This window comes from Altererythrobacter aquiaggeris (assembly GCF_037154015.1).
Classification (GTDB): Bacteria; Pseudomonadota; Alphaproteobacteria; order Sphingomonadales; family Sphingomonadaceae; genus Aestuarierythrobacter; species Aestuarierythrobacter aquiaggeris.
The window spans coordinates 2,555,607-2,611,188 of the sequence record NZ_JBANRL010000001.1; the positions used below are offsets into that span (position 1 = coordinate 2,555,607).

Genomic DNA, 55,582 nt, shown 5'->3' on the forward strand with positions numbered 1-55,582 from the left:
CGGCTTTGTCAACTTCGGTAACCGGCGAAGCATCGGCCTTGCGTTCATGTGACCAACTGCCGCGGAACCGTGGGCGGATCACGGCGCCCGCCGCGTCCGCCAACCGGTTCGCCAGGATCAAGTCTTTGGATAAATTCATGGTATTACCGCTTGCCTTTAGGCGCCCTGGCAGGTCAAGAACTTAAAACTCAAACCTAAGGCGGGCCGCGACCTACTTGTCTGACAAGCAATTAAACAATGATCCCTTGGGTGTCGTTTCGGCATTGGCCGCGACGCATGATGGTCAACCTCTGTCGTTTAACCGTGCTCCGGCAGAAGATTTGGCGCCGTGGGTCGCGCGCATCCACACAACCAAGGCAATCGTGGAGCCTGGACGCGTGATCATGTGCGGGATGTTCGCAGATGTGTCTGTGCTACGCCTATTATTGCAGGGCGACTGGCACGCGGAAACTGCGGATGGCCCCAAATTATTCAAGCGGGCTGCGCTGTATTTCGGCCCGCATTCGAAACGTATGCCGGCCAGCGTCAGAGGTGATTTCGCAACGGTTGCTATCGCACTGGTGCCAGGCGCGGCACACGCCCTAAGCGGCCTCAAGGTGACCGACTTCGTGGACCGTATCGTCGATTGCTCCGAAATTGGGCTTGATAGCCAGAATTTGCTCGGCCTCATCCAGGAAAGTGAGCCGCCAGACCAATGGCTGATTGCATTGGAAAATCATATGCGATTGGTCGTGGAACAGGCAGGCGGAGCCTTACCCAATGCAATCACAAGCGCATTTGACGCTGCAGCACTTGCCAATCCCAACACGAAAGTCGGCGAATTTGCGCGGCGCGAAGGGATCGAAAGGCGCCAGTTGGAGCGAATTATCAAGCGCGACTTTGGAATGCCTCCAAAGCAGGTCCTTCGCCGCGCCCGCATACTCGATATGGCCGCGTATCTTCGCGGCGTGGCCGACAGCGATGAAGCCGAGGAAATAGCGCTTCGCTATTTCGACCAGTCGCACCTTAACCGCGACTTCAATGCGCTGTTCGGGATGACCCCCATGCAGTTTGTCCGAACACCCCAACCACTCATGACTATCGCGCTCGAATACCGTCAGGCTCGCAGAGTAGAGGCACTAAAGCGGGTGCCGCCCGGTGATATCAAGCCTTGGCAAGCCTCCGCTATAGATTAGTCGAACAATGAACTGACGCTGCTTTCGTCGGCAATCCGGCGCACAGCTTCACCAACCAGCGAAGCGACAGGCAGGATCCGGATGCTCTTGGAATCCTTTGCTGCATCGGTTGGCAGGATTGTGTCGCAGATCACCAGTTCCTTCAGCGCTGAATCGTTGACGCGCGCGACCGCGCCGCCAGACAGCACCCCGTGGGTGATATAGGCCGCGACGCTGGCGGCACCTGCATCGAGCAAAGCCTGCGCTGCGTTACACAGCGTGCCGCCCGAATCGACTATGTCATCAATCATGATGCAATGGCGGTCCTTCACATCCCCGATGATGTTCATCACTTCGGATTCGCCGGGGCGGTCGCGGCGTTTATCGACGATGGCGAGCGGGGCATTGTCGAGCCGCTTGGCCAATGCGCGGGCGCGCACAACGCCGCCGACATCGGGCGAAACTACCATCAGATCCAAATCTCCGTAACGCGCCTGAATATCCGCAGCCATGACCGGCGCAGCATAAAGGTTATCGGTCGGAATATCGAAGAAGCCCTGAATTTGCCCGGCATGCAAATCGACTGACAGAACGCGGTCAGCGCCTGCCTCGGTAATCAGATTGGCAACCAGCTTGGCCGAAATCGGTGTGCGCGGACCAGGCTTACGGTCCTGACGGGCATAGCCAAAGTACGGAACGACTGCTGTAATCCGGCGGGCCGAGGCACGGCGCAGCGCATCTATGCAGATCAAGAGTTCCATCAGATTGTCGTTCGCGGGATAGCTGGTCGACTGGACAACAAACACATCTTCGCCGCGGACATTCTCGTGAATCTCGACGAAGATTTCTTCATCGGCAAAACGGCGAACGCTCGCATCGCACAGCGGCATTTCGAGATAAGCCGCAATCGCGCGGGCAAGCGGCAAATTCGAATTGGCGGCCATTATCTTCATGGTGGCAGGCTCCCGGGACGCGAATCCCCGTGTTGGTCGCTGGAATATGTCAGCGCAGGCTCTAGTGGCGCGTCATCACGCCCGCAACATCGCATGGTCCTTTGGTCGTGGATTAGGTCGGATCACAGGCGATTGACGACGCAAGCGTGAGAGGTCTCGCGAATGTCCACCATCGACCCAGTTGCGGACGTTTGGCTAAGGTGGCAAGACATCCTCATGAAGCTCGTTGTCTTGATGCTTCCGTGTGGAAGATACCGGAAGACTTCTACTCTGCTTTGTTGCCGGAGTTAGGCGCGCCAGATTGGCATGGTCGCAATCTCGACGCCCTTTCTGATAGTCTCAGCGGCAGCATCAATAGGTTAGAGCCACCCTTCTGCGTTGAAATTGTCGGCTTGGGCCACCAGCCAAAAGATATGAAAACATTGCTAGGGAATGTCGCTGCCGTTTTCAAAAACGCTCAAGCTGAGCACGGAGCTGACGTCTCGTTCAAAGCAAACTGACGGCGTCTGCCTCCAACTCAATCAGTGATATCGAAAGCCGGAGAGCTTTTACCTCACCCTCATAACCGGCTCTCAATCAGGCCGCGCACATGATGTCGGCCGGTGCTCACCTTTTACCCAGCGGACTGTGCCTGAACTGGCGCGCATGACGACGCTTTCGGTTGTCATCAATCCGCCGCGGCGGTGTTTTACGCCCTCCAGCAAAGTCCCGTCGGTCACGCCGGTCGCGGCAAAAATACAGTCGCCTTTGGCGAGATCTTCCAGCTTGTAGATCCGGTCGAGATCCGTGATGCCCCATTGTGCAGCGCGGCCCCGTTCGTCGTCATTGCGGAATAGCAGCCGTCCGTTGAACTGGCCGCCGACACAGCGCAATGCTGCTGCTGCGAGCACACCTTCGGGTGCGCCGCCTGTTCCCATATACATATCGATTGTGGTGTCGTCGTCGGTCACCGCGATCACGCCGGCAACATCGCCATCGGGGATAAGATAGATCCCGCAGCCAAGTCCGCGCAATTCCGTGATCAACTCTGCATGACGCGGGCGGTCGAGCACGCAAACGATGATTTCCGACGGCTTGACGCCTTTCGCAGCGGCCACCGCCTGGACGTTTTGCGTCGGTGATTTCTTCAGGCTGATAATGTCGTCGGGGTAGCCGGGGCCGACCGCAAGTTTTTCCATGTACACATCGGGAGCGTTCAGCAGACAGCCTTCTTCCGCTGCGGCCAGAACGGCAAGCGAGTTGGGGCCGGCTTTGGCGGTGATGGTGGTGCCTTCAAGCGGGTCGAGTGCAATGTCGATCTTGGGACCTTTGCCCGGCGCGCCGCCGACCTTTTCGCCGATGTAGAGCATCGGCGCCTCATCGCGCTCACCCTCGCCGATTACGACTGTCCCGTCCATGTACAGTTCGTCAAACGCCTTGCGCATTGCTTCGACAGCGGCGGCATCGGCGGCCTTTTCATCGCCGCGCCCGATCAGATAGGATGCGGCGATCGCCGCTGCCTCCGTCACGCGGACCATTTCCATTACCAGAACGCGGTCGAGCGCGTTCGTCGGCGAACATTTTGTCTTGTCATTCATAGGAAATTCAGCCCTCACATCGTGTGTGGGGGCGCATATAATGTGTCAGCACGCAGAGCAATGGTTGCGGCCAAGTTCGCCGTCGCCGAAAAAGGCTGCAAACACAGTTTGGAAAATTAATTGGCGGATCTGTTTGTTAGAATTGTTCCGTCAGCAGTTGCGGCCATGTTGTTTGTCTCTGCTTCTGCCATCCCCGCCGCCGCGCAGGACACCGGCCCTGCCAGTCCAGCCGGGGCAACCGCCGAAGAAGCACTGGCAGACGCCCGCGCCGCCTATGGCCCCGCCGATGACCGTGCCAGATGTCCCGAAACAAATGGTCAGGAGATTGTTGTCTGCATCGAACCACAAGACGATTCCGATTTTCGTGTCGAATCGTCCGGCGATCTTGACCCTGACGGCGCAGGATCGGATGACGGATTGCCTCGCGCACCTGACGTATTCGGAATTCCCGATATCGGCGGCGTCACCATTGCCGGCTGCTTCCTGCCGCCATGTCCGCCGCCGCCGGCATATATCATCGATTTCGATACCATACCCGAACCACCGGAAGGTTCGGATGCCGACAGGATATCAAGAGGTGAAATTCGCGCCGATTGATTAACTCAGTTCGACAGAATCTGCATAACCAGCGGCGGTGCCGTCAGGCTTGGAGAATCTTTTAACAGGCGAATAGCTTCGGAAACGCATTGCTCGCGGCCCTCGTGTGTGACCATCGCCACCAGAACTTCGCCGCCTTCGGCCTGACGCCCTTCTTGCAAGATGCTTTCGATGGATACGCCGCCATCGCGCATTGCCGCCGTTAGTTCAGCCAGCACACCCGGCCTGTCTGCCACAGTAAACCGAAGATAGGCGCGGTTGGTCCGGTTCCCCGGATCGACCGGTTCCATCGAAACCAGTTCGCCGACGGGTACCGAGAAAGCCGGCCCAGCCTCCCCCCGTGCGATATCGATCAGATCGGCCACAACTGCGCTGGCAGTCGGGCCATCGCCCGCACCGGCACCCTGAAACAGCAATCGGCCTGAAAAATTACCTTCGGCAACCACCGCATTGGTGGGGCCGTCAACATGGGCGAGGGGGTGCTTCTTTGGCACGAGATACGGCTTTACCCTCTGAAATAAGCGGCGGCTCCCGTCATCCTGGAGCTCGCTATCGGCCATGCCAATCAGGCGGATGACAAAGCCCAAAGCGTCCGCCTGGGCAATGTCAGCCGCCCGGATGCACGATATTCCGCCCAGGTCGACACTGCCAAAATCAACTCTCGAACCGAATGCAATCGCAGCCAGAATCGATAGTTTGTGCGCCGCATCCACCCCTTCGATATCGAACGTTGGATCGGCTTCGGCAAAGCCTGCTGCCTGCGCCTCGGCCAAAACGTCGGCAAAATCGGCGCCAGTGTGTTCCATCGCCGACAATATGTAATTGCAGGTGCCGTTGAGAATGCCATAGATCCGTTCGATCGCATTCGCTGCCGCACCTTCGCGCAGCCCCTTAACAACCGGTATGCCGCCCGCCACAGCAGCTTCGAATTTCATGGCGGTGCCCCTGGCCTCCGCCGCTTCCGCCAGCGCCAAGCCGTGATGCGCAATCATTGCCTTGTTGGCAGTTACAAAGCCTTTCCCTTCGGCAATAGTCTGGTGGGCAAGCGCCAACGCGGGCCCGTCAGCCCCGCCCACAAGTTCAACCACAACGTCCACATCGCTGCGAGCGGCAAGGGCAGCCATATCATCTTCCCAGGGATAGTCCGAAATGTCGAAACTCCGGTCTTTGCCCCTGTCTCTGGCGCTCACGGCGGTCACTTCTATTGTTCGTCCGGCGCGAGCTGCAATCAGCGCAGCATTTGCTTCAAGAACGCGGAGGACACCGGTTCCGACCGTGCCCAGCCCCGCCAGACCGATACGAAGATTCCCTACCATTATTTGTCCCCGTATCCGAAAGCTGCCCGCACCGATGCGGATATGCGCAAGGGTCTGCCCGAAGGCAAATCGACGTGAACCTGGACCAGTTCTATTTCTGCTCGCGCCTGATCCGTTGGCGGATCGTCCGCGCCGCGCAAGGTTATTCCGGTAACCATGCTGGTATTGCCGATATGCGTTACCTTGGCTTGACCGACTATTGCCTCATCAAGAAGAATTGGCTTGCGGTAATTCACAACCGATTTCGCGATGTGGAACTCGAGAGCGTCCTCGCCCATAAAATGGAGCCCGATATCGCGCCAGAACTCGGTCACCATCAGATCGGCATATTCCAGGTAACGCGAATTGAAGACCACGCCTTGCGGATCAACCTCGGCGTAGCGGACGCGGAACTTATGCGTGAAAGTCTTGGTCATGCCGCGCCCCTAGCGCGGCTGGCAGTCATTGGGGAACCAGTTTGTCTTTGCCGCGACTAAGCCTGACCTTCAGCCCTTTCGCAAACCAGCGATTTCACACCCTGTTGCGCGGGCATTGCCCCAGCTGTTCGATTACAAAGGCATAATCACGGATGGCGCGCGCACGCGATTCGCTATTGCGCGAAAGATTGGCCGTCCCGGGCAGATTTGCCGGGAGGAAACAGGCCAGCCTGTACCAGGCTAATGTACCGCTGGCAGGAGGACGCGCCGCCTGATCGACAATCTCGGACCACGACACACCCCAGGTGGGAGCCATGCCGGGCCGCCGAATGACCGATATGGATACCGGGCCATCCTCGACCGCATCCAGGAAAATCTGGGTTTCCGATTCGCCGGCCAGATTGCCGTCAATCGACAGAGCATCGCGAACACCTGAAATGGCGGGTCGCGCGCTAGGAGAAGCCAGTTCGCTCAGAATAGGCCGCAATCGCGAGTCGAGATTTTCATTCCACATCAATTGGCCATCGGGGGCGGAAAGGCGAATTTGGGACGTGCTTCCGGCTACCGGTTTGGCAAACAGCAAAACATCGCGCTTTTTCAGTTTTGGCGATTTGCCCTTTGCGTTTCGTGGCACGTCAACCAGATATTTCAGCGATTCGCCGACTGTTGCACTCCCGGTGATCAGCGCCGTAGTCTCCGCTTCCACGTAAAGCCGCACCCAATTCGGGCGAAGTCCCGGTGCCCGGGCCTCGTCAACCTCGACCTGCTTTTTTACAGTTGCCCGAAGCACGAGTTCGGCGCTTTGCGCCAGATCTGCCAGATCGGCATAGGTCGGAGCCGGACTTTGCGAGCTAAGTGATTGAGCTGAAACGCAAGATGGTAAACAAATCGTTGCCGCCGCTGCCGCGAAGAGCGGGCCGATTGCGGAATGTCTGAACCTTCGCATTAATATATTCCCGGTGATGATTCGTTTTATATCACGGAACTTACCGCAAGCGCGCTACGTTCCAACTCTATCCGGACTGAATTGGACGTTAACCTGAAAAGCGATTGCTAGAGGTTGGGTTCAACGCTAATGGTGGTGGAAGTTTGGGGACGATAAAATCAATTACGCCCCAAATGGCTCGTGCCGTAGTTACCAGCGATGAACGGGGTTTATGACCCTTGCGAATCGGTTAGTGACCGGCCGGGAGTTCATGGAATTGCTTGTCCTGCGGACCCGGTTTGCAGGATTGGCCATCAGCCCGTAGCGATTCGGGCAGATATGGAGAGATGGGACTGAATGGCTTATACCGACCAGGAAATGAGCGGTAATCGCATCGCGTCGATTGTCATCGTGGTTCTGATCCACCTTGCCCTCGGTTACGCACTCGTAAGCGGCCTCGCCTATTCGGCGGTCAAGAAGGCTGTTGAGCGTGTTACCACGGTAGATGTGGAAGAACCTGAAGAGCCACCGGAGCCTGAGGAGGAGCCACCTCCGCCCGAAGATATCCCGGAAACCGCGCCGCCGCCGCCAGTCGCGCCGCCGCCGCCGCTCAACGTTTCTACCAATCCGCCCAATGTGCGTACGACGGTAACAATTCCGCCGCCAGCGCCGCCAGCGCGTGTTATTCCGCCACCGGCACCACGTGGGCCGCCAGCGCCTCCGCCAGCGCCGCCGCCGCCGCCGCCACCGCGCTTCCAGCCCAAGGATGCGTCACCGCGCGGAAACCCGGCCAGCTGGGCCAACGTCAATGACTACCCACGTCGCGCACTTCGAGAAGAGCGTGAGGGGACCACGCGGTTCCGTGTTACCGTCGGTACAGATGGGCGGGTTACCGGCTGCCAGGTCACCGGATCGAGCGGGCATGCCGACCTTGACGAGGCAACATGCTCGAACATCACCCGGCGCGGCCGCTTCAACCCGGCAAAGGACGGTAATGGTAACGATACCACCGGCAGTTATTCCAACGCAATTCGTTGGGTAATACCCGATTAATAACAGGACTTCGGCCTTGCCCACGTCACGGGCACGGTCGCCGCTAGAAACTTAATTTCTGTCTGAGAGGACTATACACATGCTTATCAATCTTCTTGCCGCAGCGGGCGAAGCAGCCCCGAAAAACCAGTTTGGCTTCCTTGAGGCGATGGAACAGGGCGGCGTAATCGCCTGGTCCACCTTTGGTGTCCTCGTGATTATGTCCGTTGGCTCCTTCTACATTCTGTTCACAAAATATTTCGAGCAACAGAAAATTATCAAGCAGGGCCGCGACATTCGCCAGAACTTCTGGCGCGCGAACTCGCTTAAAGAAGGTTCGGGCAAACTCGAGAAGAACAGCGCATGGCGCCAGATTGTTGACGATGGCCTGGCTGCCGAAACGCAGTACGGTAAAATGGACGACGATCTCGAAGCGCATGATTGGCTTCACGGTTCGCTCGCCCGTTCCGAAGCATCGATCAACGCCAAACTGGCGGGCGGTCTTCCGTTCCTTGCTTCGGTTGGTGCTACGGCCCCGTTTGTCGGCCTGTTCGGAACAGTTGTCGGTATTTACCGCGCGCTGATCAATATCGGCCTCGAAGGATCGGCCTCGATCGACAAGGTTGCCGGCCCAGTTGGTGAAGCACTCATCATGACCGCGCTTGGTCTGCTGGTCGCGGTTCCTGCGGTGCTTGCCTATAACTGGCTGCAGGTTCGCAACAAGAAGATTGCCGGCGAACTCACCGGCTTCTCGACCGATGTTCTTGCCAACATCACCTCCAAGGGTGCGGTTCGTCCAGCGGTTGCAGCGCCCAAAACCGCAGCGAAGCCTACCACGCCAGCACGCCCAGCCACGACAGCTACAAATGTCGGCACAGGCGTAGGCGCCGGTACGACTTCGCCTGCCAAGAAGATCTGATCAAGCCAAACGTATCGCAGTCCGGCGGGCTGCCAAAATGCACCCGCCGGACAAATACGAAGCAAATAACGTAAGGTAGTAAAATGGCTGCAGCAGTCGCAGATGATACTGACACTCCGATGTCGTCCATCAACACGACGCCCCTGGTGGACGTTATGCTGGTGCTCCTGATCATCTTCCTAATCGCCGTTCCGGTCGCGATCCAGACGATCGAGAAACTGAAAATTCCAATTATGGAATCCGTCGAGTCCAAGGATAAGGTCGAGAATTTGCTGTTGACGGTAAGCTCTGCCGATTCCGCAGGACTTGTCCCGGGCGAACCGGGATATGAAGGCTCTTCGCGCGAGGGGCGGTGCCTGGTGTATTTCAACAACACCACGCTTGTCGATTCGACCGAGCTGCGTGAGGAAGGTTTCAAGCGTCTTGACGGTATCGTCCAGCGTGCCGGTGGTCCCGAAGTGATCATGGAAAACCCTGAACTGATTCCGGAAGTACACATTCGCGGCGACGTTAACGCCCCGTGGTCCTGTGTGGCCGGTGCTATCTACAATGTGCAAGCAGCCGGTTATCCGACTGTCGGTTTCATTTCGAATCCGGTAGCCCCGGGTATCTGATCGCAAAGCGAACGAATTTAAGGAGTAAGCCAAATGGCAATGTCAGGCGGTACCGATGACGGTGAACCGATGATGGAAATGAACACGACGCCGCTTATCGACGTTATGCTCGTTCTCCTGATTATGTTCATTATTACAATTCCGGTCGCGACCCACGCGATCAATATCGACCTTCCGGTCCCCAATCCAAACCCTCCACCCGATCAGGTGGATCCGGTGAAAAACAAGTTGATCATCACGCCGGATGACCAGCTGTTATGGAACGGCGCTGCAATTGATGAAGGCACGCTTGTTTCGTACCTCAACGAATCGTTAGGTATGGCGGTCGAGCCTGAATTGCAGTTTGAACCCGAAGCGTTGGCAAGTTACGAACTTTCTTCCCGCGTGCTGAACATTATCAAGGCGTCCGGAATCACGAAGTTCGGATTTGTCGGTAACGAGAAATATCGGGAATTCGCCAAGTAATTTTCCCCTCTCGAATGACGGAACAAGGGGCGGATTTTTCCGCCCCTTTCTTTGTTTCCCGTGATCCGCCCGGCGATAACTGCTTCAAATTCGCGGATTTCCATTTGCTGGGCTGCCATGATTGGGCTGGCCCCGCGCGCAGCCCGCCATCCCCCACCCCGCCGCGCAGGAGGAATGTCCGTTGGCCGCTGCCCTGATCCTCAACCCCGCCGAACCGTTGGCCGAACTTAACACCACTCCGCTTATCGACGTGATGCTTGTGCTGCTGGTCATGTTCATGATCACAATACCCGTCGCCACACATAACATTCTGGTCGATTTACCTTCGACTGACGCGGTGTCCGAACCAATTTTGCATGAAAATAAAAACCGGTTGATCGTCACTGGCGATGACCGGATCCTCTGGAACGCGCAACAGGTGACCGAGGCGCAACTGGTGTCGATCTTGCTACAATCAAAAGCGATCCTCCCTGAACCCGAGTTGCAATATGCACCCGCTGCGCTGGCAAGCTATGAGATGTCAGCCAGAGTTCTGAATATCGTGAAATCTTCCGGCGTGACCAAGTTCGGTTTTGTCGACAATGAAAAGTACCGCACTTTAGGCACGTGAAATTCGGCGGGTGCTTCCGGCGGCCCGAACCACGCTTTGCCGGTTCTGTCCGTCCAACAATTCGCTCGAAAACGGATCGGGCTTCAGGTCTTGTCGCCCGGACGCATGGCGGCCGCCGCGAGGCTCTCAGCCTCCAGCAAAAGTTCATCGTCCACTTGGCCTTGCGGCACGCTTTCTCTGCCTATCATCACCATCACAGGAACCGCGAGCGGGCTGACACGGTCGAGATCGACATGTTCCAGCTGATCTGCCGACCGTTCGAGCAGGTCAGCCAGCCTCCCGACATCGGTCAGGCGTTCGCGCGCATCGGCCCAGGCTGCTTCAATGAGCACATGGCCGGGCTCATATTTGCGCAGCACATCATAGATAAGGTCGGTCGAGAAGGTGACCTGTTTCCCGCTTTTGCGTCTGCCCGGATGCTGCCGCTCCACCAAACCCGAAATGACGGCGACTTCGCGAAACGCGCGGCGCAGCAAATGCGATTCTTGTACCCAATCGGTAAATTCGTCTGTCAGAATGTCCGGCGAAAGCAGCGGCAGATGGTCGTCCACCGCTTTTAGTCCCCATACAGCCAGACAATAATCATTTGCTACAAAACCACCCGGCTGCAGACCTCGATCCTCCATCCGGCGAGTGATCAACATCCCGAGCGACTGGTTCGCGTTCCATCCCTCAAACGTGTAATATACGCTGTACTGGCGCTTGGCATGGGGGAATGTTTCAACCAGCAATTTGTCCGGCCCTGGCATCTTGCTTCGCCAGTCCTGCATTTCCAGCCATTCGCGGACGTCGTCCGGAAAGCGCGCCCAGCTGGCGCGGTCCACCAGCATATCACGCACACGGTTCGCCAGATGCGTGGTCAGCGGCATACGCGCGCCGCCATAAGACGGGATAGTTGCCGACTTTGCCGAGGCCCGGACGAGGATATCCATGTCTTTTATCTCGATTACTTCGAGCGATGTTCCGGAAAAAAAGAACGTGTCCCCGGATGAAAGCGAGGCAGCAAACCGTTCCTCGACCCGGCCCAGTGACCGGCCGTTCTTGAACCGCACTTCAAGCATTTCGGCGTCCATGATGATGCCGGCATTCAGCCGGTGGCGCGCGGCGTGATCGGGCTGCGTCAAGCGCCACGTCCCATCCTTCAAACGAACAATCCGTTTGAATTTATCATACGCCTTGAGCGCGTATCCACCCGTCGCGACGAAGGACAGCACGCGCTGCCAAACGGTGTCATCCACCCACGAATAGGCGAGCGACGACCGTACCTCCGCCAACAGTTCCCGCTCACCGAATGGCCCCGCGCAAGCGCAGGCCATCACATGCTGTGCCAGAACATCCAGCCCGCCCGGTCTGAAATCTTCGCCATCGCGCTGGCCTTCATCAACGGCGTCCTTTGCCGCAGTAGCTTCGAGAAATTCGAAACGGTTGCCCGGAACGATCAATGCGCGGCTCGGCTGATCCAGCCTGTGATTGGCACGGCCAATCCGCTGGAGCAGCCGCGACGAACCTTTTGGTGCGCCCATCTGGACAACCAGATCAATATCACCCCAGTCCACCCCCAGATCCAGACTGGCGGTCGCCACCAGGCAGCGCAGTTCGCCTCGCGCCATCGCGCCTTCGACCTTGCGGCGCGCCTCTTTCGACAATGATCCGTGGTGAATTCCAATCGGCAGTTTATCCTCGTTGATCTCCCACAACAGCTGAAAGATATATTCCGCGAGAAAGCGCGTGTTGGTGAAGATCAACGTCGTCTTGTTTTGCCGGACCTGCTCATACAATTGGGGCACGGCCCATTTCGCGGCGTGCCCCCCCCACGGCACCCGCTCCTCGTCGGGCAACAATATCTCGACCTGCGGTTCAGCGCCCGCCTCACCCTCGATCAACGCGACCTGATCAATGTCACCCCATGGCGCCAGCCATTCACGAAAGCGCTCCGGCTCTGCCACGGTCGCGGAAAGTGCCGAACGCAGCATATCGGGCGCGACAGCCTGCAGGCGTGACAGGGCGAGAGCCAGCAGATCGCCGCGCTTGCCCGTCGCAAACGCGTGTACCTCGTCAATAACAACGCGCTTGAGGCTGGCAAACATTTCGGCGCTGCCGGGGTAAGACAACAGCAGAGAAAGCGATTCCGGCGTCGTCAGCAGAATATTGGGCGGGCGCAATCGCTGCCGCTGTTTCCGATTGGAGGGCGTGTCGCCGCTGCGCGTTTCCACCGTAATTGGCAGCCCCATATCGGCAATCGGAGCCATCAGATTGCGCTGAACATCATGCGCCAGCGCCTTTAACGGAGAAATATAGAGTGTGTGCAATCCATCGGGAACATTGCCGTCACCAACGCGCGAGGCGGTGAATGCAGCCAGTGTTGGCAGAAAACCCGCCAGCGTTTTCCCGGCGCCCGTATCAGCGACCAGCATTGCATGCTTATTCGCGTCAGAGGCTGCCAGCATCGCTGTCTGATGGTCACGAACACGCCAATCGCGCCCGGCAAACCAGCTTAGCAGTTCGGTGGGAACATTAGCTGTTGCGTCGGCCATTATCTATCCCAGCCTATGCAAAACGGGTCAGCCAGCGATTTCGTAATCGATGGGTTTGAAGCTACCGCCATTCGAGGCATAGGCCGAACAGGCAGTCAGGCCGATGAGCAGATCCATTTCGGCGCGCAGGCTGATATGATCGCCCGGTTTGCTAAGCGGAGGATCGACCTTCAAATTGCCGCTCGTGCCATCGACCGGAACATTCATGAAAAGGTTGAAGGCGCATGGAATATCATCTTCGCCAACCCCATACGGTCCGAGCGCCTCCGCGAGGTTGCCAAAACAGCCGCGGTGTGCCGGATGTTCGGGATAGAAATGGCGGAAGGTGGCCTTGCTGCACGGGGTTAAAAGGAAATCGTGGCAACCCACAGTGTCCGCGGTGATTGACAGCATCACATTGGAGCGATTGGACCATAACCGGTTACCGGTTGTCAGCTTGATTGTTTCTTCATAATCGAACGTACGGCCATTCGAGATGACCTGGCGCGGGTCCCCCAGCGAATAGGCCAGCATATCGGAAACCTGTTTGCCGTCCGGATCGATTACCTTCAGGGTTTGCCCGGACATTAGCTGGAAGGCGGTTCCACTACGCGGCGGTATCCGCACCAGCGTCACGAAGCGCGCTTGTCGCTAAACGGGCAACGCCATTCGTCATTCACTGCGCGGCCCGAATATTGGCGCGCCGCGCTTGCTTCACCGTGATTTGACAGCATCGGATTGGGCGACCCGGCAAATGCTTCATCGCGTTTCAGAATGGTGTCACGCATCCGGTTGTACCGGCCCTGCTGGCGCAAGGCTTCGAACTGGTCGTGAAGGTTGAAAACCATCGTCGGACGGGAGAACCGGCGCGCCGGCCGTGAAGCAGATGGATGCAGGCCAACCACAAAAAATCCCTCACCGCCAAAGCTTAACGAGAAATGCGGATCATCCGGATCGGCGCTGACGCGGTGATCGTAGGGTTGACCCAGCCATGCATCCTTGTCGGCAAATGACTGGATGCGCTGCCACATCAACTGCTCGAAGCCGGTTTCGGTAAGACCGTGCGGCCCGTCAAATACGACAGCCAGACTCCGCAAGCCGCCCGGTGCGGCGCGGTATTCGCTCGCCCAACACATCAGTTCGCGGTGGATCGCCAGATCATCCCACCCGCTATCGAGCGAATGCGCTGCCAAGACTTTCAAGGTACCGCGTGCCATGGCCGATTTAGCACCCACGCACGGGAAATCTGCACCGGAAATACGCGCAAACAAATCACGCTCGGCCGTTTCGGCATCCAATTTAGCGACTAACAATACAGCGTTCCTTCAGGATGGATACGAGCGGCGCCCCGAGCGGTTCCGGCGGTTGTGCCGTTTCGCGGCTTACTCGATATCATCAGCCGCCACGCCAAGCAGGGCGGACAACTGCGCTTTTTCCGAAGCACTTAGGTCTTCAAGTTTTCGCGGTGCGGCATAAGCCTCACCCAAGGCACCAAATTCGCCCACCATTTCGGGAAGCAGTTCAAACAGTTTGGGTATCATCTCGCTCATCGCCGACATCACCTGCGGATCGGTAAAGACCGATATCGATTCCGCCGCGTAACGGCTGCCGACCGGTGTCATGAAGAACCGGTTGAGTTCGATCATCTCGTCGTTAGTAAACCGCTGCGCGTAGGCGCGCGCCAGCCCTGCCTGATAGGCGGGTTCGATCCGCGCCAAGACTCTTGTTACCAAGCCTATTGTCGAAGTCCGAAAGGCTTCGCTGCGCTGCTTGTGGACCGGATCGATAATAGCCATCGCAGCGTCACGGTCCGCCTCGTCCATGGCCGACACTTCCGTTTCACTCATGCCGGTGATTGAAGCGATCGTTTTGGCCGGGCCAGTTTCGATTGCTTTGCCCGTTACGCCGCCCAGCATCGGCTTCAGCGTGTCGTCCATCATCGCGAGCAAGCTGCCATCGGGAAAAATCTTCGCAATGACAAGTTCGGCTTGAGGAATTCTGGCTTCTTCCTGCACGCTGAGCGGTCTTGCCCTGAACACATCCCCGAAAAGATCACCGAACAGGTTACTGAAGTCAGGCAGATTTTCATCGTCAGGAACCGCGTCGATGGCAGGCGCGATAGGAGGCGCCTCCTCGGCAGCGTCAACCTGGCCCCAGGCGGGTGTCGTCAGAGCGGCAGCTAGCGGTAAAACAAACAGCGCAAGGGCGGATCTCATGTTACAATTTCCTATGACAGCCAAATTAATGTCCGGCGCTTGCGCCGCGCTTGATGCCTGACTTTGCCAACTGGTCATCTATTTGGGCAACCAACCGCTCCAGACCCGCCTCGCTATCGCTTTCCGCTCTGGCGACCAGCACATCCTGGGTGTTTGACGCGCGCAGCAACCACCAGCCGTCAGGCGTGGTAACCCTCACTCCATCCGTGCCGTCAACTTCCAGATCCGTGGACGCCAAGCGCTGTTCAACTTCTGCGATAGACGCGAACTTGCGCGCTTCATCCACCTGAAATCGCATTTCGGGCGTGTTGATCATCTGCGGCATATCGCTGCGCAACTGCGTCACCGATCGGCCCAATCTGGCGCTGGCCGCGATCAGCCGGACACCGGCGTATAATGCATCGTCAAAACCGTAGTAATCATCAGCAAAAAAGACGTGACCGCTCATCTCGCCCGCCAAAGGTGCCCCGGTTTCCTTCATTTTGGACTTAATCAGACTGTGGCCGGTTTTCCACATGACCGGCGTGCCGCCGTGTTCCGCGATGTGTTCGAACAGCGCCCGCGAAGCTTTCACATCGGCTATAATAGTAGAGTTTGGTAACTTTTTCAGCAGGTCTTCAGCGTAAATCATGAGCAATTGGTCGCCCCATATCACCCGCCCTTCGCCATCGATTGCGCCGATCCGGTCCCCGTCGCCATCGAATGCAACTCCAAAGTCGAGGTTCTTGCGCGCGACCAACTGCCGCAAATCTTCCAGATTGGCTTCAACAGTGGGGTCAGGATGATGATTGGGAAAAGTGCCATCGACATCGGTGTAGAGCAAATGATGCTCGCCCGGCAGCCGCGCGGCGAGCGCCTCGAGCGCGGGACCGGCCGCGCCATTGCCGGCGTCCCAGCCGATCCGCAAGGCGCCAAGATCGCTGTCCGCGATACCGTCCAGCCCGGTCAGCAAACGGTCGATATAGGCGGTGCCCACTTCGCGAGTTTCCACGCTGCCGGTTCCGTCCATCCAATCCCCCGCTGCGGCCAGTCTGCCAATGGTCTGGATGTCCTGCCCGAAAAAAGGCCGACCCTGAAATACCATCTTGAAGCCGTTGTAATTGGCGGGATTGTGGCTGCCTGTTATCTGAATGCCGCCGTCCACATCTTCGGCTGAGGCTTCCGCATAATAAAGCGTCGGCGTGGCGACCATGCCAATTGTCACGACATCGCAGCCGCTGGCATTCAAGCCTTCGATCAAGGCACGTTCGAGAATTGGCGAGCTGACCCGGCCATCATATCCTACAGCAACTTTCGATCCGCCGGCCTGTTTTAGAAGCGTGGCAAACCCGCGCCCGATGGCGCGCGCATCGTCAGGGCCAAGCGTCTCGCCGATAATGCCGCGAATATCATATTCGCGCAGGACGGTTGGATCGAAGGTATGGCTCATGGATGTTCCTCAGCGCCCGTCTGGCAATTCATCAAGCAGCACATCGCGCGCTGCAGTGGCTTCGTGCACCTGATCATTACGCCCGCCCTTGTCAGGATGAACAAGCGTGACCAGCCGTTTATGCGCGTCGTTTATTTCCTCCCGGCTGGCGCCCGCGCGAACGCCCAGAGTTTTGCGGGCGCGAAACACAGCCTGCTGGCGTGCAGAAGTTGTGCCGAACATTTGCCATGGCCAACGCCCGAAGATCATTTTGCAGCCCGCGCACAGAAACGCGAGTATGATGACAGATTTCAGCATGGCTCAGGCTAACTCCAGTTCGGGATCGGACATCCTTACTTTGGGCAGTGCGAGCCCCGCAATCAACGAACGCAGTTCTTGCCGCGCAACCAGATGGCTGGTCCCCAGTTCGCCCAATTGCCCCTTATCAAGCAGTGTCAGTCCGGAGGGGAAAAGTTCGCGGTAGATAACCCGCTCCGACAAACCTTTTGCGATGCGGAAACCCACCCTTTTCGACAGCTCGTTCAGCGCCTTGTCAAGCCGCAGCTTGTTGCGCGCTTCGACGTGCTGCGTCCGGTTTCTGACAACGATCCAATCCATTTCGCGCCGATTTTCGTCAATCTGTGCGCGCGAACGTTTGAGCCGGGCCTCCCAGATCAATTCCGCGTAAAAACTCAGCTTGCGAACCTTGAAAGTTTCCGCATCCACTTGCCCGATCAGATCGAAATCCACAAAACTGTCATTCAGCGGGGTGACGAGCGTGTCTGCTTCTGTCGCGGCGTGCCGCGCGAACGGATCATCACGACCAGGCGTGTCGAAGATCAAAAAGTCAGCTTCTTCGCCTAGTCTGCTCGCCATCTCCTCAAGCTCGGCCACGGTGCTTCCTGTGAAGGTTTCGCAAATCGCAGTCGGCAAAGACACCTCGCGTCGCATCTGCGTCTCATCGCGGTTCTCGAGATAGCGGTGCATGGTGCGCTGGCGCGGATCGAGATCGATTGCCGCCACTTTGGCCCCGCGATAGGCCAGCGCCACCGCGACATGGACAGCAGTTGTCGATTTGCCGGTCCCGCCTTTTTCGTTGGCAAATGTAATCCGGTAGGGTTTTTGGCCTGTCACGAAGCGTCTGTTTCCTTATGTCGTTGCTAGGGCGCGTTCCGGCCCGCTAGATAGATGCCGTTACACCTACCGGAGGGCACACAGCCGTGCAAACCATCACCAAGCTGGATTTGTTGAGAAAAGCAGTCGGCGAACTGCGAGCTGACGGCGCAACCATAGCGCTGGTGCCGACTATGGGGGCATTGCATGAAGGGCACCTTACACTCATCCGCGAAGCCAAAAAGCGCGCGGACTATGTCGTCGCATCCGTATTCGTAAACCCTGCCCAGTTTGGAAAAGGTGAGGATCTCGAGGCTTATCCAAGGCAACTGGCCGAAGATTCCGCCGCGCTTGACGGTGAAGGAACTGCGCTTTTGTGGGCGCCCGATACCCGCGAAATGTATCCGGACGGTTTCGCGACAAATATTGTGGTTGCCGGGGTAAGCGCAGAATTTTGCGGCGCGTCACGGCCCGGGCATTTTGACGGTGTGGCTCTGGTTGTCTGCAAGCTGTTCAACCAGGTGCAGCCTGATATCGCTATTTTCGGAGAAAAGGATTGGCAACAGCTCGCTGTCATCCGCCGAATGGCGGCCGATCTTGATCTGCGTCTGCCTAGCGTAACCAGGATCGTGGGCATACCGACTGTGCGGGAGAGCGACGGGCTCGCGATGAGCAGCCGCAACCGTTACCTTTCCAAAGACGACCGTGCCGCGGCAGCCACTCTGCCCCGCGAAATGCGCGAGGCGATTGCCCGGATCGAGGATGGTCAAAGCACCGCATGTGCCTTGGGCGGATTGGAAGATGCGCTGCTGGGTGCAGGCTTCAACTCGGTAGATTACGCGGAGCTGGCGGATGCGGCTACACTGGAAAAACTTGAAAAGTTAGGCAAACAACCCGCCCGATTGCTGGTGGCGGCCCGGATCGGCGGAACGCGGCTGATAGACAACATGGCGGTTGGCGGAGCGGGCTAATTGGAGCGGGTAAGGGGAATCGAACCCCTCTATCTAGCTTGGAAGGCTAGAGCATTACCACTATGCTATACCCGCTCTCTCGGCTGACGCGCCGCTTGCCACCGCAGCAGGCCATCCGTCAACCAGACATCGCATCAGGTGCAAATTTATGGCGATATTTTTGCGGTTTTCTGCGACAAAGGCAATCTTTGTTTGCGGCTGGGCCCCAACGCACTAGCGTGCAATCGACATGGCAAGCGGTCTTACACATCTCGAACGGCTTGAGGCCGAAAGCATCCATATCATGCGCGAAGTGATAGCAGACGCTGTCAATCCGGTGATGATGTATTCGGTGGGCAAGGACAGTGCTGTCATGCTCCATCTCGCCCGCAAGGCATTTCACCCGTCCCCGCCGCCTTTTCCCTTGCTCCATGTCGATACAACGTGGAAATTTCAGGCAATGTACGAATTGCGCCAAAAGGCTGCGCAGGACGCCGGGATGGAATTGCTCATCTGGCAAAATCCCGAAGCAACAAAGCGCGGTATCAACCCGTTCGACCATGGTGCATTGCACACTGATATGTGGAAGACGGAAGGGCTGAAACAGGCATTGGAACACTACAGGTTTGATGCGGCATTCGGCGGTGCGCGGCGCGACGAGGAAAAAAGCCGGGCCAAGGAGCGGGTGTTTTCCTTCCGCAGCGCCAGCCACGTATGGGATCCCAAAAACCAGCGGCCTGAGCTGTGGAACCTTTACAACGCACGGAAATCAAAGGGGGAAAGTATTCGCATCTTCCCGCTTTCCAATTGGACCGAACTGGATATCTGGCAATACATCATGCTGGAGCAAATCGAGATCGTACCGCTGTATCTTTCGCAAATACGCCCGACCTATATGCACGAGGGCCGGCTATTTATGGCCGACGATGTCGAGCGGCTTGAAAAAGTGCTGGGGGAGCGCCCTGAGATTTCCGAGCGGTCGATAAGATTTCGCACGCTTGGCTGCTTCCCGCTGACAGGCGCTATCGAAAGCGATGCTGCAACGCTGGCAGAAGTCGTGCAGGAAATGCTGCTTACAACCACCAGCGAACGGCAAGGCCGGGTCATCGATCAGGATGACGGCGGTGCAGGTATGGAGAAAAAGAAGGCCGAGGGTTATTTTTGATGACCAGGGCCGCCACTAGCTACCAAACCGAAGCGCTTGTTGCCGACGATATTGAAGCATATCTGGAGCAACATCAGAACAAGCAGCTTCTGCGGTTTATTACTTGCGGCAGCGTGGATGATGGAAAGAGTACGCTGATCGGGCGCCTGCTTTACGATTCCAAAATGGTTTTTGACGACCAGCTGGCCGCTCTGGAAGCAGACAGTAAACGGATCGGCACCCAGGGTCAGCAAATTGACTTTGCGCTGCTCGTCGATGGTCTGGCAGCGGAACGCGAACAGGGAATCACAATTGACGTCGCGTACCGGTTTTTCGCCACTGGTAAGCGCAAGTTTATCGTCGCAGATACACCGGGCCACGAACAATACACCAGAAACATGGTAACGGGCGCATCGACTGCAGACGCTGCGGTAATCCTGATTGATGCGCGCAAGGGCGTGCTCGTGCAGACGCGCCGGCACTCATTTCTTGCCCACTTGCTTGGTATCAAACATCTGGTGCTTGCTGTGAACAAAATGGATCTGGTTGGCTATGACCAGAAGATTTATGACGAGATTGTGGCCGAATACCGCAAATTTGCGGACCAGATCGGGATAGAAGACTTCACGGCGATCCCCATATCCGGATTTCTGGGCGATAATATTGCCAGCGCGCCTTCGCCTAATATGAAATGGTACCGCGGGGTAAGCCTGATCGAACATCTCGAAACAGTCGAACTTGCCAATCAGGAAGCACGAAAGCGCCTTTTTCGGATGCCGGTACAGTGGGTCAGCCGACCCAATCTCGATTTTCGCGGATTTGCGGGCCTGATATCCGACGGCCGGATAAAAGCCGGCGACGAAGTGCGCGTCTTACCATCGGGGAAGACCAGCAAAATCAAATCGATCGTCACATTCGGTGGCGACCTCGATGAAGCAATTGCAGGTCAGTCAGTAACGCTGACGCTCGAAGATGAAGTGGATTGCAGCCGGGGCGATGTAATTTCATCATCTGATGTCCCGCCTGAATCTGCCGACCAGTTCGAAGCAACACTGGTCTGGATGAACGAGGAAGCAATGAAGCCGGGCCGCGGCTATTGGCTGAAACTGGCCACACAGACTGTTGGCGCGACGGTGCAGGAACCGAAATACGAAATTAACGTCAACACGATGGAACATCTCGCTGCAAAGACCCTGGGCCTGAACGCGATCGGCGTTGCAGAAGTGCATACTGACAAGCCGATCACCTTCGAACCCTATCGCGACAGTAGAACCTTGGGCGGATTTATTCTGATCGACAAAATCACCAATGCGACCGTCGCTGGTGGTATGCTCAATTTCAGCCTGCGCCGCTCACAAAACGTCCATTGGCAGCCAACCACCGTCACCCGGGAGGATCACGCTGGACGCAAGAATCAGCTGCCACGCTTGCTTTGGTTTACGGGTCTTTCCGGGTCCGGCAAGTCGACCATTGCAAACGAGGTCGAGAAACAACTGGCGTTGATGAACCGGCACACATTTTTGCTCGATGGTGACAATGTCCGCCACGGTCTGAACAGGGATCTCGGCTTTACTGAAGCCGACCGGATAGAAAATATCCGCCGGGTGGGCGAAGTCGCAAAGCTGATGACTGACGCGGGTCTGATCGTACTTACCGCTTTTATCAGTCCGTTCCGTGCTGAACGTGAAATGGTTCGCAGAATGCTGCCAGACGGCGAGTTCATGGAAATCTTTATCAACACTCCGTTGGAAGTAGCCGAGAAACGCGATGTAAAAGGGCTATATAAAAAGGCCCGAAGTGGTGCGCTCAAGAACTTCACCGGTATCGACAGCCCCTATGAAGTGCCGCAAAATGCCGACCTTATCATAGACACGGCGCAAATGAGCCCTGCCGAAGCTGCGCGGTATATTATTGGCGAGATGATTGCGAACGGCTGGCGCTAGGCGCAGTGTCCGGCATGGAAAGAGCCCAAATGAACGACGCTGAACTCGCAGCCCATCTGGCGCTGACCGCCGGAAATATTTTGCTGAAGGTCCGTGACAGCGGCGTTTTCTCGGGCAAAGCGCTTGGCGTAGCCGGCGACGAAGTGGCAGATCGTTATCTGGTGAATGCACTGCGCGCGCAGCGGCCGCAAGACGGAATCCTCTGCGAAGAAAGCAAGGACACTCTCGGCAGATTAGGAAGTTCGCGTGTCTGGATCGTAGATCCGGTGGATGGGACACGCGAATATGGCGAAGGCAGAGATGATTGGGCCGTCCATGTGGGGCTAGCGGTAAACGGTGTTGCCGAGGTCGGAGCAGTCGCTCTGCCAGGCTTGAACGGCGGCGTGATATTGCGAAGCGACCGGCCGCAAAACTTACCGCCGGCGGCGGCCCTGCCGCGCATCGTGGTCAGCCGCACACGCCCCGCGCCAGAAGCCATGTCAGTTGCAGAGACGCTTGGCGGCGAAATTATCGCCATGGGCTCCGCCGGGGCGAAAGCGATGGCCATTGTCCGCGGTGAAGCGGAGATATATCTCCATTCCGGCGGCCAGCACGAATGGGACAGTTGCGCGCCCGTGGCAGTTGCAAGGGCGTACGGGCTGCATTGCTCACGGATCGACGGATCGCCGCTAAGCTATAACCGGAAAGATACCTACCTACCCGACTTGCTCATCTGCCGCCCCGAACTGGCCCGGCGAACACTCCGGCTTGTTTCCGAGATGTAAAATTCAGCCGCCAGGCGCCGGGCGGGACGGTGCCACCTTTGGCGCGTTGTCATCAATCGCTACCGTAATGTCGACCCTGCGATTGAGCGCGCGTCCCTTTTCGTTGGGACTGCCATCGGGCAGGGCGTTGGGCTGGACCGGGTTCTGCTCGCCGAAAGAAATTACGCGGATGCGGTCGTCAGCCACCCCGCGAGCGATCAACCAGTCACGAACGGCATCTGCGCGGGCTTGGGCCGCGCGCAGGTTTGCCGCATCCGTGCCGCCGGCATCACTATGTCCGCCCAGCACTACCGCCTTGCCCTTGGCGATTTGCTCGGAAGCCATGACCTTCCCCAACGCTTCAATCGCGGCGGAATCGAGAACGTCGCCGCCAGCGGGAAAGGTCACCGTTGTATTCAGCGGTTCCAGAATTTCAGGGATGCCTTTAATTTCCGCTTCAGGGGAAAAAATGGACGCAGTTGCCTGGGCTTCGGGCTCGTCAAGGACCGCGCCGGTCTCGTCTGTTTCAGGTTCGGTTTCACGTGGAGCGCGATCGCAGGCGCTCAACGACAGGCCGAGAATTGCTGCAATTACGATAGTTCGGGTCATGGATTTTCCTGTTTTCATGCCGGCTGTTCACCCATTTCGCTGCGTTTGCCTGCACGCTTTTCAGCGGCCTCTTCCGGAGTTTTGGTCCTGGGCGGCGAGAACGATATGATGGTGTCACCGGCGCGTGGTTCCGGGCGAACGGCATGCGTAAAGAACCGCATGGTCCCGGTGGCCCTCAAGATAAGCAGCATATTGGCCGAATGTGGCAGTTTCTCCTGAGCGTCTTCAAAATCGAATTCGTCTGACAAGGTCGTTTTGCGAAAAACCCAACCCTCGGCTTGCCGGTCATTCACATCACTCACACCAAAACCGGATTCGAACAGTGCACGGCCGCGAAGCGAAAGCGGCAGCGCGTGTTTGTCATTGTCATCACCCGCTTCGCCCAGTTGATAGACGGCATCGCGGCCGATTTCATGGGCAAATTCATTGCACACCAAAGCGTTGTACGCTTCATTATCGGTGGCTGCGACCAGCACCTGGAATGGCGCCAGATCGAGATTGTGTTCGGTTGCCTCGTTCAGGATTTCGCCGTGATAATAGGGAATTCCCTTGGCCCTGGCCTGGGCAAGCCGCTGCCAGCTGGCATCGACCACCATGACCGGCGTCTTCAACGCATGCATTTGTTCAGCCAGAGCGATGGCCCAAGGTGTGCTTCCGACTATCAGGAGGCCTGGACGGGTATTGCCTTTCACGCCCAGCCATTTCGCAACCAGATTGACGGTGAAGCCGTGGGCGATGATCGTCGCCACGACCACAGCAAAACTCAGCGCAATAAGCGCATTGCCATCGGCATAACCAAGTTCCGACAGACGCAATGCGAAAAGGCCTGAAATCGCAACCAGAACGATACCGCGCGGCGCGATCCAGGACAGGAACAGACGTTCATTCCACGGGATTGACGTACCCAGCAGGCTGATGAGAATTGTCGCCGGACGGACGATGAAAAGTAGCGCGAGCAGAAAGAGGCCGAAACGCCAGTTCAGATAGACAAGTTCTTCGACTTTGAGCGACGCTGATAGCAGGATAAATATCCCGGAAACCAGCAGGACGGCGATGTTCTGTTTGAAGGGATGAATACTGCGCAGACTGGAGACATTCATATTGGCCAGCGCGACGCCCATCACGGTCACCGCGACCAGTCCGGCCTCGTGCTCGATCAGGTTCGACACTACGAAGACGCCGATAACCATGGTCAACAACACAGGGACTTTGAGATATTCGGGCACTGCACCGCGCGGGAACGACCAGGCAATAAACTTGGCGGCTGCATAGCCGATCAGGCCCGCGATAATGGCGGCAAATATCATCGGCGGGACTACTTCGAATACCGATGCGCCCGGATTTTCCGCTAATTTACGAAAATACTCATATGCAATGACAGCACATAGCGCGCCGGTAGGGTCATTGACGATTGCCTCCCACTTGAGGATCGCGGCCGGCCTTGTTTGAACGGAGGACTGGCGCAGCAGCGGTATGACGACCGTCGGGCCTGTAACTACCAGAATTCCGCCGAACAGGACGGCAACCTCAAATTGTACCTTTGCAATATAGACAAGCGCAGCCGTGCCGAACGCCCACCCCAAAAGCACGCCAATCGTAGCAAGCCTCAGGACTGCGGAACCGGCATGGCGTAATTCACGAAGATCAAGGCTCAGCCCGCCTTCGAACAATATCAATGCAACGCCGATCGCCACCATAGGCTCAAGCAAGTCGCCAAAAGCGAGATCGGGATCAATCAGACCGAAAACAGGACCGGCAAGGAACCCTGCCGCAAGCATCAGGACGATGGCGGGCCAGCCCGTACGCCAAGCCACCCACTGTGCGCCGATCCCCAGCAGGCCCACGAATGCAATTACAAGTGCTTGTTCTTCCATGCTGCTCCCGATTGGCAATTGCTATATCTCACTGCCAATGTGCCGTTAGTGGCCGCCAGTCGAAACCGTCAGCCGCGAGACCTGATTAGTGGCGGTTTCGCAACTTGCTGACAAGCAATCAAATTAATTCCCGGCGAAACTCATCAGCGAATCTACTGCAAGACCGGCGCCGCGTAGCTTGTCCGCACCGCCTAGATCTGGGAGATCGATTACAAATAATGCCACATCAAGATTGGCCCCGGCCTGCCTTAACAAAGCCGCCGCAGCCAGCGCAGTCCCTCCGGTCGCGATCAAGTCATCGATGATCACGACTTTTGCGCCTGACGGCACGGCCGCGGGGTCGATTTCCAGCCGGTCGGCGCCGTATTCGAGGGCGTAATCCACGCCGATGGTCTGAACCGGAAGTTTGCCGGGTTTGCGGACCGGGATAAAGCCCTTACCCATATGGGCCGCAACTGCAGCCCCGAAGATAAACCCGCGAGCCTCCATTCCGGCAATCAGATCGACGCCTGACTGCCCCGCCCGCTCCGCAAGATGCGCCACGCATGATGCCAGGCCTTCACCATCAGAAATTAACGTCGTAATATCTCTGAACTGTATCCCCGGCTCCGGGAAATCGGGTACCGTGCGCACCAATTGACGCAGCCGGCCGACCGGCATCCTTCCCGCTGGCGAAAAACCGATCTCGTCAGTCCTCGCGCTTGGCGGGCTTTACCGACGACCAGACCTGCTTCTTGGCAAAATAGGCCAAGACAGTGGCAAACAGCAGAAAGCCGAGGAACCAGAACCCGGTTTGCTTGCGTTTCACCAGCGTTGGCTCGGCAGTCCAGGTCAGGAAGGCAGAAACATCTTTCGACATCTGGTCAACCGTCGCGTCCGTTCCGTCAGCATAAGAAACCTGGCCCGCCGTCGTTATCGGTGGCGCCATCGCCAAATTGAGGTTCGCGAAATAGGGATTGTAATGCAGCCCGGGACCAGTTTTGGAATCGGGGAATTCCGCGAGCAGTTTTGCGGGTTGGCCCTGATAGCCTGTCAGTAATGAATACACATAGGCCGAACCGTCATGACGCGCCTTGGTAATCAGCGAAAGATCAGGCGGGATCGCGTTGTTGTTCGCCGCAGCAGCAGCGACATTGTTTGGATATGGCGACGGAAAATAATCGGTCGGCAGACCGGGACGCGTGGTTGCCTCGCCAGTATTTGGATCGATTCCCGGAACTTGCCAATTGGCGGCTTCAGCCTTCACTTCATCTTCATTATAGCCAAGCTCCGACAAATTGCGGAACGCCACGAATTTCATGGAGTGGCAGGCCGAGCAAACTTCCTTGTAAACCTGATAGCCGCGCTGCAACTGGTTCAAGTCCCATTTTCCGAACACACCATCACTGGCGAGATGCAGGTCCTTGGGATATTTGTGAAACGCGTGCTCTGCCGTTTCTTCGCCGAGCCCTTCGGTCGCGGCGGTATATGCGCCGGTTGCAAAAGCCCACAGCGCCGCAACGGCGAAAAACAAACCAGTGAAGATTCCGATTAGGCGGATCATATCAGTAGCTCTCTTTCAACGCGCTCAGGTCGCAGGCGTGGCGTTTTCGCCAAGCACTGCTTTCTTGTCCGAATTCAGTACCGCTTCGGTAATGGAATACGGCAGCGGATCAGGCCGCTCGACCATCGACACGATCGGTATGATCACAAGGAAGTGGAGGAAGTAATACGCCGTAGCCAACTGGCTGAACATGACGAATGGTTCTTCTGCCGGAGCCCCGCCGAGGTAGAACAACGCGGCCATATCGACCATCAGGATCCAGAAAAATATCTTGAACAGCGGACGGTAGTGGCCCGAACGCACCGGTGATTTGTCCAACCATGGCAGGATGAACCAGATCAGGATCGCGCTGAACATCGCAAGGACGCCCATCAGCTTTGCCGGAATGAAAAAGAAATCCGCAGTAAAAGCGCGCAAAATGGCGTAGAACGGCCAGAAATACCATTCCGGCACAATGTGCGCAGGTGTCGAAAGCGGGTTCGCTTCGATGTAGTTATCGGGATGGCCGAGATAGTTCGGCAGGAAGAACACCATCGAAAAATAAAGGATCAGGAATACGCCCAGTCCGAAGCCGTCTTTCGCCGTATAATAGGGATGGAACGGCACCGTATCGCTTTCGGTTTTGATTTCGACCCCGGTCGGGTTCGAAGAACCGGGAATGTGCAGCGCCCAGATATGTAGAATGATGACGCCCGCAGTCACGAATGGCAGTAGGAAGTGCAAGCTGAAGAAGCGGTTCAGCGCAGCGTTATCCGGCGCGTATCCGCCCAGCAACCATACCTGCAGAGGTTCGCCGACAATCGGAATGGCTCCGAACAGCCCGGTGATCACCTTCGCCCCCCAGAAGCTCATCTGGCCCCACGGAAGCACGTAGCCCATGAATGCGGTCGCCATCAGCAGCAGAAAGATCACAACGCCCAGCAGCCAGATCATCTCGCGCGGCGCCTTGTAAGAGCTGTAGAAAAAGCCCCTGAAAATATGCAGGTAGATCACCAGAAAGAAGAAACTGGCGCCATTGGCGTGCGCGTAACGCATCAGCCAGCCCCAGTTTACATCACGCATGATGTGTTCGGTGGTAGCAAATGCAACTTCGGCATTTGCGGCATAATGCATCGCAAGGATGATGCCGGTAATAATCTGGAGCACCAGACAGAAACCGGCAAGAACGCCGAAATTCCACATGTAATTAAGATTGCGCGGAACCGGATAACCGGCACCAACCGCATTATGGACGAGGCGCGGAAGCGGCAGCTTCTCGTCGAAGAAACGCATGACGCCGCTAGTCGGCGTATATTGCTTGGCCCAGGGGAAGCTCATAATATCGTCTCTTTCCTCAGCCGACCTTCACGACGGTGTCGGAGGTGAATTCATATTCCGGCACTTCAAGATTTGTCGGTGCCGGACCTTTACGGATACGGCCGGCCGTATCGTAATGCGAGCCGTGGCAAGGGCAGAAATAACCGCCAAACTCACCCTTGATTTCGCCCTCGGCGGCACCCAGCGGCACACAGCCCAGATGAGTGCACACACCCATCGTAATCAGCATGTCGCCATGCCCCTCTTTCGTGCGGTCTGCCAAGGACTCAGGCTCGCGCAGCGACGAGACATTGACAGCATTCGCTTCTTCAACTTCGCGCGCCGTCAACCGCCGAATGAAAAGAGGTTGTTTGCGAAATACGGCCTTGATTGCCTGGCCGGCCTGAATCGAACTGACATCGATTTCGGTGCTGCTCTCGGCCAGCACATCTGCCGACGGCGCCATCTGGCTGATCAACGGAAACAATGTTGCCACACCGCCAACCCCGGCCGCCGACATCGCTGCAATGTTAATGAAATCGCGCCGACGCACACCGTCGCCCTCACCGTGATCGGCGACTGGTTCGGTACCCGCAGGGGTGGTCGTTTCTGCCATCAGCCTTGCCTTCGATCGGGCCGCCAATATGGCAGACCGGTTGGAATTTACGTCCGGAAACGCGGTCAGGAAATTGCCCCGCTCGCGACAAGCAGCCAGTTACGCGTTCGTAAATAACTATTGCCGGTTTGGTCGGGCTACTAGTCACAAATGAGCGGGCTGCCAACCGTGTTTTTCGGGTGATTAAGCAATCAGGGTTGCGTTCGCTGCAACTAACGCCCCAAGCCGATTACCGAGATTTGCCGGCCATAAGTCGGCGCTCCGCGATGGGTCGCACGGCGATAGGAATAAAAGCGTTCCGGGTCGGCATAGGTATCGGCGCCCAATGCATGAATATTGTCGATGCCAGCCAATCGCAGGCGCGACGCTACGTAACCCTCGAGATCGAACTGCTGATGGCCGTGCTTTCCCGCTCCAAAAAACTGCCCTTCCTCATTTGTGAACTGCGCGCGAAATGCGTCATCGACCTCATAGCTGGCTTGCGCGATGCAGGGGCCGATAGCGGCACAAATACGATTCCTCTGAGCACCTGACGAAATCATTGCCTCGGCAGTATTTTCCACAATCCCGGCGTGCGCGCCTTTCCAGCCGGCATGAGCAGCACCGATTATCCCGGCCGACTGGTCATACAAAAGCACCGGTGCACAATCGGCTGTTACAATACCCAGCAAAATTCCCGGCCTGTTTGTCACCAGAGCATCGACGCGCGGCCGTGAGGTTAAATCGAAAGCTCCGCCAACGACCGCCACATCGGCCGAATGGACCTGATACGGCATAACCAGATCGGCGCCCGGCATAACGCAGTCCGACACGATTTTGCGATTGCGCGTAACTGCATCGGGGTCATCGCCCGCACCCAGCCCGGCGTTGAGCCCAGCAACTTCGCCTTTTGACACACCGCCCGCCCGGCCGAAAAAGCCATGCGCGGTCCCCGCCAGCACGGGCGAGCGGATGATCTCCGGTTCAGCCAAGACTTCGCGTGACCTGCTCGAACGTATCCCGCGATAGCCTGTCGGACGCGGCGATGCGTTCAAGCTGCGTCTTCATGATCGCCGAGCGGCCGGGCTCGAATTTTCGCCATTTACCCAGCGCCGGCACAAACCGCGCCGCAGTCTGCGGATTGATCGGATCAAGCGACAGAATGACATCGGCAATCAGCTCATATCCAGCCCCATCGGACCCGTGATAGGCCTGCGGATTGCCCGCGAATGCCATATACAGCGAGCGGACACGGTTGGGGTTCTTCATTGTGAAGTCCGGATGCTCTGCCAGCGCTTTTACATGTGACAATGCATCAGGGTGCAAAGAAGATGCCTGCAGGGCAAACCACTTGTCGATAGCCAGCGCGTTTCCGTCATACCGCTTGTGAAAGGCTGCAAGTGCTGCATCCCTCTGCGGCTGGTCCAACCCGCAAAGCACCATCAAGGCACCTTGGCGGTCAGTCATATTGTCCGAATTGTCGAACTGCTGTTTGGCCATCGCCGCCCCGCGCGCCGGATCGGCGGACGATAAATATACCAAAGCCTGGGTTTTCAACTTGCGCGCACCGCGCGAGGCAGGCTCCAAACTATAAGGTATGGAAGAACCACGCTCGTGCATTGCCGCAAGCCGGTCCGCAAATTTCGCACCGAGCCATGCTTTGAGGTCTTCCCGCTCGTGGTGGATGGCGGCCGGATCGGCAGGTGTTGACTGTTCGGCGATATATGTCTCGCTTGGCAGGATCATCAGTTCGCCGCGCATTTCATCATCAAGCGCATTGTCGCCAAGAATGGCGCCAAACGCCTTGCCTATCGACGCACTGGCCGAGCTCCGCTCCGCTTCCGGGAGTTTGCCGCTGGCAGCCGTAACAAGATAACCGACAACCAGATCCTGCATTGCCTCATAGCGGGCAAAAGGATCGTCATCATGTGCAGCCAGAAAAACAAGATCCTCCTGCGGGATGTCACGCACGATCGTGACGGGTGCGGAGAAGCCGCGGTTCACCGAAACAATCGGCGGCTGTTTGAACCCTTCGAAATTCCAACCCTTCTGCTGCTGGTCGAGGACGATCAGCTGCTCCCCAGTATGCTTACCCGTCTCGCGATCGAACAGCGCGATCTTGAGCGGAATCGGCATCGGCGCCTTTTCCGGTTGGCCTGGTGTCGCGGGCACCTCCTGCTTAAGGGCCAATAGCGTCTTGTCGCCTGAATGAATCAGTGAAACGTCCACCTTCGGCGTTCCGGCTTGACTGTACCAACGCCTGAATTGTTTCAGGTCGAGACCAGCACCGTCTTCGATCGCGGTGACAAAATCCTCACAAGTCGCTGCCTCGCCATCATGCCTTTCGAAATAGAGGTCGCATCCTTTGCGAAAAGCGTCCGCGCCGGCCAACGTGCGCATCATCCGGATCACTTCGGCACCTTTGTTATAAATCGTCGAAGTGTAAAAGTTCGAGATTTCGCGGAAGCTGTCGGGCCGGATCGGATGCGCCAGCGGGCCACTATCTTCCGGGAACTGGACTGACCGCAAAATTCGCACATCTTCGATGCGTTTTACCGGCTCGCTACCCATATCCTGACTGAACAGCTGATCGCGAAGAACGGTAAAGCCCTCTTTCAGAGAAAGCTGGAACCAGTCGCGGCAAGTCACCCGGTTGCCCGACCAATTATGAAAGTACTCATGCGCCACCACACCTTCGACAGCGTCAAAATCGCCGTCGGTCGCGGTGTCAGGGTCCGCCAGAATATACTTCGTGTTGAAGATATTCAGCCCTTTGTTTTCCATCGCGCCCATGTTGAAATCACTGACTGCAACAATATTGAACAGGTCCAGATCATATTCCCGGCCAAAGGTTTCCTCGTCCCATTTCATCGAACGGATCAGCGAATCCATCGCATGCTGAGTCCGGTCCTGGTCACCGTCGCGGACCCAGATGTTCAGCTCGACATTTCGGCCGCTCATGGTGGTAAAATTGTCCGAATTGGCGATCAGATCACCGGCGACCAGAGCAAATAGGTACGACGGCTTGGGCCACGGATCATGCCACTCCGCCCAATGCGTTCCGGCCTCGCCTTCGCCGCTTGCCACATTGTTGCCATTGGCGAGCAATACGGGATATTTCTCTTTAGGTCCGGTCATTTTGACGGTGTAAACTGACAGCACATCCGGCCGATCAGGGAAGAAAGTAATTCGCCTGAACCCTTCAGCCTCACACTGTGTGCACAGCATTCCGCCCGACGCAAACAGGCCCATGAGCTGGGTGTTTTCTGCGGGATTGATATGGGTTTCGATTGCTATTTCATGGCTGGTTCCAGGCAGACTGATGAGCAGATTGTCCCCATCCATCGCCCAGCTTGTGGATGCCGCGCCATCGACCATCACAGCAATCGGCTTCACCCCGTCTCCGTTCAGCAACATCACCGGGTCCGCCGCCGTGTCGGGGTTCTGCTTGACGGTAAGCGTCGATACCACCCGCGTTTCGGTCTCGTCGAGCGAGAAGTCGAGCGAAACTGCGGGGATCAGCCACGCAGGCGGCTTGTAATTTTTGCGGAATATCTCGGGCGGCTGGTGCGGTGTGTGGGCGGCATCAGCCATTTCAGGGTTGCCGGGAGGGCCGGCGGGGTTGGTCGAAATATCCATAACAGGTGATTTAGGTCCTTTGCGTGAAGCGTCTAGGGGGTACAACGCAGCGATGGCTCATATGTTCATCTTTGGTTTGGGATACACCGCGCAGCGATTGGCAGACGCCCTGAAAGCCAGGGATTGGACGGTCGATGCTACCGGCAGTGCCGGCAATGTGGAATTTTCGGATGAGGCTGCTGTCACCTGCGCGCTTGCCAATGCCAGCCACGTTCTGTCGTCGGTTCCACCGTCCGATGGCGCGGACCCGGTGCTGACAAGATATGGCAGTCAGCTCGGATGCGGTTGGCTTGGCTATCTCAGTTCTACCGGAGTTTACGGCGACGCCGACGGGGCGTGGGTTGACGAAAACTCGCCTACCGGCACCGGCCGCCGGACAGCGCGCGCAGCGGCTGATTTCGACTGGCTCGAATTGGGGTCCCGCGTGTTCCGCCTGCCGGGAATCTATGGGCCCGGACGAAGCGCCCTTGACCGGGTCACCGAAGGCCGGGCAAACCGCATCGATATGCCGGGGCAGGTTTTCAGCCGGGTCCATGTCGATGACATCGTGAGCGGAGTGATTGCCGGTCTCGAGGCAGAGGCAGGCGCATACAATCTGTCGGACGATTTGCCCGCCAGCCAAAACGCCGTGATCGAGGAGGCCTGCCGCCTGACGGGCACTGATATGCCGCCGTTGCTTACGCTGGAAGAAGCCAATCTGTCACCCATGGCGCGCGGATTTTATGCGGAAAATCGCCGGGTTGCCAACGGGAAGGCCAAGCGTGTGCTCGGCTGGAAACCTGCTTATCCCGACTTCACCACCGGGCTTCGCGCTCTCAAAGCGATAACCATTCCCGCAAGCGACAAGACCGACCCCAGCGCGGCCAGAGGCGTCCAGACATAACCTTCGAACAGGGTGGATAGCACCATGGCGACGATTACAACGACCACCCCGTTATATGCTGCGCGGCCTGCGCCGATTTCGCGAACCAGATTGTAATAGAGCGGGAAAGTTACGACCGATCCGAACAGTGCAAGATAGGTCACCCCGGCACCATACTCCCACCGCATGTCGAAGGTCGGCGCACCGGCCGTTGTCCAGGCCAGAGCCGCATCAGCCATCGTTCCGTACAGCATCGACCACGCCAGCAGACTGGCGAGCGGCAGTTTCTTGCCCGTTTCGCCGGCCTGGATCACATTGGCAATCGATGCGGACAGAATGCCTCCGATCGTGAGCAGGATGCCTGCACCAATAGCGCCTGCGACAGGCGTGATCCTTGCTTCGTGGACCAGCAACATCGCAATGCCGCACAGCGCGACCAGACTACCCGCAAAGAAGCGCGCTGTTATTGGCTGGCCCAGCAGCAACCGACCAAAGATGGCGTTGGGCACCATCAGAAGGCCGAACATTACCGCAACAATGCCGGATGTCAGATAAATCTCCGCCCGATAGACAAAATTGAAATTCCCGCAGAACTGCGCAAGCCCGACGGCTATCGCGAGCATTTGCCCCTGCCTCCCAAGCGCGAGCGAATGTCCGCGCAGCCTGGCAAAAATGAACATCGCTGTAGTTGCAATGATGAAGCGGTATGTAATCGACCAGCTTGGCGCGATGTCCGAAATCTGGTCTTTGATGACCAGCCACGTCGAACCCCAGATCAGAGCAACCAGAAAGAACGGGATGACTATCCGGGGGCGCAGCAAACTATGCGGTGCTGGTGCCGCGGCTTCCAGGTTCATAAGCTGGCGATGGCTTTGGCAAGTTTGCCCACAGACGCCTCGTCGCTGTTCCACGCGGTCACAAAGCGCGCGGCGCCGTCACCCCAATCGTAGAAGCCGAAACCCTGTTTTTTCAGCACCAACCGTTCTGCGGCCGTGCAGCGCAGAAAAATCTCGTTCGCCTCTACCGGATGCATAAGGCGGTCTTTGGCCGAAGCGACAATCTGCTGCGCGGCGGCATTGGCGTGGCGCGCATTCTCTAGCCACAGATCGTTTTTGAGCATGGCCATCAATTGTGCTGCCAGAAACCGGCCTTTGGATTGTAAATGGCCGGCACGCTTACGCCGATAGAATGCCGTCGCCGCCAGTTCCTGGTCGAAAAACACGATTGCCTCCGCGCTCATGCCGCCGTTTTTCACGCAGCCGAATGATAGCGCGTCAACGCCGCCAGCGCAGCTTGCCTCAGCTGGCGAACACCCCAGAAACGCCACCGCATTGCCGAAACGCGCGCCGTCCATATGCAATTTGTATCCGCGAGCGCACGCGAGTTCGCCAATAGCGGCAACTTCGGCGGGGCGGTATGCGCGGCCCCATTCGCTGGCCTGCGTGATCGAGATTGCGTGCGGTTGCACCTGATGCACATCATCACGGATCGGATCGGCCACTGCAGCAATGGTTGCAGGCGTTAGCTTTGCCCCTTCGCCCTGGGCCAGCATCAATTTTGCCCCATGCAGATAAAAACCCGGAGCACCTGCCTCATCCATTTCGATATGCGCCTCGCGGTGACAGATTACACCCCCGTGCGGCGGCACCATTGTGCCAAGCGCCAGGCAATTCGCCGCTGTGCCGGTCGCGACCCACAGCACAGTGCATTCGCGGCCGAATACCTCGCCAAATTCCGCATCAAGCGAACGTGAGATAACGTCACCGTCATAAGGCGTGTCAGGGGTATCTGCAGCGCGCAAGGCATCCCAAACATTGGGATGAACTGCTGCCTGATTGTCCGAAAGAAATTGCATCGGAACGCCATGGCCCTGCCGTCCGTTCATCGCAAGAAGGAGAATTCCGAAATGGCCGATGTAACGATTGCACGCGAAAACGATGGCACCAGCGGAAAATACACCGCCAGAGTTGCCGGAGCGGGCGAAACGGGCAAGCTGACATGGAAAACCCGCGGGAATTCCCGGGTTGCCGATCACACCATCGTTCCACCCTCGATTGGCGGCCAGGGCATAGCTCTGGAACTGGTCAAGGCGCTGGTCGCAGACGCAAAGGCTGAAGGCTTCAAGATCGTCCCGCAATGCAGCTATGTAGCTGCACAATTCAAACGTCATCCTGAATGGGCGGAACTTCGCGCCGAGCCGGCTGATTGAGACGATGCGCCGAACTAAGTGTTTATTTCGGAATGATATTTCTGTTTCGCGGCCGCTAAAATAGACACGCCTATGCCACCATTAGATACTGGCGGCAACTCCCCTCCCGACCTATACGTCCGGGCGGGGCCGAGCCTTTTTAGCCGCGCTGGTTAAACCTGCGGCCCACCAGAGATGCGGCGATATTGGTTTTTTGGACATCAGTCGTTCCGCCCGCGATACCCCATGCAAAACCGTCACGAACACGCTGTTCCATCGGGTATTCCTTTGAATAGCCGTATCCGCCCATCAGTTGCATCCCGTTTGCGGTGACTTCACGGACCATTTCGTTGGAATAACATTTGGCAACCGAGCTTTCGTAAACACCCGGCAGGCCATCGCCCGCCGAGACAGCGGCACGGTGGATCAGCAGGCGCGCGGCCTCCACCTGCATGGCCATTTCAGCCAGCTTGATCTGCACGCCCTGAAAATCGGCAATCGGTTTGCCGAAAGCCTCGCGCTCCTGTGTATATTGCACAACATCTTCCAGCGCAGCCGCCGCAATCCCCAGCCCCATGGTGGCGTTACCGCACCGCTCCAGCCCGAACGCAGTCATCAGGCGTCCAAAACCGCCTTTTTCCATGATCAGATTGGCTTTCGGCACCCGCACTTGGTCAAGGAAGATATCCGCCGATGGTATGCCGCGAAAGCCCATCATTTCTTCCGGCTTGCCAAAGCTGACACCGGGCCGCGTTTTCTCGACCATCACCGCGCCGATGCCATTTGCGCCCTGGACGCCGTCGAACCGGCAATAGGTGATGTAATAATCCGAGTGCCCTGCGCCCGAGGTCCAGCGTTTCTGCCCGCTGATGACGATTTCATCGCCGTCGAAGCTGGCAGTGGTGGCAAGGTCGGTCAGCGCCGTGCCGGCATTGGGCTCCGACATGGAAACCGCCACGATCTTTTCGCCCCGGATGACTTGCGGAATGATTTCGGCCTTCAGCTCATCGGAAGCGAAGTGCTGGACAGTGCGAACCGGGCCGGTCAGTGCTTCGAACACCGGAAACGCCGCCGCCACGGAGATTTTTGCAAATTCCTCCAAGACGAGCAGCGCCTCGAGATGGCCAAGACCCAAACCGCCGTATTTCTCCGGCAGGTTCACGCCTAGAAAGCCCATTTCGCCGTACCGGCGCAGCATCTCGTGAGGCACCGGTATATCCTTTGCCTCCAGCTCGCGGGCGAGTTCCGGCAATTCGGCCCGGGCAAATTTGCGGGCGGCATCCTGCAGCTCTTGCTGCTGCTCTGTCAGATTGAAATCCATACTCGGCAACCTAGCTGCAAAACCGCGCAACGTAAGTGCATTTAATGGCACATTCGAGGGAAATGGTGCCACGAGAGAGAATCGAACTCTCGACCTCACCCTTACCAAGGGTGCGCTCTACCACTGAGCTACCGCGGCACACCTGTCCGGTGCGAAATTTCGCAGAATTGCCGGGCCGACAAATGGCCGTCCGCAACAGGGGCGCGCTATTGGCTGCATGATCCCTCCTTGTCAAGCAATGCGCGGTGCTGCATCGGCTGCGGATAATGCCCGATGACAAACAAGAATTGACCCGCGAAGAACGTCTCGCTGCAAAACTGCGCGAAAATCTGCGCCGCCGGAAATCGCAAGCGCGGGACATGGAGAGCGACAAGAGCAAAGACAATCTAGCCAAAGACGCTTCCGAAAGCTAACGGACGGCGCTCTGTATTGCCCGGGAGCGACACACTTTGCCAACCTTGATCCTAGTTCGCCACGGCCAGAGCCAATGGAATCTGGAAAATCGTTTCACCGGCTGGTGGGATGTCGATCTGACCGAACAGGGTATCGAGGAAGCGATAGCGGCCGGCGAATTGCTGGCGGCCAAAGATATCATGCCGACACGCGCCTTCACCTCGCTCCAGCTTCGCGCGATCAAGACGCTTCATCTGGCGCTCGAATCGGCCGGGCGTTTGTGGATCCCCGAAACCAAGGATTGGCGGTTGAACGAACGCCATTACGGCGGTCTAACCGGTCTCGACAAGCAGGAAACGCGTAACAAACACGGCGACGAACAAGTGCAAATCTGGCGCCGCAGTTATGATGTACCGCCGCCTGAAATGGAGCCGGGCCATGATTATGACATGCGCGATGATCCGCGTTATGCCGGGATCGACATTCCCGCGACCGAAAGCCTGAAACTGACAATCGAGCGCGTACTGCCTTACTTCAAGACCGAAATCATGCCGGTATTGGCCAGCGGAGAGACGGTGATTATCTCGGCCCACGGCAATAGCCTGAGGGCGCTGGTGAAACATCTGTCGAATATCTCCGACGAAGAAATTACCGGGCTCGAAATTCCGACCGGCCAGCCGATTGTGTATGATTTTGGCGATGATATGGTGCCGGGCGAACGTTATTATCTGAAGGACAGCTAATTATGTCTGGGGGCAAAATAGCCATCGTGATGGGTAGCCAGTCCGACTGGCCGACGATGAAGCACACTGCGGATGTGCTGGGCGAACTGGGTGTCGAGCACGAAGCGCGGATTATCTCGGCCCACCGCACGCCCGGCCGCATGGTGGCTTTTGCCGAAGGTGCCGAAGGCGAAGGCTTCGACGTTATTATCGCAGGCGCGGGCGGTGCCGCGCATTTGCCCGGCATGATAGCTGCCATGACGCACCTCCCGGTGCTGGGCGTTCCGGTCCGGTCGAAAGCGTTGTCCGGCCTCGATAGTTTGCTGTCCATTGTCCAGATGCCTGCCGGCGTTCCCACCGGCACGCTGGCAATCGGCGAGGCCGGGGCAACCAATGCAGGACTGCTCGCCGCAGCGATTATTGCCCTGCATGATGACGGGCTGCGGCAGCGGCTGCAAGATTGGCGGCAAGCGCGCAGCGATGCTGTTGCGCAGCGACCGGCGGACTGATGATTCCTCCCGGCAGTACCATCGGCATTCTTGGCGGCGGCCAGCTGGGCCGGATGCTGGCGATTGCCGCCGCGCAAATGGGCTACCGCTGTCACATCTATGCGCCTGAACAGACCAGCGTGGCTGCTGAAGTCAGTGCGGAGTTTACCTGCGCGGGGTGGTATGACCATCAGGCGATGGCGCGTTTCGTCGCCGCTTGCGATGTGGTGACTTATGAATTCGAGAACGTCCCGGTGGAACCGCTGGCGCATATTCCGGACAACAAACTTCATCCGCATCCGCGCGCGCTTGAAACAGCGCAGGACAGGGTTGCGGAAAAGCAATTCGTCTCCGCCTTGGGCGGCAATCCGGCCCCCTATGCGCCCGTGCCAAAGCCGGGTGATCTGGTTGCGGCGGTTGCAGAGATCGGCACGCCCGGTATCCTCAAAACCTGCCGAGACGGATATGACGGCAAAGGACAATGGCGGATCGATGCCGATACTGATCTGACCACGCTCGATTTGCCCGATGCGCCACTGGTCTATGAAGGGTTTGTCAATTTCGCCGCTGAATTTTCGGTTATTCTTGTTCGCGCAGCGGACGGCGATATCCGCTTTTACGAAAGTGCCGAAAACGTCCATGAGGGCGGGATATTGGCGCTGTCGAGCCTACCCGCCTCGGCGATGATCGGCAGTCAGGTCTCCGCCGCACGAAAACTCGCCGCAGCCATTGCCGCGAAGCTTGAATATATCGGCGTGTTGACGTGCGAATTTTTCGCTACCTCTGCCGGACCGGTCTTCAATGAAATGGCTCCCCGGGTACACAATTCGGGGCACTGGACGATCGAGGGCGCGGCCACCAGCCAGTTCGCCAACCATATTCGGGCAATCTGCGGCTTGGCGCTGGGTGCGACTGACACTGTCGGGGCCAAAACCCGGATGCTCAATCTGATCGGCGACAAGGCCGATGCGGCGCAGGAGTTGTTGGCGGACCCGCTCACCCATGTGCACCTTTACGGCAAACGCGAAGCGCGCGAGGGGCGCAAGATGGGCCATGCCACGCGGATCGAAATGAAATGAAAGCAAAGCCGTTCATGGTCGTTGCCCGCGCGCAAAACGGGGTAATCGGGCGGGATGGCAAGCTGCCGTGGCACCTGCCTGCCGATCTGAAACATTTCAAAGCACTCACTATCGGCAAGCCGATGATCATGGGCCGTACCACGTTCGAAAGCCTCCCCGGACTGCTACCCGGCCGCCGCCATATTGTGCTGACCACCAATCACAGCTGGTCTGCCGAGGGTGCGGAAGTTGCCTACACCGCCGACGAAGCCCTGGAAAAGGCGGGCAGCGGCGAGATCGCCATAATCGGCGGCGCGCAGATCTATGCGCTGTTTCTGAATTCGGCCGAGCGGATCGAACTCACTGAAGTTTTGATCGAAGCGGATGGTGACACCTATTTACCCGCTTTCGGTCCGGAATGGCATGAAACGGCACGCGAAGCATTCGCCGCGCGGGATGACCGGCCAGCCTATGCCTTCGTCACACTGGAGCGCAGACCATGAAAAAATTCCTCATCGCAATGCTCGTGCTGATAGCGATTGCGGCGATCGGCTTTTTCGGATTTGCTCCGGCTTATATTGACCGCAACATGAATGCGCTGGACGGCAAGCCGCTGCCCGAAATCACTGCCAAAGCGCAAGCTCTGCATAAGACGCTGACCATCGTCGATCTGCATTCCGACAGCCTGCTGTGGAAACGCGATGTGCTGGCCGCGAATGACTATGGCCATATGGACCTGCCGCGCCTGCGGCAGGGCAATGTCGCGCTGCAAGTGTTTTCCAGCGTCACGAAAACCCCGACCGACCAGAATTACGATAATAACAGCGCGGATGGCGATAACATCACGCCGCTGGTCATCGGCCAATTGCAGCCGCTGCGGACATGGAACTCGCTGCTCGAACGCTCGCTATACCATTCGCAAAAGCTTGACCGCGCGATTGGCAAAAACAGCGACGGCTTGATCAAAATGGAAACCGCCAATGATGTTGGCGGGCTGCTGGGCCGCCGCGCCGTAAAAGGGCCGCGCAGCATCGGTGCGATTCTCTCGGTCGAAGGGCTTCATAATCTAGAAGGCAATCCGGATAATCTGGACAGGCTTTATGACGCCGGGTTCCGCATGGCCAGCCTGACACATTTTTTCGATAATGAACTGGGCGGGTCGATGCACGGCGAAAGCAAAGGCGGGCTGACTGCTATGGGCCGCGATGTCGTGCAGCGGATGGAAGCCAAAGGCATGATCGTGGATATCGCGCATCTCAGCCACAAGGGTGTGGCCGAGGTGCTGGCTATGGCCAAGCGGCCGGTTGTCTCCAGCCATGGCGGCGTGCAGGCAACCTGCGACGTCAATCGCAACCTGAGTGATGAGGAAATCCGCGGCCTGGCAGCCACAGGCGGTATAATCGGCGTCGGTTATTGGGAAGGCGCGGTGTGCGACACTTCGCCCGCGGCAATCGTAAAAGCGATGAAACATATCCGCGATCTGGTCGGCATTGAACACGTCGCGCTGGGTAGCGATTATGACGGCACGATCACCGCGCGCTTCGACACCAGCGGTTTGGTCCATGTGACACAGGCGTTGATGACTGCAGGCTTCACCGAAGAAGAAATCCGCGCCGTGATGGGCGGCAATGCCGTGCGTGTCCTGACCGAGGGCCTCAAACCGCGATGATCCGCCTCGATCACCGTCAACCTGTGCCGGAGCCGTTACGCGGGGCAATTGTTGCGCTGGGCAATTTTGACGGGTTTCATCTGGGCCATCAGGCGGTTGTGCGCGAAACGGTGGAATGGGCCCGCGCCGAAGGCCGCCCTGCGATCATCGCTACATTCGATCCGCATCCGGTGCGCCATTTCGCACCCGATGTGCCGCCATTCCGCCTGACTTCGCTGGACCAGCGGCAAGAGCTTTTTGGTAAAACCGGTGCAGCCGCAATGCTGGTGTTTCATTTCGGCGAAGAGCTTGCCAGCACCACGGCCGAGGACTTCATCGGCGAACTTCTGGCGAAGCGAATCGGCGCAGCGGGCGTCGTCACAGGCGAGGATTTCACTTTTGGCAAAGCGCGCGGCGGCAACCGCGATGTGTTGCGCGATGTCGGTAGGCTGCATGGCATCGAGGCGCGGGCGATCGGGCCGGTAAATGCAAACGAGGAAGTCATCTCCTCCAGCCGCATCCGCGAGGCGCTGAAAAACGGCGATCCGCAGGAGGCCGCGCGCCTGCTTACCCGCCCCTTCACCATTCGCGGCATCGTGCAGCACGGGGACAAGGTCGGGCGCACCATCGGCTATCCCACCGCGAATATCGCGCTGGAGCATTATCAGCGCCCCAGATACGGTATTTACGCCGTCACCGCAGAGATAATGGATACGGGCGAGAAGCTGCAAGGCGCGGCCAATGTCGGCATCCGGCCGACTTTCGATCCGCCCAAGGAGTTGCTGGAACCCTATTTCTTCGACTTTGAAGGCGACCTTTATGGCCGCGAGATCGAGGTGGCCTTTTGGCACTTTATCCGCCCCGAGGCGAAGTTCGACAACCTTGATGATTTGGTCGCCCGGATGGAGCGGGATTGCGACGAAGCAAGAAGGCTTCTAAGCGGCCCCCAAGATATCTAGGGCACATATGACCGACGACAGCACAAAGCGGGATTACAAGGACACGGTTTTCCTGCCGAAAACCGAGTTTCCGATGAAGGCCGGGCTTCCGCAGAAGGAACCGGGCATTCTGGCGCGCTGGCAAGCGGCGGATCAGTATCAGAAATTGCGCGAGGCGCGCGAAGGCCGCGAGAAGTTCATCCTCCACGACGGCCCGCCCTACGCCAATGGCGACATGCATATCGGCCATGCGCTGAACCATGTGCTCAAAGACACGGTTGTCCGCACGCAGAGCCTGCTGGGCAAGGATGCGCCTTATGTGCCGGGCTGGGATTGCCACGGCCTGCCGATCGAATGGAAGGTGGAGGAACTCTACCGCAAGAAGAAGAAAGACAAGAAGGACGTCCCGGCAAAGGAATTCCGCGCCGAATGCCGCGCCTATGCGCAAGGCTGGGTCGATGTGCAGCGCGAACAGCTGAAACGCCTCGGCATCGGCGGACGGTGGGACAAACCCTATCTGACCATGCGGCCCGAAGCCGAAGGGCAGATCGTGGCCGAGCTGATGAAATTCGCCGAGAGCGGCCAGCTCTATCGCGGGTCCAAGCCGGTGATGTGGTCGCCGGTCGAGGAGACGGCACTGGCGGAGGCCGAGGTCGAATATGAAGACCTGACCGACAGCCCGCAGATCGATGTGGCGTTCGAGATTGTCGAATCGCCGATTGCGGAATTGGTCGGCGCTCATGCGGTAATCTGGACGACGACGCCGTGGACGATTCCGGTGAACCAGGCTTTGGCTTATGGACCGGATTTCCCATACGTCGTATTTGAGCAGCAATCTGGCGAGCAAGCTGGAAGGCGATTCTTAATTGCTGCTGTTCAATATGAGGCGTTTTGCGAACGGACCGATTTAGGGCATTTGCCGCTCGATCCAAGCGAAACTGCCGAAGGGATTCTTCGTAGCTACTCAGGCTCCGAACTAGCCGGAACCATCGTTCGCCACCCGATGCACCATCTCGGCGGGTTCTACGCCAAGCCGCGCCCGATGCTGCCCGGCGAATTTGTTACCACCGACAGCGGCACCGGCATCGTCCATATGGCTCCCGATCACGGCGAGGACGATTTCGAGCTGTGCAAGGCTAATGGCATTGATCCGGTTTTCGCTGTCGAGCGCGACGGGCGATACCGCGACGACTGGTTGTGGCTGGGCGGCGATGATGACCGGCGACGCAGTGTCATCAACAAGCCCTTCAACGCGCCTGACGGACCGATCTGCAACGATCTGCGCGAGGCGGGCGCGCTGCTTTCCGCCAGTGCTGACTACAAGCACAGCTATCCGCATTCATGGCGCAGCAAAGCCAAGCTGATTTATCGCTGCACCCCGCAATGGTTCATCGGCATGGACGAGAAGCTTTCGAGCGATGCTACCTTGCGTGAAACCGCAATGCAGGCCATCGCCGATACGCGCTTCATTCCTGAAAAGGGCCGTAATCGCCTGCGCTCTATGGTCGAGGGCCGCCCGGACTGGCTGATCAGCCGCCAGCGCGCATGGGGTGTGCCGATTGCGCTGTTTGTCCACCGTGAGACGGGCCAGCTATTGGTCGATCGCGCGGTGAACAACCGGATCGTCGCTGCTATTACAGCCGAAGGGGTGGATGCTTGGGATGAAGCCCGCGCCGCAGAGCTTCTTGGGCCGGATCGCGACCCTGAAGATTACGAGATGATCGCCGATATTCTCGACGTGTGGTTTGACAGCGGCTGCACCCATGCATTCGTGCTCGAATCGGATGAGTGGCCCGAACTGCAATCGCCGGCGGACCTCTATCTGGAAGGCAGCGACCAGCATCGCGGCTGGTTCCAATCGTCGCTGCTCGAAAGCTGCGGGACGCGCGGCCGGGCGCCTTACAAGGCTGTTCTGACACACGGGTTCACGATGGATCCCAAGGGCATGAAGATGTCGAAAAGTCTGGGCAATACTGTCGATCCGCTAAAAGTGATGGAACAGTACGGCGCGGACATCATCCGGCTGTGGGCGCTATCGGTCGATTACACCGAAGACCACCGGATCGGCGATGAAATCCTCAAGGGTGTGGGTGACAGTTACCGGAAATTACGCAATACTTTCCGTTACATGCTGGGCGGTCTGAGTGATTTTGACGAGGCCGAGCGGGTTGCGGTGGCCGATATGCCCGAGCTGGAACGCTACGTGCTGGCGCTGCTGGGGCAGCTCGATGCGAAGCTGCGCCGCGCGGTGGACGATGTCGATTTCAACATCTACACCCGTTCACTGATCGACTTCATGAACGAAGACCTTTCGGCGTTCTTCTTCGATATCCGCAAGGACCGGCTCTATTGCGATGCCCCGGGTGATCTCGATCGCCGCGCCTATCGCACCGTGATGCACATATTGTTCGAGGCACTCGTGCGCTATGCCGCGCCGGTGATGGTCTTTACCGCCGAGGAAATCTGGCAAACCCGCTATCCTGACGGCGAGAGTGTGCATTTCCTCGAATGGCCGGATGTTCCGGCGGCAGACGCCGATGCTTCACGCTGGAATGCGCTGCGCGACCTGCGCGAGAAAGTGATGGAAGCCATCGAACCCCTGCGCCGCGACAAAATCATCCGCTCGGGCCTCGAGGCTGAAGTTACCGTTCCCCAAAACGCCGTCCCCGAAGGTTTCAGCGATGCCGATTTGGCCGAGCTGTTCATCACCGCGTCAGTCACGCGCGCGCAGGTGGACGGGGTGAATATCGCGCGGACATCCTATGACAAATGCGGTCGCTGCTGGCGGCTGCTCCCCGAAGTGGCGGACGATGGCGCGCTGTGCGATCGCTGCGATGATGTTGTTACCAGACTGGATGCCGCAGCATGACCACGCTTTTCAACAAAGGCCGGCTGATCGGCCTGGCAATTGCCATCCTGATTTTCGTGCTTGACCAGTTTATCAAATATTATGTCACCGGCCCGCTCGGTCTGAACCAGTTAGGCGACACGAAAGAGCTGATCCCGTTCTTCGATCTGACGTTTGCGCAAAATTTCGGCGTTTCGCTTGGCATGTTCGAAGCCACTTCAACCGAAATGCGCTGGGCGCTGGTGGCGGTCACCAGTCTGATTGCGCTGGTCGTGTTCGTGTGGATCATGCGCGAGAAGGCCTTGGGAGACATTATCGGCCTGTCGCTCATCCTTGGCGGCGCGCTGGGCAATATCCGCGACCGCTTCAATCTGGGCTATGTCGTCGATTATGCCGATCTGCATATCGGCACATTCCGGCCCTTCCTGATTTTCAACCTTGCCGATGCTGCTATAACCATCGGCGTATTGATCATCCTTGCGCGCGCGTTCTTCCTGCGCGACAAGGATGCCGACGAAATGGCCGCCGAGCCGGCTACGGAGAATTAAACCATGCGCAAGACCACCACATTCGCTCTATTAGCTGCCTCAGCCGCCATGTTGGCGGGTTGCGGTGGCGGCGGCATTCTCAACCGTGACCGGCCCGATGAATTTGCCGTACAGCGTCAGGCGCCGCTGGTTATCCCGCCCGATTTCACACTGACCCCGCCAGCGCCCGGTGCCCCGCGCCCGGCCGAAGGTTCCGCGAGCGAGCAGGCACTGGATGTGTTGTTCGGCGGTCCGGCCCCGCGCAGTGCGGTGGAAACCAGCGCGCTGGACCGCGCCGGTCCGGCAATGCCCGGTATTCGCAGTGCAGTGGGTGATCCTGCGACCAACACGGTCGCCAAGGGCCGGATAACGCAAGATATCGTGTCCGCTCCCGAAGGTGACGGACAGGTCGCGCAGGCTGTAATCCCGGGCTAGGTTTGCGCGGCTTCGGCAGCCATTACCGCTGCCGGGTCTTGCGAAACCAGTAATTTGTCGATCTTGCGCCCGTCGAGGTCAAGCACTTCGAACTTCCAGCCCTGATCCAGGAAAACCTCGCCCTCTGCGGGCAGTTTCTTGAGCACCCACAGCACATAGCCTGCGGCTGTCGCAAATTCGCGGTCGTCGGGCAGATCCAGATCGAGCATTTCGGCAAGCTGGTCTGCGGGCAAAGACCCGGCCACCAGCAATGTGCCGTCGGCGCGCTCGATCACGTGCGGAACATCGCCTTCGTCCTGATCGCTGGCGAAACTGCCGACCAGCGCGCTGAGCAGATCGACCGGTGTGACGATGCCTTCCAGATGACCGTATTCATCGTGCACCATGGCCATCGCGACATCGGACTGCTGCAGACTGCGTAGCGCGTCCATCGCATCGATCTGGTCGGGCATGATTTCCGGCTTGCGCATCATGGCAGCCAGATCGACATCGCGGCCCGCCAGCATCACTGCCTGAACTTCGCGGACCTTTACCACGCCCAGCACCTTGTCGCTGGATCCATCCACCACGGGCAACAGCGAATGCGGGCTGGCGTCGATTGCAGCGCGAATGCCCGCATCGTCAGCACCCGCATCGATAAAATCAAGCTCTGTACGCGGTGTCATGACTTCGCGCACAGGCCTGTCGGCCAACCGCATGACGCCGGTGATGATCGCGCGGTCTTCCTCCTCGATCACACCGGTGCGGGTGGCTTCGGCAAAAATCATGTGCAATTCTTCGGCATTGATCGCGCCCTGCCCGCTGCTGCGCACGCCAAGCAAACGGACCAGCAGACTGGAGCTTTTATCCAACACCCAGACAACCGGCGCGGCCACCCGCGCGATGAATGCCATCGGCTTGGCCATAATCAGCGCAATCGGTATCGCCAGCCGCAATGCCACCTGTTTGGGCACCAGTTCGCCAACCACGAGGCTGAAATAGGTCGTCAGCACAATCACCAAAGCAAACCCGGCATCGGGCGCGGCATCGGGCGACACACCAAGCAATTCCAGCCGCTCACCCACCGGCCCGCCAAGCGTGGACCCCGAATAAGCGCCCGCGATGATGCCCACCAGCGTAATGCCGATCTGCACGGTGGAAAGGAATTTTCCCGGGTCGGCGGCAAGCGCGATTGCGGTGCTGGCGGAACTGCTGCCTTCCTCCACCTTGGCCTTCAATTTGGCTGTCCGGGCGGAAACGATGGCGAGTTCCGACATGGCAAACACACCGTTGAGCACGATCAACCCGGCGATGATAAGCAAGTCTGTCCAAGGAAATGGGTTCACGCCCGCGGCGCTAACACATCATCGCGCTGGCGCGAAGCCATCAGTTTTAACGTTGCAAGCGCGGAACTGGAACGGCGCAGGACCGTTATCGAGCCACGGGCTATGGTGCACGCCCCGCGCCTAAAAAGAATCCGTTCTCTAGGAGGGACTATAATCATGAACAAATCCAAACTCTTAATTTCGAGCCTGGCCGCATTATCGCTGGCGACCGTATCCGGCTGTGTGACCGATCCGAACACTGGTGAGAAGAAAATCTCGCGCACGGTTCTCGGCGGCGCGGGCGGCACAGTCCTGGGCGGATTACTAGGCGGTGTTATCGGCGGCAAAACCGGGCGCATCATCGGCGCCGGTGTCGGCGGCGTTGCCGGGGGCGTGGTTGGTTACAAGATGGACCAACAGATCAAGGAATTGAAGGAACAGACCGCCGGTTCGGGCGTGGATGTTTCGGAAACCGACGGCGGTTCGGCCATTCTGGTCAACCTGCCCGACGGCGTGACTTTCGCGACCGGCAGCTACACCATCAATCCGACTTTCCGCGAGACACTGGTAACTGTTGCCAACAGCCTGCAACAATATCCCGATAGTCTGATCGACGTATATGGTCACACCGATTCAACCGGTTCGGATGCTTTCAACCAGCGTCTTTCCGAACAGCGTGCGCAGGCGGTTGCCAACTATCTGGTGCAGCGCGGCGTAAGCGCTGCCCGTATCCGTTCGCAAGGATTTGGCGAAACACAACCGATTGCAAGCAATGACACCGATTCGGGCCGTTCGCTGAACCGCCGCGTCGAAATCAAGATCATTCCGATTACGCAGGAAGATGTTCAGGCTGCCCGTCAAGGCAACTGATAATCTTGCTGAAAAAATCGAACTGATCGGGGCCGGCCTGAAAAGGCCGGCCCCTTTCGTTTGTGCGTAATGCGGGGCCTGATCGATCTGTGCCTGACAAGACCCGGTCGCAAACATCGGGCGGACAGACCAGATGGGGGCCATACCTTTTGCGCACCCATTTGTCAGAGCCTCAGCAAATGTGGAAAATCCCCAGGACAGCCATTGTTCAGGTGAGCAACAATATCGGCGCCCAATGGAATATTACGCAGCAATAAAGCAGGCCATTGCCGACAACACTGGATTGGCCGGTTCGCACCTTCACGTGCACGTGGGAATGGCCATTTTCCTTTTCGCCAGACTGGTTTCCGGGCGTACCGTCGGAACCTTTATTCCATTTGCGGCGGTAGTGGTACTCCAGTGCGTGAATGAATTAATCGACTATTCGAACAATGGATCCTGGCTGATCCAAAACACTACAGGTGATATGATCAATACGCTGTTTTGGCCGCTGGCGATTACTATTGCCGTTCGCCTGAGACCTCCACGGTCTCATCAGGCTCGAAAAAAATCGACCGCTATCTATTCAGCGGATGTTTTGAGTGAGCACCCCGCAAAATGATGCTTACGCAGATTTTGACAACGTGCGTAATCTCTTGAAATGATAGAGTGATTGCTCAAGCCTCATCAAACCGTAAAACGCATTTCGGGCAACGAGCGATGAACGGAGCGTTTTCGAAATTCCGCTTTGCACCCGCTTGCGGGCGTTCGGGATAAGCGGGCCGGTTCGCGCATTAGCCCTTCGGCGCGAGGATTTTTGCCCGCGCCGCCAGATGCGCGACGGCATCGCCGTGTATGGCCGGCGAACAGACCAGCAGACCAAACTCACGCGGGTCGCGTTTGTTGTAATTGAGCCGACCGCCAAACGCATCGCTGACCGCCGCACCGGCCTCGCGCGCGATCAGGCAGGCTGCGGCGACATCCCATTCCCAGCCCCAGCGCAATGTCGCCACCAGATCGGCCTCGTTCGCGCCAACCATGGCAATCCGCAGTGCGATGGAATTGGGTTTTTCGACCATGGTCAGGATCTGATCCTCTTTCATCAGCGAATCGGCGGGTACGCGCGCGCCTTTGAACCTGGTGCATTTGCTTGCGCTCAGCCGCTGGCCATTGCGCCATGCGCCCTTGCCCGCAACCGCGCTCCACACCTCGCCGCGCGCCGGGGCAACCAGAGTTCCCATCAGCGGCCTTCCTCCGCTGACCAGCGCCACCGACACGGCCCAGCCCTTGCGCCCCCGGATAAAGTCGCGCGTCCCGTCAATCGGATCAACCACCCAGCACAGCCCCTTGGCCAACCGCCTGTCATTGTCGGCGGTTTCTTCGCTCAACCATCCTGCCGACGGTAACAAAGACCCCAATTCGCGGCGGAGGAAATTATCGACCGCGACATCGGCCGCGCTTACCGGATCGCCGGGATTCTTCTCCCAGCTTTCCAGCACATGGCCATCGCCGGGCCACGCGCCCAACGCCATATGCCCGGCTTCGCGGACAATCTGTTCAAGGCGCATAGTGTCAATCATGGGTCACGAAAGGCAGTGGCGGCGATACGGGGACTTTTCAAGCGCGACGCACTATGCTTATGCCCGCATAAAGCCAAAACGCGCCAAATCCCCCACTTCCGCCAATCGGGACATTAATTTCATGAACATTCACGAATATCAGGCCAAGGAACTACTCGCGAAATACGGCCTCGGCATTCCTGCCGGCCACGCCGCGCTGACAGTGGACGAAGCTGTGGCGGCTGCGAAGAAACTGCCCGGGCCGCTCTTTGTCGTGAAGGCACAAATTCACGCGGGCGGCCGCGGCAAGGGCAAGTTTGCCGAACTGGGCCCCGATGCCAAGGGCGGCGTTCGGCTCGCCAAGAGCATCGAAGATGTCGAATCGGATGCCAAGGAAATGCTCGGCAATACGCTGGTGACTATCCAGACGGGTGATGCGGGCAAGCAGGTAAACCGGCTGTATGTGACCGACGGCGTCGATATCGAACAGGAATATTACCTCGCGATGCTGGTCGACCGTGCATCGGGCCGCGTTGCGATGGTCGCATCAACCGAAGGCGGCATGGATATCGAAGATGTCGCGCATAACACGCCCGAAAAAATCACCACGATCACGATCGATCCGGCAACCGGCTTCATGCCGCACCATGGCCGCGCCGTGGCGTTTGCGCTGCAATTGACGGGCGATCTGAACAAGCAATGCCAGAAAATGGCCGCCCAACTTTACACCGCCTTCATGGATCTCGACACCGAGATGCTGGAAATCAATCCGTTGGTGGAGACGAAAGACGGCCAGTTGCTCGTCCTCGACACCAAGATGAGCTTTGACGGCAATGCGCTCTATCGCCACCCCGAAGTCGAAGCGATGCGCGACGAAACCGAAGAAGACCCGGCAGAAGTCGAAGCGAGCAAGCACGATCTTGCCTATATCAAGCTGGACGGCAACATCGGCTGCATGGTCAATGGCGCAGGCCTTGCGATGGCGACGATGGATATTATCAAGCTGAACGGTGCATTCCCCGCCAACTTCCTCGACGTAGGCGGCGGCGCGACCAAGGAGAAGGTCACCGCAGCATTCAAGATCATCCTGAAGGACCCGGCTGTCGAGGGCATTCTGGTCAACATCTTCGGCGGGATCATGAAATGCGACATTATCGCTGACGGGATCGTTGCCGCGGCTAAGGAAGTGAACCTGTCGGTGCCGCTGGTCGTCCGCCTCGAAGGCACCAATGTACAGCAGGGCAAAGACATCCTTGCCAATTCGGGCCTGCCCATTGTGGCGGCTGATGACCTGGGCGACGCTGCACGCAAGATCGTCGCCGAAGTGAAACAAGCGGCCTGGGCGCCGTCCGCTATAAATCCAATCGCGTAAACCGGAAGATGAGCTCGCTGGACGAGCCATCTTTCTGGCGCATTCGCACAGCGGCGACGAGGCCGTCCTCGCCGTCCTTGCGCAATGTCAGGCCGTGGAAGAATGCCGCCCCCGGCTCCATGGCGACTAAACGAAAGGCGGTCGTATCGTCCTTTTCTTCCCAACCGGTGAGATCGGCGTTGAAGTGTTTGAGCCGCAGCACAAGACTGCCTCCTTCCTCCATCAGATAGAGATGTTCGGTAAAGCGGATACCACCTTCGCCGTCTTCCTGAACAAAAGTCCCGACCATCGTGCCGCCGACTGCGGGGAGCCAGCTTTCATGCGCGGGAGCATCGGCAATTCCTGTGCCGGTCCATTGTCCCGCCAGCCATTCCATATCTGCTATTGTGGCGCCGGGCGGCGCGTGGTCCGCTGGCGCGATTCGCGTTTCCTGCGCCGCAACGGGCGCGCAAGCGGCGACGCACAGCAGTATCGGCAAAAGGAATCGCATGAATCAGTCTCCTAATCGACGCTGTGCTTACGCTGCGCCGTAACGTAAGGCAAAAATGCCACGCGCGCGCGGGGCTTGACGCAGAGCATACGGAACGCAATTGCTTTCACCTGCGTTATTTAACCGAGCGGCTAAGCCGGCCGCACCACTGCACGAAAGGGATCTTCCGCAATGAAAATCCTCGTCCCCGTAAAACGGGTGATCGATTACAATGTTAAACCTCGCGTCAAGGCGGATGGTTCGGGCGTCGATCTGGCCAACGTGAAGATGAGCATGAACCCGTTTGACGAGATTGCTGTCGAAGAAGCGATCCGGATCAAGGAAGCGGGCAAGGCTGAGGAAATCATCGCGGTTTCCATCGGCCCCGCGAAGGCAACCGAAACGCTGCGCACTGCGCTGGCGATGGGTGCCGACCGCGCGATATTGGTGCAAACCGATGATGAAGTCGAACCGCTGGCGGTCGCGAAAATCCTCAAGGCAATTGCCGATGCAGAACAGCCCGGTCTGATTATGCTGGGCAAGCAGGCAATTGATGATGACAGCAACCAGACCGGCCAGATGCTCGCTGCATTGATGGGCCGCCCGCAAGGCACTTTCGCCAACACTGTCGAAGTGGAAGGTGACAGTGTGACTGTGAAGCGCGAAGTCGATGGCGGGCTTGAAACCGTCAAGCTATCGCTACCCGCGGTCATCACGACGGATTTGCGCCTTAACGAACCGCGATACGCCTCGCTGCCCAACATCATGAAGGCCAAGAAAAAGCCGCTGGATGAAAAAACTCCGGCGGATTACGGTGTTGATACTGCGCCGCGCCTGACGACCAAGCACGTCGCCGAACCGCCAGTGCGGCAGGCCGGCATCAAGGTCGCAGATGTCGATGGACTGGTCGCCAAGATCAAGGCAATGGGTATTGCGTAAGTGCGGGCATCGCATCAACCGCGCGCCTGATACGAATTTTCGAAGGAAGCTGATATGAAGACTCTCGTTTGGGTCGAGCACGACAACTCTTCGGTGAAGGATGCCACGTTGGCGGCTGTCACCGCCGCTGGCGAAATGGGCGAAGTCCATTTGCTGGTCGCCGGATCGGGCTGCGGCGCGGTTGGCGAAGCCGCCGCCAAAATTGCCGGTGTGGGCAAAGTCCATGTGGCCGATGACCCGGCCTATGCAAACGCGCTGGCCGAAAACATCGCCCCGCTGGTGGCCGATCTGATGGGCCATCACGATGCCTTCGTTGCGCCCGCCACGACCACCGGCAAGAATATCGCGCCGCGCGTTGCGGCCCTGCTCGACGTGATGCAGATTTCCGACATTCTTTCGGTCGAAGGCGACAAAACGTTTACGCGCCCGATTTACGCCGGCAACGCGATTGCAACTGTCCAGTCGAGCGATAAAAAGCTGGTGATCACCGTCCGCGGCACTGCATTCGACAAGGCTGCCAGCGAAGGCGGAAGCGGTACGGTCGAATCCGTGTCAGGCCCGACAGGCGACGGCACTTCGGCATTCGTGAGTGCGGAAATCGCCAAAAGCGAGCGTCCCGAACTTACCAGCGCCAAGGTCATCGTATCGGGCGGCCGCGCGCTGAAAGATGCCGCAACATTCGAGCAATACATCACACCGCTGGCAGACAAGCTGGGCGCAGGCATCGGTGCATCGCGCGCCGCGGTCGATGCGGGCTATGTGCCCAACGATTATCAGGTTGGCCAAACCGGCAAAATCGTAGCGCCCGAAGTCTATATCGCAGTCGGAATTTCAGGCGCGATCCAGCATCTGGCGGGTATGAAAGATTCCAAGACGATCATCGCGATCAACAAGGATGAAGACGCGCCGATCTTCCAGGTCGCGGATATCGGACTGGTGGGCGATCTGTTCAAGATTGTGCCGGAACTGACCGAAAAGCTGTAAGGTTCGCGTCTTGATCGCCATTGGCTGCGCGCTATAGTGCCGTCATGGAACTTGGACATGCAATCAGGGCATTAGCCCTAACTGCCGCCGCCATTCCCGCAATGGCGGCGGCTCCTGTTTTGGCTCAGAATGGCGAACCAGTCGTGCTTGACCCAAACTCGAAATGGGTTCTGAATTATGCCGATGACAGTTGCCGCCTGATCCGGGGGTTCGGTGACGGCGCAAATGCCAGCGCTTTTTACATCGAGCGTTATGGGCCCGGCGATACCTTCGTCATGTTGGTAGCAGGCGAGCCATTCAAGAAGCTCAGTCGCCGAGAAGCCTTGGAAGTCAAATTCGGATCTGACGAGGGAGTCCAGACGCCCGCCTTTTTCGAAGGTGACTTTGGCAATTTCGGTCCGGCGATCATTTTCAGCTCATTGAGCGTGGAGCGGCCTGACTGGGCAGGTATGGATGCACGCGACTTGAAAGCGTATTTCGAAGCGAAACAGGCCAAAGAGAAAAAAGAGGAGTGGCAACCTATCGGCGAAAAACGCGAAAGCGCAATCACATGGCTGGCATTTTCTGATGGCAAAAAGAGCACTGTAAGGCTGAACACCGGGTCGATGGGCAAACCGTTCCAAGCGCTGCGGGCTTGTACAGACAAACTGCTGAATAGCTGGGGCGTCGATCCTGTTAAACATGAGGCGCAATCGCGCGTACTGGAGCCGGCGGATTCTCCCGTTAATTGGCTGAAACCGAGTGACTATCCGATTAGTATGCTCAATCAAGGGCAGCAGGGTCTGGTGCAATTCCGTCTGAATGTGGGGGAGGATGGAAAACCGACAACCTGTCACATCCAGCAATCGACCCGTCCAAAAGAGTTCGACGATATTGTCTGCAAGCGCCTGATGCAGCGGGCTTCGTTCATTCCCGCATTGGACGCGGAGGGTAAACCATTCCCATCGTACTACCGCTCGGCAGTGCGCTTCCAGATGCCCGATTAACAACCGGACCATGAAGCAGGGTTAAAGCGCTCACTCACCGCCACCCGTTTCGTGATATGGCGCAGCACGCGCCGCGCCACCTGGCGTTTCTGCTCCTTTGACATGGCATCCTCGGCCGCCATTTCCCGCCCGCCGAGCAGGTGGCGCGCAGCAATAGCCCGGTCGTTCATGATTTTCGTATTGATCGCGATCAAGCGGGCGGTTTTCACATCGGCGCCGGAAACCGCCTTTGCGGTCGCGCGCTCCAACTGTTCAAGCGCGCGCCGGCGGGCCATGTCGGAATAATCGTCCAGCATCGCGTCGGCGGCGCGGCGGGCCATCAGATCGCTAGCCGGGCGCGTAACTCTGAGTTCTGCATCCTCATCCACAATCAGGTCGCCCAGTGTCAGATGGCCCGGTGTCAGATGGCCCGGTGTCAGATTGTCCTGTCCCGCAGGAAGCGCGAGCGACACTGTTCTGGCGCAAATCCGGCGGGCGCTGCCGCGCTGGTCCAGCCGCATCCGGAAACGCAGGCTTTGCAGTTCCCCGCGCAGTTGCCAGTTCACGAATGTGGTAAAGCGGGCTTTTGCCTTGTCGTATTCGGCAATCGCCCGGTGGACTGCAATCGCACAGGCCTGTTCGGCATCCTCGCGCAAATCCAATAGTCCATATCGCCCGATAAAATGGCGAATACGCGGCGCAAGCAGCCGCAATATCTGGGAAAAGTGCCGGTCGATAGCGAACCTGTCACATGATTTCACCGGCCGGCCTGCGGCTTTGCGTGCCGGGTAAAGCCCGATTATTGCCTCTACCTGCTGTTCCAGAGCATCCGATATCGATTGCGCCATTGTGCGTCCCCTTGAGCCGGGCGGCACCAGCCGCCCTTGAGAACACAGATATTTCAGCGGGATAAATTTGGATTTTATGACGGGGTACGGGATTTTGCCTATGCAGCGGCGCGGCGCGGCCCGGCGCCGCGCTTCATCCCCGGCATTGCAATCAAATGGCAGTTATCAAGATAACCTCATGTTTCCATTATAGAGGCAGGCGCGATCAGCCGGGCGCGCGTTCCAGCAAAATCACCGCTTCGCCCTGTTCGCCATCTCCGGGCGGGAACCGTGTTTCGCGATATCTGGCAAAACCCAGCGCCGCTGCAAGACCGAGCGAGGGAGCATTGCCCGGATCAATCATCGCCACCACGCGGCGCGGGCCGTGTTCGCGGTCGAACCACGCCAGTGATGCGCGCATCGCTTCGCCGCTAATGCCTGTGCCGACATGTTGGCGTTTGGTAATCCAGCCCGCTTCGGGCTGATCGTCGAAATCATCCCCCAGCCCGCGCCAGCTGTGAAAAATGCCAAAGGTGCCGACCAGCTCGCCGGTGTTTTTCAAATGCCCCATCAGACTGCCATAGCCGTATAGCGACCAGCTGCCCGCCCCGCGCTGGAACCGCATATGCATATCGGGGATGGTCGGCGGCGGCCCGAGATAGCGGCAGGTTTCGGGATCCGAGACAAGATCGAACAGCGGCTGGAAGTCTGCAACCTCTGGC

59 protein-coding genes and 2 tRNA genes (2 of these 61 only partly in view) are annotated in these 55,582 nt (G+C 58.0%); 30 read left to right on the top strand and 31 right to left on the bottom strand.

Translation table 11 applies throughout. The features are described from left to right. Positions 1-139 carry the start of an inositol monophosphatase family protein gene (locus WFP06_RS12630; RefSeq protein WP_336987516.1) on the bottom strand. Its footprint begins 632 nt before the window's first position, so 139 of the gene's 771 nt are visible here — the first part of the coding sequence; its start codon is at positions 137-139; its stop codon lies off the left edge, out of view. Positions 140-215: 76 nt separating this feature from the next. On the opposite strand from WFP06_RS12630, the gene WFP06_RS12635 reads away from it, so the two are divergent. Beyond that, positions 216-1,175 (top strand): AraC family transcriptional regulator, encoded by a 960-nt coding sequence (locus WFP06_RS12635; RefSeq protein ID WP_336987517.1) that lies wholly within the window; start codon positions 216-218, stop codon positions 1,173-1,175. Here WFP06_RS12635 and WFP06_RS12640 read toward each other — a convergent pair. Continuing rightward, entirely contained in the window at positions 1,172-2,107 is a 936-nt protein-coding gene (locus WFP06_RS12640; RefSeq protein WP_336987518.1) for a ribose-phosphate pyrophosphokinase, read from the bottom strand. The genes WFP06_RS12635 and WFP06_RS12640 overlap by 4 nt on opposite strands. A 200-nt stretch (positions 2,108-2,307) precedes the next feature. Between WFP06_RS12640 and WFP06_RS12645 the strand changes: the two genes are divergently transcribed. Next, positions 2,308-2,607 carry a barstar family protein gene (locus tag WFP06_RS12645; RefSeq protein ID WP_336987699.1) on the top strand — a complete coding sequence of 100 codons (300 nt, stop codon included), beginning with the start codon at positions 2,308-2,310 and terminating at the stop codon, positions 2,605-2,607. 72 nt (positions 2,608-2,679) lie between these two features. On the opposite strand, the gene glpX is transcribed toward WFP06_RS12645, so the two are convergent. Then, entirely contained in the window at positions 2,680-3,684 is a 1,005-nt protein-coding gene (gene glpX / locus WFP06_RS12650; RefSeq protein WP_336987519.1) for a class II fructose-bisphosphatase, read from the bottom strand. 165 nt (positions 3,685-3,849) lie between these two features. Between glpX and WFP06_RS12655 the strand changes: the two genes are divergently transcribed. After that, on the top strand, positions 3,850-4,281 hold the full coding sequence (locus tag WFP06_RS12655; RefSeq protein WP_336987520.1) for a hypothetical protein: 432 nt from the start codon (positions 3,850-3,852) through the stop codon (positions 4,279-4,281). A gap of 5 nt (positions 4,282-4,286) precedes the next feature. Here the strand turns inward: WFP06_RS12655 and WFP06_RS12660 are convergent, their stop codons facing one another. The 3 genes from WFP06_RS12660 to WFP06_RS12670 form a co-directional block, all read right to left on the bottom strand. Further along, on the bottom strand, positions 4,287-5,597 hold the full coding sequence (locus WFP06_RS12660; protein ID WP_336987521.1) for a homoserine dehydrogenase: 1,311 nt from the start codon (positions 5,595-5,597) through the stop codon (positions 4,287-4,289). After that, the gene (locus WFP06_RS12665; protein WP_336987522.1) at positions 5,597-6,013 is read right to left on the bottom strand and encodes an acyl-CoA thioesterase; all 417 of its coding nucleotides are present in this window, start codon (positions 6,011-6,013) and stop codon (positions 5,597-5,599) included. Before WFP06_RS12665 ends, WFP06_RS12660 begins: the two co-directional genes overlap by 1 nt. 94 nt (positions 6,014-6,107) lie before the next feature. Further along, positions 6,108-6,959 (bottom strand): hypothetical protein, encoded by an 852-nt coding sequence (locus WFP06_RS12670; RefSeq protein WP_336987523.1) that lies wholly within the window; start codon positions 6,957-6,959, stop codon positions 6,108-6,110. A 336-nt stretch (positions 6,960-7,295) separates the two neighbouring features. Here WFP06_RS12670 and WFP06_RS12675 point away from each other — a divergent pair, with 336 nt between their 5' ends. The 5 genes from WFP06_RS12675 (at position 7,296) to WFP06_RS12695 (ending at position 10,578) form a co-directional block, all read left to right on the top strand. Continuing rightward, complete coding sequence (locus WFP06_RS12675; RefSeq protein ID WP_336987524.1) at positions 7,296-7,991, top strand: energy transducer TonB; 696 nt, start codon at positions 7,296-7,298, stop codon at positions 7,989-7,991. Between the two features lie 79 nt (positions 7,992-8,070). Continuing rightward, positions 8,071-8,889, top strand: a complete 819-nt coding sequence (locus WFP06_RS12680; protein WP_336987525.1) for a MotA/TolQ/ExbB proton channel family protein — start codon at positions 8,071-8,073, stop codon at positions 8,887-8,889. Positions 8,890-9,008: 119 nt separating this feature from the next. After that, on the top strand, positions 9,009-9,503 hold the full coding sequence (locus WFP06_RS12685; RefSeq protein ID WP_336987700.1) for an ExbD/TolR family protein: 495 nt from the start codon (positions 9,009-9,011) through the stop codon (positions 9,501-9,503). Positions 9,504-9,536: 33 nt separating this feature from the next. After that, on the top strand, positions 9,537-9,968 hold the full coding sequence (locus WFP06_RS12690) for an ExbD/TolR family protein (RefSeq protein WP_336987526.1): 432 nt from the start codon (positions 9,537-9,539) through the stop codon (positions 9,966-9,968). Between the two features lie 121 nt (positions 9,969-10,089). Further along, the gene (locus tag WFP06_RS12695) at positions 10,090-10,578 is read left to right on the top strand and encodes an ExbD/TolR family protein (RefSeq protein ID WP_336987527.1); all 489 of its coding nucleotides are present in this window, start codon (positions 10,090-10,092) and stop codon (positions 10,576-10,578) included. A gap of 83 nt (positions 10,579-10,661) precedes the next feature. Here WFP06_RS12695 and WFP06_RS12700 read toward each other — a convergent pair whose 3' ends face one another. From WFP06_RS12700 to WFP06_RS12730, 7 genes are all read right to left on the bottom strand, one after another. Further along, a complete protein-coding gene (locus tag WFP06_RS12700; protein ID WP_336987528.1) occupies positions 10,662-13,112 on the bottom strand; it encodes a ligase-associated DNA damage response DEXH box helicase in 2,451 nt (816 codons plus the stop codon). 27 nt (positions 13,113-13,139) lie between these two features. Continuing rightward, on the bottom strand, positions 13,140-13,727 hold the full coding sequence (locus WFP06_RS12705; protein ID WP_336987529.1) for an urea carboxylase-associated family protein: 588 nt from the start codon (positions 13,725-13,727) through the stop codon (positions 13,140-13,142). Continuing rightward, positions 13,724-14,404 carry a guanitoxin biosynthesis heme-dependent pre-guanitoxin N-hydroxylase GntA gene (gene gntA / locus WFP06_RS12710; protein ID WP_419716231.1) on the bottom strand — a complete coding sequence of 227 codons (681 nt, stop codon included), beginning with the start codon at positions 14,402-14,404 and terminating at the stop codon, positions 13,724-13,726. Before gntA ends, WFP06_RS12705 begins: the two co-directional genes overlap by 4 nt. Before the next feature lie 69 nt (positions 14,405-14,473). Further along, positions 14,474-15,307, bottom strand: coding sequence for a DUF2059 domain-containing protein (locus WFP06_RS12715; protein WP_336987530.1), 834 nt, complete (start codon positions 15,305-15,307; stop codon positions 14,474-14,476). A gap of 25 nt (positions 15,308-15,332) precedes the next feature. Continuing rightward, positions 15,333-16,736, bottom strand: a complete 1,404-nt coding sequence (pgmG, locus tag WFP06_RS12720) for a phosphoglucomutase/phosphomannomutase PgmG (RefSeq protein ID WP_336987531.1) — start codon at positions 16,734-16,736, stop codon at positions 15,333-15,335. 9 nt (positions 16,737-16,745) lie between these two features. Beyond that, positions 16,746-17,033, bottom strand: a complete 288-nt coding sequence (locus tag WFP06_RS12725; protein WP_336987532.1) for a J domain-containing protein — start codon at positions 17,031-17,033, stop codon at positions 16,746-16,748. 3 nt (positions 17,034-17,036) lie between these two features. Next, entirely contained in the window at positions 17,037-17,849 is an 813-nt protein-coding gene (locus WFP06_RS12730) for a division plane positioning ATPase MipZ (RefSeq protein WP_336987533.1), read from the bottom strand. 86 nt (positions 17,850-17,935) lie between these two features. Here WFP06_RS12730 and panC point away from each other — a divergent pair, with 86 nt between their 5' ends. Beyond that, a complete protein-coding gene (gene panC / locus WFP06_RS12735; protein WP_336987534.1) occupies positions 17,936-18,799 on the top strand; it encodes a pantoate--beta-alanine ligase in 864 nt (287 codons plus the stop codon). Between the two features lies 1 nt (position 18,800). Here the strand turns inward: panC and WFP06_RS12740 are convergent. Further along, a tRNA-Gly gene (locus WFP06_RS12740) sits at positions 18,801-18,874 on the bottom strand. Between the two features lie 154 nt (positions 18,875-19,028). Between WFP06_RS12740 and cysD the strand changes: the two genes are divergently transcribed. The 3 genes from cysD to WFP06_RS12755 are packed head-to-tail and all read left to right on the top strand — an operon-like array spanning position 19,029 to position 22,629. Further along, positions 19,029-19,943, top strand: a complete 915-nt coding sequence (gene cysD, locus WFP06_RS12745; RefSeq protein ID WP_336987535.1) for a sulfate adenylyltransferase subunit CysD — start codon at positions 19,029-19,031, stop codon at positions 19,941-19,943. Then, positions 19,943-21,865 carry a sulfate adenylyltransferase subunit CysN gene (cysN, locus tag WFP06_RS12750; RefSeq protein WP_336987536.1) on the top strand — a complete coding sequence of 641 codons (1,923 nt, stop codon included), beginning with the start codon at positions 19,943-19,945 and terminating at the stop codon, positions 21,863-21,865. The genes cysD and cysN overlap by 1 nt, the downstream gene beginning before the upstream one ends. A 29-nt stretch (positions 21,866-21,894) precedes the next feature. Then, complete coding sequence (locus WFP06_RS12755; RefSeq protein ID WP_336987537.1) at positions 21,895-22,629, top strand: 3'(2'),5'-bisphosphate nucleotidase CysQ; 735 nt, start codon at positions 21,895-21,897, stop codon at positions 22,627-22,629. Between the two features lie 3 nt (positions 22,630-22,632). Here WFP06_RS12755 and WFP06_RS12760 read toward each other — a convergent pair whose 3' ends face one another. The 8 genes from WFP06_RS12760 to pepN form a co-directional block, all read right to left on the bottom strand. Then, positions 22,633-23,217 (bottom strand): OmpA family protein, encoded by a 585-nt coding sequence (locus tag WFP06_RS12760; RefSeq protein ID WP_336987538.1) that lies wholly within the window; start codon positions 23,215-23,217, stop codon positions 22,633-22,635. Between the two features lie 14 nt (positions 23,218-23,231). Next, positions 23,232-25,091: a cation:proton antiporter gene (locus WFP06_RS12765; RefSeq protein ID WP_336987539.1), complete on the bottom strand. Its 1,860-nt coding sequence runs from the start codon at positions 25,089-25,091 to the stop codon at positions 23,232-23,234. 123 nt (positions 25,092-25,214) lie between these two features. Further along, on the bottom strand, positions 25,215-25,751 hold the full coding sequence (locus WFP06_RS12770; protein ID WP_336987540.1) for an adenine phosphoribosyltransferase: 537 nt from the start codon (positions 25,749-25,751) through the stop codon (positions 25,215-25,217). A 28-nt stretch (positions 25,752-25,779) separates the two neighbouring features. Continuing rightward, entirely contained in the window at positions 25,780-26,634 is an 855-nt protein-coding gene (locus WFP06_RS12775; RefSeq protein WP_336987541.1) for a cytochrome c1, read from the bottom strand. Between the two features lie 24 nt (positions 26,635-26,658). Beyond that, on the bottom strand, positions 26,659-27,951 hold the full coding sequence (locus WFP06_RS12780; RefSeq protein ID WP_336987542.1) for a cytochrome b: 1,293 nt from the start codon (positions 27,949-27,951) through the stop codon (positions 26,659-26,661). Between the two features lie 16 nt (positions 27,952-27,967). Beyond that, positions 27,968-28,546, bottom strand: coding sequence for a ubiquinol-cytochrome c reductase iron-sulfur subunit (gene petA, locus WFP06_RS12785; RefSeq protein WP_336987543.1), 579 nt, complete (start codon positions 28,544-28,546; stop codon positions 27,968-27,970). A gap of 212 nt (positions 28,547-28,758) precedes the next feature. Beyond that, a complete protein-coding gene (pgeF, locus tag WFP06_RS12790) occupies positions 28,759-29,517 on the bottom strand; it encodes a peptidoglycan editing factor PgeF (RefSeq protein WP_336987544.1) in 759 nt (252 codons plus the stop codon). Further along, complete coding sequence (gene pepN, locus WFP06_RS12795) at positions 29,510-32,164, bottom strand: aminopeptidase N (protein WP_336987545.1); 2,655 nt, start codon at positions 32,162-32,164, stop codon at positions 29,510-29,512. Before pepN ends, pgeF begins: the two co-directional genes overlap by 8 nt. A 52-nt stretch (positions 32,165-32,216) precedes the next feature. Between pepN and WFP06_RS12800 the strand changes: the two genes are divergently transcribed. Further along, complete coding sequence (locus WFP06_RS12800; RefSeq protein WP_336987546.1) at positions 32,217-33,047, top strand: Rossmann-fold NAD(P)-binding domain-containing protein; 831 nt, start codon at positions 32,217-32,219, stop codon at positions 33,045-33,047. Here WFP06_RS12800 and WFP06_RS12805 read toward each other — a convergent pair. Both WFP06_RS12805 and WFP06_RS12810 read right to left on the bottom strand, forming a co-directional pair. Further along, on the bottom strand, positions 32,948-33,883 hold the full coding sequence (locus WFP06_RS12805) for a DMT family transporter (RefSeq protein WP_336987547.1): 936 nt from the start codon (positions 33,881-33,883) through the stop codon (positions 32,948-32,950). The genes WFP06_RS12800 and WFP06_RS12805 overlap by 100 nt on opposite strands. Next, positions 33,880-34,881 (bottom strand): threonine aldolase family protein, encoded by a 1,002-nt coding sequence (locus WFP06_RS12810; protein WP_336987548.1) that lies wholly within the window; start codon positions 34,879-34,881, stop codon positions 33,880-33,882. Before WFP06_RS12810 ends, WFP06_RS12805 begins: the two co-directional genes overlap by 4 nt. Positions 34,882-34,932: 51 nt before the next feature. Here WFP06_RS12810 and WFP06_RS12815 point away from each other — a divergent pair, with 51 nt between their 5' ends. Beyond that, positions 34,933-35,235 (top strand): GNAT family N-acetyltransferase, encoded by a 303-nt coding sequence (locus WFP06_RS12815; protein ID WP_336987549.1) that lies wholly within the window; start codon positions 34,933-34,935, stop codon positions 35,233-35,235. Between the two features lie 139 nt (positions 35,236-35,374). Here WFP06_RS12815 and WFP06_RS12820 read toward each other — a convergent pair whose 3' ends face one another. Both WFP06_RS12820 and WFP06_RS12825 read right to left on the bottom strand, forming a co-directional pair. After that, on the bottom strand, positions 35,375-36,535 hold the full coding sequence (locus WFP06_RS12820) for an acyl-CoA dehydrogenase family protein (RefSeq protein ID WP_336987550.1): 1,161 nt from the start codon (positions 36,533-36,535) through the stop codon (positions 35,375-35,377). A 63-nt stretch (positions 36,536-36,598) separates the two neighbouring features. Beyond that, positions 36,599-36,673, bottom strand: a tRNA-Thr gene (locus tag WFP06_RS12825). A 128-nt stretch (positions 36,674-36,801) separates the two neighbouring features. On the opposite strand from WFP06_RS12825, the gene WFP06_RS12830 reads away from it, so the two are divergent. From WFP06_RS12830 to WFP06_RS12875, 10 genes are read left to right on the top strand one after another with little or no spacing between them, the layout of a single operon-like run. After that, positions 36,802-36,948, top strand: a complete 147-nt coding sequence (locus WFP06_RS12830) for a hypothetical protein (RefSeq protein WP_336987551.1) — start codon at positions 36,802-36,804, stop codon at positions 36,946-36,948. A gap of 36 nt (positions 36,949-36,984) precedes the next feature. After that, entirely contained in the window at positions 36,985-37,671 is a 687-nt protein-coding gene (gene gpmA / locus WFP06_RS12835; protein ID WP_336987552.1) for a 2,3-diphosphoglycerate-dependent phosphoglycerate mutase, read from the top strand. A gap of 2 nt (positions 37,672-37,673) precedes the next feature. Then, positions 37,674-38,159, top strand: coding sequence for a 5-(carboxyamino)imidazole ribonucleotide mutase (gene purE / locus WFP06_RS12840; protein WP_336987553.1), 486 nt, complete (start codon positions 37,674-37,676; stop codon positions 38,157-38,159). Continuing rightward, on the top strand, positions 38,159-39,217 hold the full coding sequence (locus tag WFP06_RS12845; protein ID WP_336987554.1) for a 5-(carboxyamino)imidazole ribonucleotide synthase: 1,059 nt from the start codon (positions 38,159-38,161) through the stop codon (positions 39,215-39,217). The genes purE and WFP06_RS12845 overlap by 1 nt, the downstream gene beginning before the upstream one ends. After that, positions 39,214-39,699, top strand: a complete 486-nt coding sequence (locus WFP06_RS12850; protein WP_336987555.1) for a dihydrofolate reductase — start codon at positions 39,214-39,216, stop codon at positions 39,697-39,699. The genes WFP06_RS12845 and WFP06_RS12850 overlap by 4 nt, the downstream gene beginning before the upstream one ends. Further along, positions 39,696-40,865: a dipeptidase gene (locus WFP06_RS12855; protein ID WP_336987556.1), complete on the top strand. Its 1,170-nt coding sequence runs from the start codon at positions 39,696-39,698 to the stop codon at positions 40,863-40,865. The genes WFP06_RS12850 and WFP06_RS12855 overlap by 4 nt, the downstream gene beginning before the upstream one ends. Continuing rightward, complete coding sequence (locus tag WFP06_RS12860) at positions 40,862-41,803, top strand: bifunctional riboflavin kinase/FAD synthetase (protein ID WP_336987557.1); 942 nt, start codon at positions 40,862-40,864, stop codon at positions 41,801-41,803. Before WFP06_RS12855 ends, WFP06_RS12860 begins: the two co-directional genes overlap by 4 nt. A gap of 7 nt (positions 41,804-41,810) precedes the next feature. After that, a complete protein-coding gene (ileS, locus tag WFP06_RS12865; RefSeq protein WP_336987558.1) occupies positions 41,811-44,651 on the top strand; it encodes an isoleucine--tRNA ligase in 2,841 nt (946 codons plus the stop codon). Next, the gene (gene lspA, locus WFP06_RS12870; RefSeq protein WP_336987559.1) at positions 44,648-45,178 is read left to right on the top strand and encodes a signal peptidase II; all 531 of its coding nucleotides are present in this window, start codon (positions 44,648-44,650) and stop codon (positions 45,176-45,178) included. Before ileS ends, lspA begins: the two co-directional genes overlap by 4 nt. Before the next feature lie 3 nt (positions 45,179-45,181). Beyond that, positions 45,182-45,592 (top strand): DUF3035 domain-containing protein, encoded by a 411-nt coding sequence (locus WFP06_RS12875; protein ID WP_336987560.1) that lies wholly within the window; start codon positions 45,182-45,184, stop codon positions 45,590-45,592. Here WFP06_RS12875 and WFP06_RS12880 read toward each other — a convergent pair. Further along, on the bottom strand, positions 45,589-46,917 hold the full coding sequence (locus tag WFP06_RS12880) for a hemolysin family protein (protein WP_336987561.1): 1,329 nt from the start codon (positions 46,915-46,917) through the stop codon (positions 45,589-45,591). The genes WFP06_RS12875 and WFP06_RS12880 overlap by 4 nt on opposite strands. Before the next feature lie 156 nt (positions 46,918-47,073). Here WFP06_RS12880 and WFP06_RS12885 point away from each other — a divergent pair, with 156 nt between their 5' ends. Then, entirely contained in the window at positions 47,074-47,766 is a 693-nt protein-coding gene (locus tag WFP06_RS12885) for a YiaD family glycine zipper/OmpA-like lipoprotein (RefSeq protein ID WP_336987562.1), read from the top strand. A 181-nt stretch (positions 47,767-47,947) separates the two neighbouring features. After that, positions 47,948-48,367 (top strand): hypothetical protein, encoded by a 420-nt coding sequence (locus tag WFP06_RS12890; RefSeq protein ID WP_336987563.1) that lies wholly within the window; start codon positions 47,948-47,950, stop codon positions 48,365-48,367. A 172-nt stretch (positions 48,368-48,539) separates the two neighbouring features. On the opposite strand, the gene WFP06_RS12895 is transcribed toward WFP06_RS12890, so the two are convergent. Then, positions 48,540-49,325, bottom strand: a complete 786-nt coding sequence (locus tag WFP06_RS12895; RefSeq protein WP_336987564.1) for a 3'(2'),5'-bisphosphate nucleotidase CysQ — start codon at positions 49,323-49,325, stop codon at positions 48,540-48,542. A 121-nt stretch (positions 49,326-49,446) separates the two neighbouring features. On the opposite strand from WFP06_RS12895, the gene sucC reads away from it, so the two are divergent. Next, on the top strand, positions 49,447-50,676 hold the full coding sequence (gene sucC, locus WFP06_RS12900; RefSeq protein ID WP_336987565.1) for an ADP-forming succinate--CoA ligase subunit beta: 1,230 nt from the start codon (positions 49,447-49,449) through the stop codon (positions 50,674-50,676). On the opposite strand, the gene WFP06_RS12905 is transcribed toward sucC, so the two are convergent. Beyond that, positions 50,657-51,166 carry a DUF6265 family protein gene (locus WFP06_RS12905; protein WP_336987566.1) on the bottom strand — a complete coding sequence of 170 codons (510 nt, stop codon included), beginning with the start codon at positions 51,164-51,166 and terminating at the stop codon, positions 50,657-50,659. The two genes, sucC and WFP06_RS12905, sit on opposite strands and share 20 nt — an antisense overlap. A 171-nt stretch (positions 51,167-51,337) precedes the next feature. Between WFP06_RS12905 and WFP06_RS12910 the strand changes: the two genes are divergently transcribed. The 3 genes from WFP06_RS12910 to WFP06_RS12920 are packed head-to-tail and all read left to right on the top strand — an operon-like array spanning position 51,338 to position 54,054. Continuing rightward, a complete protein-coding gene (locus WFP06_RS12910) occupies positions 51,338-52,084 on the top strand; it encodes an electron transfer flavoprotein subunit beta/FixA family protein (protein ID WP_336987567.1) in 747 nt (248 codons plus the stop codon). Between the two features lie 54 nt (positions 52,085-52,138). Then, a complete protein-coding gene (locus tag WFP06_RS12915) occupies positions 52,139-53,068 on the top strand; it encodes an electron transfer flavoprotein subunit alpha/FixB family protein (RefSeq protein WP_336987568.1) in 930 nt (309 codons plus the stop codon). Positions 53,069-53,112: 44 nt separating this feature from the next. Beyond that, the gene (locus WFP06_RS12920) at positions 53,113-54,054 is read left to right on the top strand and encodes an energy transducer TonB (protein WP_336987569.1); all 942 of its coding nucleotides are present in this window, start codon (positions 53,113-53,115) and stop codon (positions 54,052-54,054) included. Here the strand turns inward: WFP06_RS12920 and WFP06_RS12925 are convergent. Then, positions 54,051-54,881, bottom strand: coding sequence for a sigma-70 family RNA polymerase sigma factor (locus tag WFP06_RS12925; RefSeq protein WP_336987570.1), 831 nt, complete (start codon positions 54,879-54,881; stop codon positions 54,051-54,053). The genes WFP06_RS12920 and WFP06_RS12925 overlap by 4 nt on opposite strands. A gap of 205 nt (positions 54,882-55,086) precedes the next feature. Beyond that, on the bottom strand, positions 55,087-55,582 hold the 3' portion of the coding sequence (locus WFP06_RS12930; protein ID WP_336987571.1) for a GNAT family N-acetyltransferase. It continues 41 nt past the right edge of the window; 496 of the gene's 537 nt are visible here — the last part of the coding sequence; the start codon falls outside the window, past its right edge; its stop codon occupies positions 55,087-55,089.

What these genes read in the sequence shown, in the direction of transcription:
- WFP06_RS12910 (WP_336987567.1), top strand. Translation starts at nt 51,338, where the DNA reads ATGAAAATCCTCGTCCCCGTAAAACGGGTGATCGATTACAATGTTAAA.
- WFP06_RS12680 (WP_336987525.1), top strand. Translation starts at nt 8,071, where the DNA reads ATGCTTATCAATCTTCTTGCCGCAGCGGGCGAAGCAGCCCCGAAAAAC.
- cysD (WP_336987535.1), top strand. Translation starts at nt 19,029, where the DNA reads ATGGCAAGCGGTCTTACACATCTCGAACGGCTTGAGGCCGAAAGCATC.
- WFP06_RS12820 (WP_336987550.1), bottom strand. Translation starts at nt 36,535, where the DNA reads ATGGATTTCAATCTGACAGAGCAGCAGCAAGAGCTGCAGGATGCCGCC.
- WFP06_RS12725 (WP_336987532.1), bottom strand. Translation starts at nt 17,033, where the DNA reads ATGCTGAAATCTGTCATCATACTCGCGTTTCTGTGCGCGGGCTGCAAA.
- WFP06_RS12780 (WP_336987542.1), bottom strand. Translation starts at nt 27,951, where the DNA reads ATGAGCTTCCCCTGGGCCAAGCAATATACGCCGACTAGCGGCGTCATG.
- WFP06_RS12755 (WP_336987537.1), top strand. Translation starts at nt 21,895, where the DNA reads ATGAACGACGCTGAACTCGCAGCCCATCTGGCGCTGACCGCCGGAAAT.
- WFP06_RS12920 (WP_336987569.1), top strand. Translation starts at nt 53,113, where the DNA reads ATGGAACTTGGACATGCAATCAGGGCATTAGCCCTAACTGCCGCCGCC.
- cysN (WP_336987536.1), top strand. Translation starts at nt 19,943, where the DNA reads ATGACCAGGGCCGCCACTAGCTACCAAACCGAAGCGCTTGTTGCCGAC.
- WFP06_RS12690 (WP_336987526.1), top strand. Translation starts at nt 9,537, where the DNA reads ATGGCAATGTCAGGCGGTACCGATGACGGTGAACCGATGATGGAAATG.
- WFP06_RS12895 (WP_336987564.1), bottom strand. Translation starts at nt 49,325, where the DNA reads ATGATTGACACTATGCGCCTTGAACAGATTGTCCGCGAAGCCGGGCAT.
- WFP06_RS12800 (WP_336987546.1), top strand. Translation starts at nt 32,217, where the DNA reads ATGGCTCATATGTTCATCTTTGGTTTGGGATACACCGCGCAGCGATTG.
- WFP06_RS12760 (WP_336987538.1), bottom strand. Translation starts at nt 23,217, where the DNA reads ATGACCCGAACTATCGTAATTGCAGCAATTCTCGGCCTGTCGTTGAGC.
- WFP06_RS12685 (WP_336987700.1), top strand. Translation starts at nt 9,009, where the DNA reads ATGTCGTCCATCAACACGACGCCCCTGGTGGACGTTATGCTGGTGCTC.
- WFP06_RS12905 (WP_336987566.1), bottom strand. Translation starts at nt 51,166, where the DNA reads ATGCGATTCCTTTTGCCGATACTGCTGTGCGTCGCCGCTTGCGCGCCC.
- WFP06_RS12860 (WP_336987557.1), top strand. Translation starts at nt 40,862, where the DNA reads ATGATCCGCCTCGATCACCGTCAACCTGTGCCGGAGCCGTTACGCGGG.
- WFP06_RS12845 (WP_336987554.1), top strand. Translation starts at nt 38,159, where the DNA reads ATGATTCCTCCCGGCAGTACCATCGGCATTCTTGGCGGCGGCCAGCTG.
- WFP06_RS12670 (WP_336987523.1), bottom strand. Translation starts at nt 6,959, where the DNA reads ATGCGAAGGTTCAGACATTCCGCAATCGGCCCGCTCTTCGCGGCAGCG.
- WFP06_RS12915 (WP_336987568.1), top strand. Translation starts at nt 52,139, where the DNA reads ATGAAGACTCTCGTTTGGGTCGAGCACGACAACTCTTCGGTGAAGGAT.
- petA (WP_336987543.1), bottom strand. Translation starts at nt 28,546, where the DNA reads ATGGCAGAAACGACCACCCCTGCGGGTACCGAACCAGTCGCCGATCAC.
- WFP06_RS12640 (WP_336987518.1), bottom strand. Translation starts at nt 2,107, where the DNA reads ATGAAGATAATGGCCGCCAATTCGAATTTGCCGCTTGCCCGCGCGATT.
- purE (WP_336987553.1), top strand. Translation starts at nt 37,674, where the DNA reads ATGTCTGGGGGCAAAATAGCCATCGTGATGGGTAGCCAGTCCGACTGG.
- pepN (WP_336987545.1), bottom strand. Translation starts at nt 32,164, where the DNA reads ATGGATATTTCGACCAACCCCGCCGGCCCTCCCGGCAACCCTGAAATG.
- WFP06_RS12875 (WP_336987560.1), top strand. Translation starts at nt 45,182, where the DNA reads ATGCGCAAGACCACCACATTCGCTCTATTAGCTGCCTCAGCCGCCATG.
- WFP06_RS12665 (WP_336987522.1), bottom strand. Translation starts at nt 6,013, where the DNA reads ATGACCAAGACTTTCACGCATAAGTTCCGCGTCCGCTACGCCGAGGTT.
- WFP06_RS12850 (WP_336987555.1), top strand. Translation starts at nt 39,214, where the DNA reads ATGAAAGCAAAGCCGTTCATGGTCGTTGCCCGCGCGCAAAACGGGGTA.
- pgmG (WP_336987531.1), bottom strand. Translation starts at nt 16,736, where the DNA reads ATGAGCCATACCTTCGATCCAACCGTCCTGCGCGAATATGATATTCGC.
- WFP06_RS12655 (WP_336987520.1), top strand. Translation starts at nt 3,850, where the DNA reads ATGTTGTTTGTCTCTGCTTCTGCCATCCCCGCCGCCGCGCAGGACACC.
- WFP06_RS12815 (WP_336987549.1), top strand. Translation starts at nt 34,933, where the DNA reads ATGGCCGATGTAACGATTGCACGCGAAAACGATGGCACCAGCGGAAAA.
- WFP06_RS12770 (WP_336987540.1), bottom strand. Translation starts at nt 25,751, where the DNA reads ATGCCGGTCGGCCGGCTGCGTCAATTGGTGCGCACGGTACCCGATTTC.
- WFP06_RS12700 (WP_336987528.1), bottom strand. Translation starts at nt 13,112, where the DNA reads ATGGCCGACGCAACAGCTAATGTTCCCACCGAACTGCTAAGCTGGTTT.
- WFP06_RS12805 (WP_336987547.1), bottom strand. Translation starts at nt 33,883, where the DNA reads ATGAACCTGGAAGCCGCGGCACCAGCACCGCATAGTTTGCTGCGCCCC.
- WFP06_RS12855 (WP_336987556.1), top strand. Translation starts at nt 39,696, where the DNA reads ATGAAAAAATTCCTCATCGCAATGCTCGTGCTGATAGCGATTGCGGCG.
- WFP06_RS12660 (WP_336987521.1), bottom strand. Translation starts at nt 5,597, where the DNA reads ATGGTAGGGAATCTTCGTATCGGTCTGGCGGGGCTGGGCACGGTCGGA.
- WFP06_RS12715 (WP_336987530.1), bottom strand. Translation starts at nt 15,307, where the DNA reads ATGAGATCCGCCCTTGCGCTGTTTGTTTTACCGCTAGCTGCCGCTCTG.
- WFP06_RS12765 (WP_336987539.1), bottom strand. Translation starts at nt 25,091, where the DNA reads ATGGAAGAACAAGCACTTGTAATTGCATTCGTGGGCCTGCTGGGGATC.
- lspA (WP_336987559.1), top strand. Translation starts at nt 44,648, where the DNA reads ATGACCACGCTTTTCAACAAAGGCCGGCTGATCGGCCTGGCAATTGCC.
- WFP06_RS12775 (WP_336987541.1), bottom strand. Translation starts at nt 26,634, where the DNA reads ATGATCCGCCTAATCGGAATCTTCACTGGTTTGTTTTTCGCCGTTGCG.
- WFP06_RS12810 (WP_336987548.1), bottom strand. Translation starts at nt 34,881, where the DNA reads ATGCAATTTCTTTCGGACAATCAGGCAGCAGTTCATCCCAATGTTTGG.
- glpX (WP_336987519.1), bottom strand. Translation starts at nt 3,684, where the DNA reads ATGAATGACAAGACAAAATGTTCGCCGACGAACGCGCTCGACCGCGTT.
- WFP06_RS12885 (WP_336987562.1), top strand. Translation starts at nt 47,074, where the DNA reads ATGAACAAATCCAAACTCTTAATTTCGAGCCTGGCCGCATTATCGCTG.
- ileS (WP_336987558.1), top strand. Translation starts at nt 41,811, where the DNA reads ATGACCGACGACAGCACAAAGCGGGATTACAAGGACACGGTTTTCCTG.
- WFP06_RS12830 (WP_336987551.1), top strand. Translation starts at nt 36,802, where the DNA reads ATGCCCGATGACAAACAAGAATTGACCCGCGAAGAACGTCTCGCTGCA.
- WFP06_RS12925 (WP_336987570.1), bottom strand. Translation starts at nt 54,881, where the DNA reads ATGGCGCAATCGATATCGGATGCTCTGGAACAGCAGGTAGAGGCAATA.
- WFP06_RS12675 (WP_336987524.1), top strand. Translation starts at nt 7,296, where the DNA reads ATGGCTTATACCGACCAGGAAATGAGCGGTAATCGCATCGCGTCGATT.
- sucC (WP_336987565.1), top strand. Translation starts at nt 49,447, where the DNA reads ATGAACATTCACGAATATCAGGCCAAGGAACTACTCGCGAAATACGGC.